Annotated in this window: 55 protein-coding genes, 4 pseudogenes and 3 riboswitches (2 of these 62 cut by a window edge); of the genes and pseudogenes, 41 read left to right on the top strand and 18 right to left on the bottom strand. The window is 37.1% G+C overall.

Annotation, left to right across the window (positions count from 1 at the left end):
* From NST98_RS09110 to NST98_RS09090, 5 genes are all read right to left on the bottom strand, one after another.
* A protein-coding gene (locus tag NST98_RS09110) for an ISL3 family transposase (protein WP_340714983.1) crosses the window boundary here: on the bottom strand, nucleotides 1–306 show its 5' end (the start). The gene continues 573 nt to the left of window position 1, outside the view; the window shows 306 of its 879 coding nt (coding positions 1–306); it begins with the start codon at nucleotides 304–306; its stop codon lies off the left edge, out of view.
* A 1-nt stretch (nucleotide 307) separates the two neighbouring features.
* A complete protein-coding gene (locus tag NST98_RS09105; protein ID WP_340714982.1) occupies nucleotides 308–430 on the bottom strand; it encodes a hypothetical protein in 123 nt (40 codons plus the stop codon).
* Between the two features lie 36 nt (nucleotides 431–466).
* The gene (gene istB / locus NST98_RS09100) at nucleotides 467–1,186 is read right to left on the bottom strand and encodes an IS21-like element helper ATPase IstB (RefSeq protein ID WP_340714830.1); all 720 of its coding nucleotides are present in this window, start codon (nucleotides 1,184–1,186) and stop codon (nucleotides 467–469) included.
* A complete protein-coding gene (gene istA / locus NST98_RS09095) occupies nucleotides 1,174–2,691 on the bottom strand; it encodes an IS21 family transposase (RefSeq protein ID WP_013401401.1) in 1,518 nt (505 codons plus the stop codon). The genes istB and istA (NST98_RS09095) overlap by 13 nt, the downstream gene beginning before the upstream one ends.
* A gap of 101 nt (nucleotides 2,692–2,792) precedes the next feature.
* The gene (locus NST98_RS09090) at nucleotides 2,793–2,960 is read right to left on the bottom strand and encodes a hypothetical protein (RefSeq protein WP_340714981.1); all 168 of its coding nucleotides are present in this window, start codon (nucleotides 2,958–2,960) and stop codon (nucleotides 2,793–2,795) included.
* Nucleotides 2,961–3,217: 257 nt separating this feature from the next.
* Between NST98_RS09090 and NST98_RS09085 the strand changes: the two genes are divergently transcribed.
* The 4 genes from NST98_RS09085 to NST98_RS09070 all read left to right on the top strand — a co-directional run bounded on the left by NST98_RS09085 (nucleotide 3,218) and on the right by NST98_RS09070 (nucleotide 7,952).
* Nucleotides 3,218–3,640 carry a MerR family transcriptional regulator gene (locus tag NST98_RS09085; RefSeq protein ID WP_340714980.1) on the top strand — a complete coding sequence of 141 codons (423 nt, stop codon included), beginning with the start codon at nucleotides 3,218–3,220 and terminating at the stop codon, nucleotides 3,638–3,640.
* The gene (locus NST98_RS09080; protein ID WP_340714979.1) at nucleotides 3,603–5,108 is read left to right on the top strand and encodes a class I adenylate-forming enzyme family protein; all 1,506 of its coding nucleotides are present in this window, start codon (nucleotides 3,603–3,605) and stop codon (nucleotides 5,106–5,108) included. Before NST98_RS09085 ends, NST98_RS09080 begins: the two co-directional genes overlap by 38 nt.
* Nucleotides 5,105–6,775: an acyl-CoA dehydrogenase family protein gene (locus NST98_RS09075; protein ID WP_340714978.1), complete on the top strand. Its 1,671-nt coding sequence runs from the start codon at nucleotides 5,105–5,107 to the stop codon at nucleotides 6,773–6,775. The genes NST98_RS09080 and NST98_RS09075 overlap by 4 nt, the downstream gene beginning before the upstream one ends.
* A 520-nt stretch (nucleotides 6,776–7,295) precedes the next feature.
* Nucleotides 7,296–7,952 carry a FusB/FusC family EF-G-binding protein gene (locus NST98_RS09070; RefSeq protein ID WP_096552145.1) on the top strand — a complete coding sequence of 219 codons (657 nt, stop codon included), beginning with the start codon at nucleotides 7,296–7,298 and terminating at the stop codon, nucleotides 7,950–7,952.
* A 295-nt stretch (nucleotides 7,953–8,247) separates the two neighbouring features.
* On the opposite strand, the pseudogene NST98_RS09065 reads toward NST98_RS09070, so the two are convergent.
* From NST98_RS09065 to istA (NST98_RS09050), 4 genes and pseudogenes are all read right to left on the bottom strand, one after another.
* Nucleotides 8,248–8,688: pseudogene (locus tag NST98_RS09065) on the bottom strand (ATP-binding protein); the annotation flags it as partial.
* Between the two features lie 77 nt (nucleotides 8,689–8,765).
* Nucleotides 8,766–10,121, bottom strand: a complete 1,356-nt coding sequence (locus NST98_RS09060; protein WP_340714835.1) for a transposase — start codon at nucleotides 10,119–10,121, stop codon at nucleotides 8,766–8,768.
* A gap of 112 nt (nucleotides 10,122–10,233) precedes the next feature.
* Complete coding sequence (locus NST98_RS09055; RefSeq protein WP_340714976.1) at nucleotides 10,234–10,560, bottom strand: ATP-binding protein; 327 nt, start codon at nucleotides 10,558–10,560, stop codon at nucleotides 10,234–10,236.
* Nucleotides 10,560–12,107, bottom strand: coding sequence for an IS21 family transposase (gene istA, locus NST98_RS09050; RefSeq protein WP_340714975.1), 1,548 nt, complete (start codon nucleotides 12,105–12,107; stop codon nucleotides 10,560–10,562). Before istA (NST98_RS09050) ends, NST98_RS09055 begins: the two co-directional genes overlap by 1 nt.
* A 219-nt stretch (nucleotides 12,108–12,326) precedes the next feature.
* Between istA (NST98_RS09050) and NST98_RS09045 the strand changes: the two genes are divergently transcribed.
* The gene (locus NST98_RS09045) at nucleotides 12,327–13,124 is read left to right on the top strand and encodes an MBL fold metallo-hydrolase (protein ID WP_340714974.1); all 798 of its coding nucleotides are present in this window, start codon (nucleotides 12,327–12,329) and stop codon (nucleotides 13,122–13,124) included.
* 27 nt (nucleotides 13,125–13,151) lie between these two features.
* On the opposite strand, the gene NST98_RS09040 is transcribed toward NST98_RS09045, so the two are convergent.
* The 5 genes from NST98_RS09040 to NST98_RS09020 all read right to left on the bottom strand — a co-directional run bounded on the left by NST98_RS09040 (nucleotide 13,152) and on the right by NST98_RS09020 (nucleotide 18,565).
* Nucleotides 13,152–13,919, bottom strand: a complete 768-nt coding sequence (locus NST98_RS09040; RefSeq protein WP_016839096.1) for an IclR family transcriptional regulator — start codon at nucleotides 13,917–13,919, stop codon at nucleotides 13,152–13,154.
* Nucleotides 13,920–14,063: 144 nt separating this feature from the next.
* The gene (locus NST98_RS09035; protein WP_340714973.1) at nucleotides 14,064–15,218 is read right to left on the bottom strand and encodes a CaiB/BaiF CoA transferase family protein; all 1,155 of its coding nucleotides are present in this window, start codon (nucleotides 15,216–15,218) and stop codon (nucleotides 14,064–14,066) included.
* 131 nt (nucleotides 15,219–15,349) lie between these two features.
* On the bottom strand, nucleotides 15,350–16,156 hold the full coding sequence (locus tag NST98_RS09030; RefSeq protein ID WP_016839094.1) for an enoyl-CoA hydratase/isomerase family protein: 807 nt from the start codon (nucleotides 16,154–16,156) through the stop codon (nucleotides 15,350–15,352).
* Between the two features lie 205 nt (nucleotides 16,157–16,361).
* Complete coding sequence (locus tag NST98_RS09025) at nucleotides 16,362–17,414, bottom strand: acyl-CoA dehydrogenase family protein (RefSeq protein WP_340714972.1); 1,053 nt, start codon at nucleotides 17,412–17,414, stop codon at nucleotides 16,362–16,364.
* On the bottom strand, nucleotides 17,411–18,565 hold the full coding sequence (locus NST98_RS09020; RefSeq protein WP_016839092.1) for an acyl-CoA dehydrogenase family protein: 1,155 nt from the start codon (nucleotides 18,563–18,565) through the stop codon (nucleotides 17,411–17,413). The genes NST98_RS09025 and NST98_RS09020 overlap by 4 nt, the downstream gene beginning before the upstream one ends.
* 186 nt (nucleotides 18,566–18,751) lie before the next feature.
* Between NST98_RS09020 and rpoN the strand changes: the two genes are divergently transcribed.
* The 12 genes from rpoN to NST98_RS08960 all read left to right on the top strand — a co-directional run bounded on the left by rpoN (nucleotide 18,752) and on the right by NST98_RS08960 (nucleotide 33,680).
* A complete protein-coding gene (gene rpoN / locus NST98_RS09015; protein WP_340714971.1) occupies nucleotides 18,752–20,074 on the top strand; it encodes an RNA polymerase factor sigma-54 in 1,323 nt (440 codons plus the stop codon).
* A 463-nt stretch (nucleotides 20,075–20,537) separates the two neighbouring features.
* Nucleotides 20,538–22,574, top strand: coding sequence for a hydantoinase/oxoprolinase family protein (locus NST98_RS09010; RefSeq protein ID WP_340714970.1), 2,037 nt, complete (start codon nucleotides 20,538–20,540; stop codon nucleotides 22,572–22,574).
* A gap of 22 nt (nucleotides 22,575–22,596) precedes the next feature.
* Nucleotides 22,597–24,576 carry a hydantoinase B/oxoprolinase family protein gene (locus NST98_RS09005; RefSeq protein WP_340714969.1) on the top strand — a complete coding sequence of 660 codons (1,980 nt, stop codon included), beginning with the start codon at nucleotides 22,597–22,599 and terminating at the stop codon, nucleotides 24,574–24,576.
* Between the two features lie 125 nt (nucleotides 24,577–24,701).
* On the top strand, nucleotides 24,702–26,141 hold the full coding sequence (locus NST98_RS09000; RefSeq protein ID WP_340714968.1) for an amino acid permease: 1,440 nt from the start codon (nucleotides 24,702–24,704) through the stop codon (nucleotides 26,139–26,141).
* Between the two features lie 145 nt (nucleotides 26,142–26,286).
* On the top strand, nucleotides 26,287–27,039 hold the full coding sequence (locus NST98_RS08995) for a hypothetical protein (protein WP_340714967.1): 753 nt from the start codon (nucleotides 26,287–26,289) through the stop codon (nucleotides 27,037–27,039).
* Complete coding sequence (locus NST98_RS08990) at nucleotides 27,039–27,911, top strand: sigma-54 interaction domain-containing protein (protein WP_340715709.1); 873 nt, start codon at nucleotides 27,039–27,041, stop codon at nucleotides 27,909–27,911. The genes NST98_RS08995 and NST98_RS08990 overlap by 1 nt, the downstream gene beginning before the upstream one ends.
* 390 nt (nucleotides 27,912–28,301) lie before the next feature.
* A complete protein-coding gene (locus tag NST98_RS08985; RefSeq protein WP_340714966.1) occupies nucleotides 28,302–29,621 on the top strand; it encodes an aminotransferase family protein in 1,320 nt (439 codons plus the stop codon).
* A gap of 14 nt (nucleotides 29,622–29,635) precedes the next feature.
* A complete protein-coding gene (locus NST98_RS08980; protein WP_340714965.1) occupies nucleotides 29,636–29,827 on the top strand; it encodes a hypothetical protein in 192 nt (63 codons plus the stop codon).
* A 55-nt stretch (nucleotides 29,828–29,882) separates the two neighbouring features.
* Nucleotides 29,883–31,298, top strand: coding sequence for an aldehyde dehydrogenase family protein (locus NST98_RS08975; RefSeq protein WP_340714964.1), 1,416 nt, complete (start codon nucleotides 29,883–29,885; stop codon nucleotides 31,296–31,298).
* A gap of 594 nt (nucleotides 31,299–31,892) precedes the next feature.
* Nucleotides 31,893–32,042: a hypothetical protein gene (locus tag NST98_RS08970; RefSeq protein ID WP_340714173.1), complete on the top strand. Its 150-nt coding sequence runs from the start codon at nucleotides 31,893–31,895 to the stop codon at nucleotides 32,040–32,042.
* Between the two features lie 393 nt (nucleotides 32,043–32,435).
* On the top strand, nucleotides 32,436–33,068 hold the full coding sequence (locus NST98_RS08965; protein WP_340714963.1) for a cupin domain-containing protein: 633 nt from the start codon (nucleotides 32,436–32,438) through the stop codon (nucleotides 33,066–33,068).
* A 468-nt stretch (nucleotides 33,069–33,536) separates the two neighbouring features.
* Nucleotides 33,537–33,680: a hypothetical protein gene (locus NST98_RS08960; RefSeq protein ID WP_172597779.1), complete on the top strand. Its 144-nt coding sequence runs from the start codon at nucleotides 33,537–33,539 to the stop codon at nucleotides 33,678–33,680.
* Nucleotides 33,681–33,756: 76 nt separating this feature from the next.
* On the opposite strand, the gene NST98_RS08955 is transcribed toward NST98_RS08960, so the two are convergent.
* On the bottom strand, nucleotides 33,757–34,755 hold the full coding sequence (locus tag NST98_RS08955; protein WP_340714962.1) for a zinc-dependent alcohol dehydrogenase family protein: 999 nt from the start codon (nucleotides 34,753–34,755) through the stop codon (nucleotides 33,757–33,759).
* 370 nt (nucleotides 34,756–35,125) lie between these two features.
* Between NST98_RS08955 and NST98_RS08950 the strand changes: the two genes are divergently transcribed.
* The 13 genes and pseudogenes from NST98_RS08950 (at nucleotide 35,126) to queE (ending at nucleotide 43,576) form a co-directional block, all read left to right on the top strand.
* Nucleotides 35,126–35,530 (top strand): hypothetical protein, encoded by a 405-nt coding sequence (locus NST98_RS08950; protein ID WP_340714961.1) that lies wholly within the window; start codon nucleotides 35,126–35,128, stop codon nucleotides 35,528–35,530.
* Nucleotides 35,531–35,678: 148 nt separating this feature from the next.
* Nucleotides 35,679–35,741, top strand: a riboswitch (Fluoride riboswitch).
* Nucleotides 35,742–35,796: 55 nt separating this feature from the next.
* Nucleotides 35,797–36,174 carry a fluoride efflux transporter FluC gene (locus NST98_RS08945; protein ID WP_016839081.1) on the top strand — a complete coding sequence of 126 codons (378 nt, stop codon included), beginning with the start codon at nucleotides 35,797–35,799 and terminating at the stop codon, nucleotides 36,172–36,174.
* The gene (locus NST98_RS08940) at nucleotides 36,174–36,527 is read left to right on the top strand and encodes a fluoride efflux transporter FluC (protein ID WP_340715708.1); all 354 of its coding nucleotides are present in this window, start codon (nucleotides 36,174–36,176) and stop codon (nucleotides 36,525–36,527) included. Before NST98_RS08945 ends, NST98_RS08940 begins: the two co-directional genes overlap by 1 nt.
* A gap of 86 nt (nucleotides 36,528–36,613) precedes the next feature.
* On the top strand, nucleotides 36,614–36,964 hold the full coding sequence (locus NST98_RS08935) for a DUF2200 domain-containing protein (RefSeq protein ID WP_340435168.1): 351 nt from the start codon (nucleotides 36,614–36,616) through the stop codon (nucleotides 36,962–36,964).
* A gap of 91 nt (nucleotides 36,965–37,055) precedes the next feature.
* Nucleotides 37,056–37,835: an alpha/beta fold hydrolase gene (locus tag NST98_RS08930; protein WP_340714960.1), complete on the top strand. Its 780-nt coding sequence runs from the start codon at nucleotides 37,056–37,058 to the stop codon at nucleotides 37,833–37,835.
* A gap of 216 nt (nucleotides 37,836–38,051) precedes the next feature.
* Complete coding sequence (locus NST98_RS08925; RefSeq protein ID WP_340714959.1) at nucleotides 38,052–38,606, top strand: dihydrofolate reductase family protein; 555 nt, start codon at nucleotides 38,052–38,054, stop codon at nucleotides 38,604–38,606.
* 22 nt (nucleotides 38,607–38,628) lie between these two features.
* Nucleotides 38,629–39,021: a hypothetical protein gene (locus NST98_RS08920; RefSeq protein WP_340435174.1), complete on the top strand. Its 393-nt coding sequence runs from the start codon at nucleotides 38,629–38,631 to the stop codon at nucleotides 39,019–39,021.
* A 268-nt stretch (nucleotides 39,022–39,289) separates the two neighbouring features.
* Nucleotides 39,290–40,232, top strand: a pseudogene (uvsE, locus tag NST98_RS08915) (UV DNA damage repair endonuclease UvsE).
* A 112-nt stretch (nucleotides 40,233–40,344) separates the two neighbouring features.
* Nucleotides 40,345–40,390, top strand: a riboswitch (PreQ1 riboswitch).
* An 84-nt stretch (nucleotides 40,391–40,474) separates the two neighbouring features.
* Nucleotides 40,475–40,975 (top strand): preQ(1) synthase, encoded by a 501-nt coding sequence (gene queF, locus NST98_RS08910; RefSeq protein ID WP_340714958.1) that lies wholly within the window; start codon nucleotides 40,475–40,477, stop codon nucleotides 40,973–40,975.
* A gap of 4 nt (nucleotides 40,976–40,979) precedes the next feature.
* A riboswitch (PreQ1 riboswitch) is annotated at nucleotides 40,980–41,023 on the top strand.
* A 456-nt stretch (nucleotides 41,024–41,479) separates the two neighbouring features.
* Nucleotides 41,480–41,623 (top strand): hypothetical protein, encoded by a 144-nt coding sequence (locus tag NST98_RS08905; protein WP_340714232.1) that lies wholly within the window; start codon nucleotides 41,480–41,482, stop codon nucleotides 41,621–41,623.
* A gap of 94 nt (nucleotides 41,624–41,717) precedes the next feature.
* A complete protein-coding gene (queC, locus tag NST98_RS08900) occupies nucleotides 41,718–42,398 on the top strand; it encodes a 7-cyano-7-deazaguanine synthase QueC (protein WP_340714957.1) in 681 nt (226 codons plus the stop codon).
* Nucleotides 42,385–42,855: a 6-carboxytetrahydropterin synthase QueD gene (gene queD, locus NST98_RS08895; RefSeq protein ID WP_340705056.1), complete on the top strand. Its 471-nt coding sequence runs from the start codon at nucleotides 42,385–42,387 to the stop codon at nucleotides 42,853–42,855. Before queC ends, queD begins: the two co-directional genes overlap by 14 nt.
* A complete protein-coding gene (gene queE / locus NST98_RS08890; RefSeq protein ID WP_340714956.1) occupies nucleotides 42,848–43,576 on the top strand; it encodes a 7-carboxy-7-deazaguanine synthase QueE in 729 nt (242 codons plus the stop codon). Before queD ends, queE begins: the two co-directional genes overlap by 8 nt.
* A 301-nt stretch (nucleotides 43,577–43,877) precedes the next feature.
* Here queE and adhP read toward each other — a convergent pair whose 3' ends face one another.
* Together adhP and NST98_RS08880 are read right to left on the bottom strand one after the other, a co-directional pair.
* Nucleotides 43,878–44,894 (bottom strand): alcohol dehydrogenase AdhP, encoded by a 1,017-nt coding sequence (adhP, locus tag NST98_RS08885; RefSeq protein WP_340435184.1) that lies wholly within the window; start codon nucleotides 44,892–44,894, stop codon nucleotides 43,878–43,880.
* A 242-nt stretch (nucleotides 44,895–45,136) separates the two neighbouring features.
* Nucleotides 45,137–45,292, bottom strand: a complete 156-nt coding sequence (locus tag NST98_RS08880; protein WP_016838205.1) for a hypothetical protein — start codon at nucleotides 45,290–45,292, stop codon at nucleotides 45,137–45,139.
* Between the two features lie 172 nt (nucleotides 45,293–45,464).
* On the opposite strand from NST98_RS08880, the gene NST98_RS08875 reads away from it, so the two are divergent.
* From NST98_RS08875 to NST98_RS08855, 5 genes are all read left to right on the top strand, one after another.
* Nucleotides 45,465–45,836, top strand: a complete 372-nt coding sequence (locus NST98_RS08875) for a VOC family protein (RefSeq protein ID WP_340714955.1) — start codon at nucleotides 45,465–45,467, stop codon at nucleotides 45,834–45,836.
* A 247-nt stretch (nucleotides 45,837–46,083) separates the two neighbouring features.
* Nucleotides 46,084–46,770 (top strand): phosphoribosylaminoimidazolesuccinocarboxamide synthase, encoded by a 687-nt coding sequence (locus NST98_RS08870; RefSeq protein WP_340714954.1) that lies wholly within the window; start codon nucleotides 46,084–46,086, stop codon nucleotides 46,768–46,770.
* A gap of 169 nt (nucleotides 46,771–46,939) precedes the next feature.
* On the top strand, nucleotides 46,940–47,905 hold the full coding sequence (locus NST98_RS08865; protein WP_340714953.1) for an asparaginase: 966 nt from the start codon (nucleotides 46,940–46,942) through the stop codon (nucleotides 47,903–47,905).
* A 412-nt stretch (nucleotides 47,906–48,317) separates the two neighbouring features.
* Nucleotides 48,318–48,599, top strand: a complete 282-nt coding sequence (locus NST98_RS08860) for a hypothetical protein (protein ID WP_340714952.1) — start codon at nucleotides 48,318–48,320, stop codon at nucleotides 48,597–48,599.
* A 121-nt stretch (nucleotides 48,600–48,720) separates the two neighbouring features.
* Nucleotides 48,721–49,227 carry a hypothetical protein gene (locus NST98_RS08855; RefSeq protein ID WP_340714951.1) on the top strand — a complete coding sequence of 169 codons (507 nt, stop codon included), beginning with the start codon at nucleotides 48,721–48,723 and terminating at the stop codon, nucleotides 49,225–49,227.
* A 1,273-nt stretch (nucleotides 49,228–50,500) separates the two neighbouring features.
* On the opposite strand, the pseudogene NST98_RS08850 reads toward NST98_RS08855, so the two are convergent.
* Nucleotides 50,501–50,902: pseudogene (locus NST98_RS08850) on the bottom strand (transposase); the annotation flags it as partial.
* Nucleotides 50,903–51,006: 104 nt separating this feature from the next.
* Here NST98_RS08850 and NST98_RS08845 point away from each other — a divergent pair.
* From NST98_RS08845 to brxC, 6 genes and pseudogenes are all read left to right on the top strand, one after another.
* Nucleotides 51,007–51,174 (top strand): annotated as a pseudogene (locus NST98_RS08845) (ATP-binding protein); the annotation flags it as partial.
* A gap of 166 nt (nucleotides 51,175–51,340) precedes the next feature.
* The gene (locus NST98_RS08840) at nucleotides 51,341–51,799 is read left to right on the top strand and encodes a hypothetical protein (RefSeq protein WP_141603158.1); all 459 of its coding nucleotides are present in this window, start codon (nucleotides 51,341–51,343) and stop codon (nucleotides 51,797–51,799) included.
* A 483-nt stretch (nucleotides 51,800–52,282) separates the two neighbouring features.
* A complete protein-coding gene (locus tag NST98_RS08835; RefSeq protein WP_340714950.1) occupies nucleotides 52,283–52,432 on the top strand; it encodes a hypothetical protein in 150 nt (49 codons plus the stop codon).
* A 678-nt stretch (nucleotides 52,433–53,110) separates the two neighbouring features.
* Complete coding sequence (locus NST98_RS08830; RefSeq protein ID WP_208650580.1) at nucleotides 53,111–53,707, top strand: DUF1819 family protein; 597 nt, start codon at nucleotides 53,111–53,113, stop codon at nucleotides 53,705–53,707.
* A 2-nt stretch (nucleotides 53,708–53,709) separates the two neighbouring features.
* Nucleotides 53,710–54,276: a DUF1788 domain-containing protein gene (locus NST98_RS08825; protein ID WP_340714949.1), complete on the top strand. Its 567-nt coding sequence runs from the start codon at nucleotides 53,710–53,712 to the stop codon at nucleotides 54,274–54,276.
* A gap of 13 nt (nucleotides 54,277–54,289) precedes the next feature.
* Nucleotides 54,290–57,671: the 5' portion of a BREX system P-loop protein BrxC gene (gene brxC / locus NST98_RS08820; protein ID WP_340714948.1), read on the top strand. 188 nt of this gene lie beyond the right edge of the window; 3,382 of the gene's 3,570 nt are visible here — the first part of the coding sequence; the start codon lies at nucleotides 54,290–54,292; its stop codon lies off the right edge, out of view.

Below are 57,671 nucleotides of genomic sequence, written 5' to 3'. Positions count from 1 at the left end.
CACTGATTTAAACTCGTCAAAACACAAATGCTGTGGAAGGTAGTGAACATTTGGTTGATAGTAGCTATAAAAGCTGTCAATGACACGACTGACGGTGGCATGAGAAACATGATGTTTCATCGCAATATCTTTTTCGGATATTTTATCTTTGGCGTTTAAAGCAATCGATACTTTTGTATTGTTGGAAATACAACAGTTTTTGGCCACGACGCTCGTTTTTAAAGTAAACGTGGAATGACAATGTTTACAGAAATAACGCTGTTTACACAATTTTAAGTAGGTATGAAAACCTGAAACACTAGGCATTTTAATGAGAGACGTTTAAACCGTGTTTAATGATTTGATCATCAAAGACATGTCCACAAGCATAACAAGCTTTTGGTTGATACGTTAACTGTTTTTGGCAAGTAGAAATTGTATGAAATGGCAATTAAAAATGCATACATACACTTGCCAAATTCCATGGTTAACGTTGAGAGATTGAGTCTTTGTATCGGTGACTTTCACCATTGAAGATGATTAAATGAGAATGATGAATCAGCCGATCAATGACGGCCTCTGTTAAAATGGGATCGCCAAAGACATTATTCCATTGGCTAAATGGTAAATTGGTTGTCACAATGATGCTTTTGGTTTCATAACACATGGAAATAACTTGAAATAATAACTCTGCCCCCTGTTTATGCAATGGAATATAGCCCAATTCATCAAGAATCAAGAGATCCAACTTTTCGATTTGATTGAGAAATTTACCAAGTTCACCTTTTTCATTGGCCTCCAATAAAGCATTGACAATGGAGGCGGCCGTATAGAACTTCACTCTTTTTCCTTGTTTTTTCATCAAATTGAGGGCGATGAGAGTGGAAAGGAATGTTTTACCGGTTCCCACTCCGCCATAGAAGATAAGGTTTTCCTGATTTTTCGTAAACTCACCTTCTAAAATATAATCTTTTGTGATGCCTGGGGCTAGTTGAATCTCCCGCCAATCATAAGGTTTATTTGGAATTTTCGGCAATGTCGCCTGTTTTAGTAGTAAATTTATCCTTCTCTCATCTCGATGCTGCACTTCTCGTTCAAACAGCTTCAGTAAAAATTCCTCATTTGTTTCCGCATGGATGGTATGGTAATTGGCTGGAATCCAGCTTAATTTTAGTCTTTTGGCATATTCCTTAATCATTTGTTCCATGATGCCACATCTCCTTGGGATTCGAATAGGCGGTCATAATGCCTTACTCCTCGGATGGCTTCCGGCATATCTGGAACGTGTTTTTTCGGTTGAATTGGCTCTCGTATACCTCTTCCATTGATTAATTGATAAAATACCTGTTTAATCGATTCTACTTTCGGATGACCATACTGGGAGGCAATCCTCAAAGCCTGTGTCGAAACTTCGAAATCATGTTCTTTTAGTAAAACAGCTAGTAGTTGTAATGCTTCCTTCTTTTCTTGAACGGTACAATTGGAAAAATAATTTTTCCATTCTTCCGGCATCTTTTCATAGAAATCCGTATATTTTAATGCATTTGGCCTTTTGGCCATTAACGTAAGATATGGTTGCCATTTCATTGATTTTTGTTTTGTGCCATATAAACGCTCGTGCTTGATAATCAGCTCATGCTCTTCTGTTAAAATGGCAATCTCATGATAAGAGATCTTTGCCAAAACCTTTTGTTTGGCAAAACGGGGAGACGTGGAATATAAATTGTTTTCTAAATGGATGAAACCGTACTTATCAGCCGTGACCTGCTCATATCGGACACATTCAAATTCTTTGGCTGGCAATTGAAGAAATAACGCTTGTTCTTCTTCAAATAATTCAGCGATGAGTCGCTCCTTCTCATAATGCGGACGATTCCAGTCCTTCTCACATTTTTCCCATAAAGATTCATTAAAACTTTCTAGTTGATAGATTGTTTGTTCAGGTAAAAAGAAATTGTTTCGAATATATTTCACCTTTGATTCGACATTCCCTTTTTCATTTCCGCTGGCTGGGTTGCAGAACTCGCATTCAAAGCCATAATGTAAAACGAATCGTTGAAATGTCTCTGTCAATTCTCTTTCTCCGTTTGGCAAGATCGTTTTTACTGCAGGGGAGAGATTATCAAAACGAATGACCCTTGGAACCCTTCCCATATAGTGAAAGATTCGTTTTAATCCTTCCAAGAAACATTCTTGATTTTGAGCTGGCATGACTTGCACATAGGCCGCATTACTGTAAGGGAATGAAACGACCAGGTAAGGAAAATCGACGTATTTCCCCTGATAGAGAAAAGGAGCTTCTCCAAAATCAACTTGAGCCGTTGCAGGTTTCGATTCTAAAGGTAACGCAGCTGGTTCACTTTGTTCGAGCAGTTCTTGTTTTCTTTTTGATACATAGAGCCGAACAGAACGATCTGAACCTGTAAATCCATATTCTTCTTTTAAGATTTCATACATTCGTTTCGCAGTTCTTCGATATTTTTTCTTCTTTGTCAAGTCCTCTTTAATCCATTGATCCAATATCGGTTTCACTGGATCCATCACTTTCGCTTTTCTCGTTTGTTTAACTTTTGAGGGATTGAAGTCTTCCATTTCCGCATACTTCTTCACTGTTCTTGGATCACGATTCATTCTTTTGGCAATATCGGAATAGGAACATCCTTTTTGGTTTGCTTCATATCTGATATAATGAATTTCAGCCACTGCTAACATCTCCTTGAATACCTCCCGTTGAACTGTTTTGTCCAACTAGGAGGGTAGTGTATTTGGGGAATGTTGGCAAGTGGTTTTTTGTTTTATAGGACCTGCATAAATTAATTGCCAAACGTTACATTTTTAGTTTGCCATAAACACGTTAACGTCCCATGAAAGACTTTCGCTTTTACTTTTTTGATCGTTTCGGTAGAACAAAAATTTTCATCAAATGTGATATTTTTGTCTTTTATATTGAGTAGGTTTCGTATAGAATGATGGTGAGACATGTGACACAACTCCTTTGGGAAATGTGGTTTTGGTCGATTACATTTTACCAGAGTTTGTCACATGTCTCATTTTTTTGTGTAAAAAAATGGTGCTGGTTGTATCCACCAACACCAAATATTATAGAGACTTTTCAACTCGATTGTTGCCAATCTAGTAGCTATAATAGATTATAAAATATTCAAAAAATTCATATATCTTATTGAAGTTTACGTTAACGTCAATGTTATAATAAGACAAATTCGAAGAGGTGAGTGGAATGAAAACAATAAGAGAAGTTGCAAAGCTATTCAATGTTACGCCTAGGACACTCAGATATTATGAAGAAATTGGATTGCTTTCGCCGACCCGTTCTCATTCAAAATTGCGCACCTTTTCGAAAAAAGAAATTGCAAAATTAAAATTGATCATGAGGGGCAAAAGATATGGCTTTTCACTTGACGAAATAAAGGAGATGATCATGCTCTTTGATCGCGACCGTACCGGTATTCAGCAGCTAGAAAGAACTGTAGAGTATGGTGAACAGAAAATCAAAGAAATTGAAGAAAAGATTCAAGAGTTGATCCAATTGAAAAGAGAGTTAGTGGAGTTGCATGCGACATTTAGCGAAAAATTAGCGAAATTAAAGGGGGAAAATGCTAAAAATGAACAGTTCCATGTTATTAGCAAGAAATGCCCGTAAATATCCAATGAACGAAGCGGTGATTTGTCAAGGGCGACGGGTGACTTATAAAGAATTGGACGAACTCGTTACTCGTTTTAGCCATGCTTTGCTCAATCTTGGTATTAAACAAGAAGATAAAGTCATTATCTATATGCCAAATGTATTGGAATTTGTCGTTAGTTATTTTGCTATCCAACGAATTGGAGCAATTGTTGTTCCAGTCAATGCAAGATTCACTTTATCGGAAGTAGAATACGTAGCGGAACATGCTCAAGCAAAAGCCATTATTGCCCATGAAGCGATCTTTGCAGCAGTTGAAAACATAGAAAATATCAATCTAAAAATTAAATCAGGGACCAAAAAAGAAGGCTGGCATGATTTTGACGAATTAATTGAAAACGCTACCAATACCCCAATACAATGTCTTTTAAATGAAGATGATTATTCAACTATCCTCTATACATCGGGAACTACGGGAAAACCTAAAGGAGTTTTATTTAGCTATCGAAACATTTTAGCGGTTGCCCACATGATTGCAATTGAAATGGAAGTCAAACCAGAAAGTCGTATGTTGTTAATGATGCCACTAACCCATTCAGCACCACTACATTTATTCCTAATGTCAGCAGTACTTGTTGGAGCAACAAATGTACTCACTCCAACTTTCACGCCAGATTTATTCATCGACACAATCGAAAAAGAAAAAACAACTCACTTTTTTGGAGCACCTGTTGCCTATTTAGTTACAGCTTCTCATCCGAGATTACAAACGGCAGACTTATCATCAATGAAATGGTGGGTCTATGGTGGTGCACCATTATCTGAAAAAGAGGTGCGTTATTTACAAAAAGCATTTAGAACAGACAACTTAACTTGCGTATATGGTCTAACAGAGGCGGGGCCAAGCGGGACGTTGTTATTCGGCCATGAACATAAAGAAAAAGCAGGTAGTATTGGAAAGCGAGCAGCATTTGGAACAGAAATTCGAATAGTGAATGACATGGGAGAAGACGTCCTTGCTAATGAAATTGGAGAAATCGTATTGTTTGGAGAAGGAAATATGGTCGGTTACTATCGCGATGAAGAAGCAACAAAACAAGCCTTTATCGGTGAATGGTTAAGATCTGGCGATTTAGCACGTGTAGATGAAGATGGCTATATTTGGATTGTTGACCGGAAAAAAGATGTGATTATTTCAGGTGGCGTTAATATTTATCCAAAAGAAATTGAAGATCGAATTTTACAATTTGAGGGAATTCATGAAGTGGCTGTCATCGGTGTGCCACACCCAGAGTGGGGAGAAACGGTGAAAGCTGTGTTTGCGGCGAAAAAATCAATTGATATCGAAGAATTAAAGGCGTATTTATCTAGTCATTTGGCGAAATACAAAGTCCCACGTATTTATGAACAAGTAGAAGCTCTCCCTCGAAATGCCTCAGGAAAAATCTTGAAACAACAATTGAAAGTGCAGGCGATTACGGAATGAAAGTATTACAAAACTTGGTTACTGAGAAGGAGACAAACTTTTTTACAAGTGATGAAACTCTACAAAAAATACTAAAGCAAATGCTTGATAAAGACTTCTATGATTATGCAATGCGAGAACTAACAGATTTTGGGTCACTTGTATGCGGTGAAATTGATAAGCGTGCTAAACATACGGATCGAGAAGGAGAACCTCGTCTCATCCGTTACGATAAATATGGAGAAGAAGTATCTGAAATTTGGGTCAATGAAGGATATAGAAAAACAGTTGAACAAACTTACAATACAGGAATTGTAGGTTACGTGCATAAAGAGATTCCACAACTCGGAAGAAAAGGGAACTATGTTTATAGTTTTGCCCAAGGGTATCTTTTATCCCATGCGGAGCCAGGATTTTATTGTCCTGTGACGTTGACATTAGCGACTGCTTATTTGTTAGATCATTATGCAGATGAAGAGTTGAAGGCAAAATTTTTACCACACGTTTGTTCAACTGGAGAAGTAGAGTTATTTGAAGGGGCAACTTTTTTAACGGAGCGACAAGGTGGATCAGATGTTGGAGCAAATATGGTTGAAGCAAGATTTGACGGTACCCATTATCGATTATATGGAGAGAAATATTTTGCATCCAATGCGGGGATGTGTGGAGTGGCAATGGTATTGGCTCGCATGCCAGGTGCTCCAAAAGGTACAAAAGGTCTAACTTTATTTGCTGTCCCTTGGAGGAATGAAGGCGGTTCACTCAATAATTTGCGCATCCGTAGGTTGAAAGATAAATTGGGAGTGCGCGCTGTGCCTTCAGGTGAAGTAGAATTTGACGGATCCATAGCCTATGTGGTCGGGGATCCGAAAAAAGGGATCTATTATATGCTTGAGGCATTAAATTTATCAAGAATTTGTAATGCGGTCGCTTCTGTCGGAATCATGAGAAGAGCGTTTCTAGAATCAAAATATTATCTATCCAATCGCGAGGCTTTCGGTCAAAGATTAATAAATTATCCAATGATTCAAGATTCTTTATCAAAAATGGCTGCAAAACTTCACGTGGAAGTAGCAACGACCTTTGACTTGATTCAATTATATGATTTGGTAACGAACGGTAAAGGAACTGAGCGAGATACCATTTTAAATCGATTGAACATTGCAATAATGAAGAAAGAAACTGCTGAACAAGCTGTTCGTTTCGCCCATGAAGCGATTGAACTTCATGGCGGAAATGGTTATATTGAAGATTTTGTCACGCCAAGATTATTACGTGATGCTCAAGTGTTAACTGTTTGGGAAGGAACGGCAAATATATTAGCCCTAGAAGTAATACGATTATTTAAGAAAAATAACGCACATGAGTTATTTATAGAAGAAATAAACAATCGTTTGAAAAAAGTGAAAGAATCTAACTTAAAACAAATTGTTATGGAAAAACTTGAAGAAATAGCGGAAGAATTAGAAACGTTTGTTGCTTTAGATGATGCACTGCAAACATTTGAAGCGAAAGGCATCACACAGAAATTGGCATGGATGTATGAAAGCATAGTAGCTGTTGAATGGGGAAGCCAGTACGGTGAAAAATATGAAAAACTAGCTGAAATCTATTTAGAAGATACGTGGAAGCTTCGAAAATTAGGAGATTCAATGAAAACAGTTTTATATTTTGATGAAGTGGTATAAGTGTATGACATCTATTGGTTTTGACAATCTTGGATGGTTAAAAATACGGTGATTGTAAATTAGAAAAATCCTTATTGGGTCACTCCGATAAGGATTTTTTGATCATCATTCATCGGGATTCTAAGAAAGTAGGTGTTAAAAATTAAATGTCAAAACGCATTTAAAAGTAGATTTTTATCTCTTACAACTTTATATTTACTCCTTCAATCCTACTTTTTACACAATATATAAAAGAAAGAAATCTTACATCTCAAGTGGTGGATATTTCTCTATTTCTTCTTATTCGATAGAAGCATCGAAATATTGTATAATACAATTATTGTTTGGAGGTGATATTTAATGGCAGATAAAATAAATTATCAGCCAGAAATTGGAACTTCCCATGCGAAGTCTGTTGTTGAAATGGCGATACTTTGCATGGGTGGATTGTAATTAAATCGCCTATGGTCTATCCCATTTCTGAAACAGCTTTGCATATAACGTTAATTTCTTTATTAAATTAATTAAGGAGCTGTCAGGAATGGAAAATTATAATGTAACAAAATTTGAACCTTTTATTAGAAATGACCAATATAATTTTATTAAATACGAACTAAAGAATATTATTTCAGCATATTCGTCTATTAAAGATAAGGAAACGCTTAATGCTTTAAAATTGAATTCCCTAGATAAGATTCTAAACTTGTTTCCTGAGTTAAGTAATGAACAAATAGAATACTTTAATTATATTATTGAAATAGAAGAGGAAGCTCAAGCTAAGCATTTTCTTGAGGTATTAAAACAATTTGTTATTCCGTTTACGAATTTAACAGATAAAACTATAAGAAAACTCTTTCCTAAAATTAAAAAATTAAGAGTTCCTTCCCTTGAGGAATTAGATCTTAAGCAAATTTCATATTTTGGTTGGAACGATATTGGGTTAGGAAGAAAGTTTCTTATTGTAGAATATAAAGGCAAATTAATGGGTATTGAAGGAACATTTAAGGTAACAAACAAAGGGATATGTTCTTTATGTAACAGGTATGAAGAAATTGGTTTGTTTATGGCGAATGTAAAAAGTGGAAAAGAATCGTATACGAATAGAGGAAATTATATTTGTAAAGATAGTCAGAAATGTAATGAAAATATCACTTCAATAGACAAACTAAATTATTTCATTGAAATATTAAAAAATTAACTGTGGGTTCAATCCCACAGTTTTTGTGCGCCCGGCATGTACATGAACTATAGGGTGTAAGTCCCGAACCCCGAAGACAGAAGTAGAGGTTAGCCAAGAGCAAGGGTGTCCGTGGTGACGCGGAATCTGAAGGAAGCTGGAGGCAAAACACCGGTCCGAGGAACACGAACCTCATATAAGGCTAGGTATGATTGAGTGAGTTTGCGTAACAAAACAAAGCTCTTTCTGTCGAAGGTCATATCGAGTGTATTTCGCAAGTGAAAATTGAGCCAATTATTAATTAAAAACTGAGCCACTAAACTTGATTTTTTTCTAACCATTCTTTTGTGTCTAATATTCGATAAGACGGGCCAACCATATCGATCATATAGGCTCGATGGGTCAGTCTGTCCGTTAACGCTGCTGTTAAAACTGGATCATGGAATACTTCTTCCCAACGTTCAAATGATAAATTGCTTGTAACGATAGTGGATGCTCGTCCTGCTCTTAAAGAGAGGTGAGTAAAGAGTAATTCAGCTCCTTCTTTATCAAATGAAATGTACCCAAGTTCATCAATAATTACTAAATCATATTTCTCAAATTTCAATTCAAATGAACGTAATGTTCTTTCGGAACGGCTCTCTTTTAATTGATTCACAAGAGAGGCAACTGTTGTAAAATACACTTTATAGCCAGCTAAACAAGCTTCAATACCTAGACCAATCGCAATATGGGTTTTCCCTGTTCCTGGTGAACCAATTGAATCAATTTCATAAATCATAGTTTTTCTGAAGTATAGAGTACCCCTATACTAAAAACTTCGTTTTTTTTTAATTATGCAACTTGGTTTTGTTGCTGTAATAAAGCATTGATTCGATCAACTGCTAGTTTGCAGGTATTATAAATTAACGTCACCAGATTGAAATGCATTTTTGCTTTCTTTCCTGTACGATGACGGACATTGTTTAATTGAAAGTATTCCTTTAAATAAGCGTTAACGCGTTCGACTGCTGTACGTTCTTGATAAAGCTGTTTCCATCGTTCTGTCCCACGTGCTGGATAGGTAAATTTACGGATATCTATATCACATTTGATTTTGAAAACTTTTTGGCAAAGGGTGTCTTCTCGTAATGGGCAAGTTGCACATTCCTTTGGACGTGTGAATTTTAATGTATTGTACTTAGCGTCAAAGCTGTCATATTGGTAACTATGTTCACGCACACAGGTTGGACGAAAATGTTCATCGAATCCTATATATTCTCCTTCTCGGCGAACGTTGTAAGGAATCACGACTCGCATGGACTGTGATACGGCTTGACGGTAAATAGGTTCAACATCATAACCAGCATCAAATATAGCGATTGTAAATTGACCGTTTCCTAAGTGATGAAGTTTTTTCAATAATGGAATCGCAGCTTTACAATCACTTAAATTACCTGAGGACATCAAACGAGTGATGATATATTGACTTTTCGTCGAAACAGCTAAATGTGCTTTATAACCAAACCAGAATGTATTTTTTCCTTTACTATTCTTTTTCACACCCCATTTTGGCTCAATCGGTACATCCTTCCAAAGGGTTTCTAATGGGATATCCAGCTGTTCTTTCAGTTCTTTTTCATAGGTTGATTGATTTCCTTTTTTCTCTACTTGTTCGGCTAACCAAACAGCTCGTTCAGCTTTAGTTTTACGACCACGTTTTTTAGGAGTTTTAGGTGCTTTCTTTTCTGATGGTGTGAAAGCATCACGAGCTTCAAAGTGACTCGCATCGATGGCGACATGTTCATCATTTAGAAAGCCTTCCAACATCGCTGTTTTGATGAGTGTATCGTTCATTTTATCTAGCACATCTGATTCACTAATGACTTGAATCATGCGTGAATAAGAGCTTTCAGATGGTACGACATCAGACACAAGGAATCCACAGTCGAAACGAAATAAAGGATCATGGACCAAACGTTTGACTAAATCCTTGATAGTTGGAATACGTTCGACAATACGTATAATCAGCGATTGAACCATTGCACCATAATTCAATTCACGTGGTGCACCTTTCAATGTCTTTTTAGAAAACAATTGAAAAATAGGTTGAATGTCAATCACACTAAAAATGGCATCATAACGATGGGAACTTTCCATTTCTAATAATTGATGGATGTCAAAAAGAGAAATTTGTTTTACAATAGTCATAGGGTACTCACCTCTTTCGTATGGTTTGTTTGGTTACCTACCATTATAACGAAATTTGGGGAGGTACCCATTTTTTATTGTCTTGAATCCCTTGAAAATCAAGGGGTGAGAATTATGAAATTAACTCAATTAATAAAACATTTTGTTTTTCTTTAATGAAATCCAATGTCTTTAATTGAGGGAGTCGAGAGGCCGCATTTTGCGGTAATCTCTCAATCTCTAATTCTGTTAGTAGTTTCTTTTCTGGAAAATTTGCTAACCGAATCCGATTGGATTTGGCACGTACTTCTCGATCTTGCATTTCTTGCATTAATGCGTGATATAAAAAGTCCTCAGCGGTCTTATGATTTTTCCACATAGCTTCTTCTTGGATAAATGCTCGAATACTTGGTAAACGAAGTTCTTTACACATATGAATCATTTCTTGTCGCTTGTCCATCAATGAAGCACCCCCGTCTTATTTGATCCGAATAATGTACTGATAACCGAAAGGTTCTCTAGTGATTGACTGGTGACTTCATCTTTAGATTCTTTTGTTGTAATTGGAACGCCATCTTCCTGACTGGCTATAAAGATAATTTTATCTGTGGTTATTTGAACCAACTGGTTCTTCTCTAATTGTTCTATGGCTTTTAAAACTCTTTCTAGATTTCCGTGTTCCTTCATGTAGATTAATAATTCTAGAAAATCACGTTCATTTCCAATATAATAATTGTGATAGATGTTTTTTATTTTTGTTGGTGCTTGACTCAAACACTCGCTTTGAGCCAATGCACCTATTTTCTTTTCAAATGTACGTAAATAATGGTAAATATTCATAATCCATTGGTGGCTCTGCCAACAGCGCTTGTGCGTTGCGATACATTCTTCATCACTAAAAATGAGTATTTTTTCTGCACTTGCTTTTACTTTCACCCATTCTCCAACATGCCCTTCTGGAACAGAGTAATGATTTTGTCTATAAGTAATCGTGCTATATTTATCCACTCTAAATTCATGTAATTCGGATGCATCAAATGGAATCAGTTCTGTATTGATTTCTCGTATACCACGCTCTTCTAACATTAAATCTTGATGCGTTTGTTTTTTCTTATAATGCGGATAATTGTTTAACTCCATTAAAATCTCAGATAGATAAGTTTGAGCACCTTTTAAGCTTGTAAATGTGTCACGATGGGCAAATGCTTTTCTTCGAACATATTCTACACTGCGCTCTACATGTCCCTTTTGATTTCCTTTTCGTGGTTGACACAATCGAATTTTAAATTGATAATGCATCGATAAACTTTTCATACCGTCAGTAATTTCTCGTTCATTTCTAATAAATCTTTTTACAACTGTTCGCATATTATCGTAGGTAAAAACTTCTGGTACAAAACCTAAAGCATGAATGCACTTCACATGTGCATCTTGTACACAAATCATTGTTTCGGATTCATACAAATAGGCTAAACGATAATTACTGTAAGGAAGTGTGAAGACAGCCATTGAAAGTGTACGCAATGTTTCATTGATAAATAGCTTCACTTCTCCCCAATCAAATTCAATCTCATGTCCTGCGATTGCCTTTTGTCGAATAAATACTTCTTTTTTTCTTTTTTCTTCACGATTAACAAAGTTCCTAACTGTCGAATAACTAATTTGAAATCCTTCTTTCAGTAACTTCTCATGGATATCAACCATCTTTAATTGTTGTTTGTGCATTTGATGTTGGCGTTTGCGTTCGTTTTCTTTTAACATTTTTCGAATTTTCTTTTGAACCGTAGGTGTTAATGCACGTTTATTCCCCTGACGTTTTTTATAAGTCGGTGGTGTTATATAGTTATCTGTTATAGGTAATTCCCGGATATCTAGTTTTCTTTTCTCAAGATCTTCATCAATATATTTTTTTACTGTATTTCGGGAAATTCCAAGCTCCCTCGCAATTTGTCTTTGACTTTTATTTTCTTGATAAAATCCAATCAAGACTTTCTGTTTTTTCTCCAATGAAATCACCTCAATATACACTCCTAACTTTATAAAGTTAGGAATATTTTTATATAAGGTGGCTCATTTTTCAATTGCGATGGTGGCTCACTTTTAGTGTAACAAATACAGTACTCGTAATGACTTAGAATATTGTTTAGAGCAATCATTGAAAGAGATTCAAATTGGTAATATTGAGGGTTTACGATAGTGACAAATTAATACAAAGAGGAGATCAATATGATTCAATATCAAGACAAACACCTCACCGTATTCGAAAGCCAACTTTATAAAACTACGTCCACTGTTATTCAAACTGAAGATTGTGTGATTGTCGTCGATCCATGTCTGCTTCCTTCTGAAGTGGATGAAATTCGTGAGCATGTAGTAAGCATGAAAGGAAACCGACCTGTTTATTTGATTATCACTCATTCCGATTGGGACCACATCGTGGGGGCTGGAGCATTTCCAGAAGCAATTGTTATTGCTAGCGAAGCCTTTCAGTTGAAAAATCCAAATGAGATTCTGGAACAAGTAAAGGCGTTTGATGATGAGTATTATATCGATCGAAAAACTTCGGTAGTTTATCCCAATGTGGATATTGTTGTGAAGAAAGACGGCGAGCAACTGAAAATCGGCAATACCACGCTCACTTTTTATGAAGCGAAGGGACATACGGATGATGGCATCTTTGCAATTGTTGAGCCTCTCGGGATTTGGATTGCAGGCGATTATTTATCCGATATAGAATTCCCATTTATTTATTCAAGTTCAACCGACTATATGAAAACATTAGAAAAAACGGAAGCGATTTTATCGGTTCACCGAATTAAATTCTTAATTACAGGGCATGGCCATGTTGCTCGCAGCACAGAAGAAATTCTAATAAGAAAACAGGATAGCCTTAAATATATTAATAACCTTAAACAAGTGATTCAGTCCAATGCAGAACATGAACATTTAGTTGATTCATATCGTTACAAAAGAAGTTTAAAGAAGTGCCATGAGGAAAATGTACGGTTCTTGTTGAATGAATAGGTGCTAGGTACAAAAAGTGCCTGGCACCTAATACAATTGATTTTCAATTTCTTTTGCGGCTTGTTGCATTTTTTGTATGAGTTCTGTTTCATTGTAATCTGTATATCGAATTACTGGAATGACTATGCTGATTGATGCAATGGATTCCTGTGCTGCATTTAAAATGGGAACAGATATGGACCATGCTCCGCGAACTCTTTCACCGTTGCTGATGCAATAGCCTTGCTCGCGAATTTGTTCCAATTGTTTCAGGAGCTGTTCCTTTGTTTTTACGGTATGTTCAGTAATCTTATCTAATTGAACATTATTTACATAATCCTTATAATTAGGCATAAATGCAAGCAGCGTTTTTGATGATGCTCCTGCGTAAAGTGGGGAAGTGTCACCTACTAGCATTTTTGTTGAAAGTGGATATGATGAATCAAAATTTAAAATGCATCTTCGTTCATAACCATCGATGATATTAAGTGAAAGACTTTCTTTTGTTTCTTCGTTTAAACGTTTTAAAATGGGTTCTGCTACAAGAATTAAGCTCGACTCTTGTTTCACTAAGTTTCCTAAATATAATAATGAGTGGCCGAGTTGATAACGCTTTGTTTGCTCATTTTTATGCAAAAATCCTTCAACAACGAAGGTAGAAACAATGCGTTGCAAACTTGAGATGGTTATTCCAGTTTTTTTGCTGAGTTCTGTTAAGGAAAGACTCGGTTCATCATTTGAGAATGCTTTTAATACTCGAATGGCTTTGTGCAGCGATGTGATTGTATAGTTTTTTTCATATGTTACTTTATCCAATTCTTACACCTACTTCATGCAGTTTTTTAGTTTAACACTTGTCCGGGAAACCTACTTCATTAAAGAGAAAATGCAAAATGAGTTCTTTTGCTATTCCACTATTATATAAGAATATTTAAGTTGTTTCATATTAACGAAAGTGTTTTATGACTGTTTAAAATTTATTGGTTGTTCCAAATACTTATCGGAATGTTCGCCAAGCAATGGAGGTGCAAGTTTATATTGGATATTTAAGCCCGAAAATTGCAATGGATTTTTAATGAATTTGACTTTGCCATATTGAGGATGTTCGAGTTCTCCAATTAAGTTGCGAGCTTTTACTTGAGGCTGCTCAAGAGCTTCAGCAATGGTATGCACTTTTCCGCAAGGGATTTTATATTGATGTAATAAGAGAATCCATTCATCCCGTGTTTTAGTAAGCGTAATTTCAGATATCATTTGGCTAAGAATCGATTCATGTTTTTTGCGCAGGGAATTCGTTAAGAAACGTTCATCTTCCACCCATTCTTCGTGGCCAAGCATTTTACATAGTTTACGGAACTGGTCATTTGTACCTGCACAAATCATCAATGGACCATCTGCACAATTGAAAACTTGATATGGAGCGACATTATTATGAAGGTTGCCTAAACGTTTAGAAATGAATCCGTTATTAATATAGGCACTTGCAACATTTGCAAGGCTGCTAATTTGCACATCAAGCAGGGAAAGATCGATAAATTGTCCTTCTCCAGTCATGTCACGCATGCGCAATGCTGATAATACGCCAATGACAACATATAGAGAAGTTAAAATATCGGCAATAGGCACCCCGACTTTTGTCGGCTCGCCATCCGGTTGCCCTGTAACGTCCATTAAACCGCTCATTGCTTGAATGACTGGATCGAATCCAGGCATATGTGCGAGAGGACCAGTTTGGCCGAATCCTGTTACTGCACAATGGATGAGGCGGGGATTGATTTTTTTTAGTTCTTCGTAATGAAGCCCCATCCGCTGCATATCGCCAGTTTTGAAGTTTTCTAATAAAACATCTGCATCTTTAATTAAGTTTTTTAATTGTTCTTTCCCTTCATCCGTTTTTAAATCAAGCGTGATGGAGAGTTTATTGCGGTTGGCACAAAGGTAGTAGGTGCTTTGTCCATTTATGAATGGACCCCAATCACGCATGCTGTCCATGCCTTTTGGATGCTCGATGCGGATGACTTCTGCACCTAAATCGCCTAAAATCATAGAGCCTGCTGGTGCAGCATAAACTCGGGATAAATCTATGACTTTTATATTTTGTAGAGGCTGTTGCATATTCAATTCTCCTCTCTAAATTTACTTTCCAGAGAATTTACGTACTGCATGTTTCCCTATACTTGATGAAGTTATATATCATTCGGCTTCTTTTTTCATTACTACATCTATATTGCACCCGAATAGTTGTCTTATTTATAAAAAGGTTTACGCTTATTGACTACTGCATCTACGCCTTCTTTAAAGTCATCAAGTTCTGTCACAATGGCCATTTGAGATGAAATGTAGTCAAGCGCTGAGCGTAAATCCATTTTTTGGCTTTGATAAACTGCCCGTTTAATAAAACGAATGGCTGTTTGCGGTCCATTTGCAAGCTTTTCTGCATACGAGCGGGTAAATTGTTCAAGTTCATTATCATCTACAACAAAGGTTACGAATCCCAATTCTTTTGCTTCCTCAGCTGTAAAAATCCTTGCGGTCCAAAACATATCCAATGCTTTGTCGATGCCAACAAGTTTCGGTAAATAATATGCACCACCATCTCCTGGCACAATGGCAACGTTTATATAGCTTTCCGATAACTTTGTTGAGACTGCAGCAATTCGAATGTCACACATTAATGCCATATCCAGTCCAGCTCCCATTGCAAAGCCGTGTATTTGTGCAATCACAGGTTTATCGATTTCTTCCAAAAGCAAAGGAATTCGTTGAATTTTCTTCCATAGTGAATTTTTACGTGCCAATCCGGTGGAAGAGATGTCCTCCTTGCTTTTGAAAAAACCTTCTCCGGCTTGCATGGCTTTCACATCGCCCCCAGCACAAAACGCTTTTCCGTTTCCTTTTACAATGACCACTCGTATCGAATCATCATCTCTTACTGTTTCCAGTGCTTTTATCCAATTGGCAATCATTTCTTCGCTAAAAGCGTTATAGCTTTCAGGACGATTTAATGTAATCGTAGCAATATGATTTTCTACTTCAAAAATTAAATCAGCCATAAAAAATCTCTCCTTTAAAATTCTTGTTCTATCTTTCTGCTAAGTTTCGTTATTAAAAAAATATCTGAGTCAAAAAATTTCAAAAGGTGAAAGGGGAAGGTGATACGGGATGTTTACTGATATCTTTCCAATGAAACAATGGAGGAAAGTGCAGTAAAACGTCCCGAAAGCACGGCTTTTCTTAAATTTACTCAATTGAGAAATATTATTTTTTTACAACTGTTTGAGCTGTTTTTGTGAGATAAGCCCACAATTCAGTATCACGATTCAATAAATAGTCGGCAATATGTTCACTCCAAAAATCCGCATTTGTTCCTTCATCCCGCCAAGCCCATAAACGTCGAGTGTATTGGTGTAATGCATGTTCATGTGTCGTACCAATTGCAGCATGCAATTGATGGGAAACGGAAGCAACTGTTGAAATTGCGTCTTCAAAACGGATGCGCGCATATGCAACTTCATGCAATAATTTTTGTGATTGAATAGCGGCACAAACGTTATTGAATGCAGCAATTGTAATGGCGGTTTCCCCAGCTAATTGTGCGATTTGGTATTGCACCAACTGGAAGCGGTGAATTGGGCGTCCAAATTGTTCCCGTTCTTTTGAATATTGGACAGATAACTCATTGATTTTTTCAATGGCCCCCGTCATTAAAGCGATTTTAAATGCAGTTTCGATTGTTTTGAAATAGAAAATTTGTTCATCTGATAAAACGGCTGAAGAGTGTGCTTGCGCATTATTCAATATGACTGTATCCCGTGGCTCGCTTGCCAAGTTAGTGCTTGGCTGTATCGTAGCATTAGCCAAATCGATTAGTGCAACATGCACCCCTTGATTGCTTTGTACAAGGGCTACTAGATATTTGGCATGTCTTGCCCAAGGAACGTTGTGCAATACACCATTAATTTGATTATTCTGAGAAATAAATCCATCTTGAAGGGAGTAAGTCGCAATTTTATCAACTACTGTCAGATTGCTGGTTTCAAGTATGAAGTTGGCAAATGTTGTTTCTGCAAAAGGAATGGGTGCAGCATATTTACCTGTTAAACGTACAAGATTTAGAAGGTCCTCTAAGTCTCCTCCAGCACCGCCATGTTTTTCTGAAAGGGCAACGGAGACCATACCGTTTTCTACAAATAATGTCCAAGTATCTTTTGACCAATCACCTTTTTCAAGCACATCCACTACGTCTTTTGTAACACGATCTTCCAACATGCGTTCCGCAACATCTAAAATCATCTCTTTCATTTCGCTCATTTCGCCACAACCCCTTTCGCCAACATACCGTAGAGAATTTCTGTTGTACCACCGCGGATTGTAAAACCGGGTGAATGTAAAATGGACTGAGCCATATAGCGGTCAAATTTTCTCTCTGCATCCAGTTTTGGATAGGTTTCAACGAGCAGTCGTGCAACCTCAGGAACGCTTTGTTCAAACTTAGTACCGATTGCCTTTACTAAAGATGCAGGTATGGCAACGTTTTTTCCATCGCCGGATTCCAATAATTTTGCAACTCCAATGGATAAATTCCTCAGGCTCCATAAACGGGAAAGAAGTTTTGTTGCTTGTTTTAATCCTTCTTTATTGTCCTGAAGCTTTAATTCTTGAATCAATTCGTCTATTAGGAGATACGTACTTAAAATACGTTCCGGACCACTTCGCTCAAATGCAAGTTCTGCCAAGCCTTGCTCCCATCCATTTCCAATCTGGCCTACAACCATATTGTCTGGAACAAACACATTATCGAAAAATACTTCGTTGAAATGATGTTCACCTGTTAAAAATTTAATCGGAACTATTGATACTCCTTCTGCATGTAAATCGATAATCAGTTGGCTCAATCCCGCATGTTTGTTTTTTCCATCAAATGGACTTGTGCGTACAAGAGTCACCATGTAATGACATACGTGGGCGTTGCTTGTCCAAATTTTCTGACCGTTCACAATCCAACCACCCTCTACCTTTTCTGCCCGTGTACGAACCGAAGCCAAATCCGAACCACTGTTTGGTTCACTTAAACCAATGGCAAAGTAGCATTCCCCTCGGGCGATTTTTGGCAGGAAAAATTGCCTTTGTTCTTCTGTACCGTAACGAAGTAGCAATGGCCCCGTTTGACGATCCGCAAACCAATGGGCTGCAACAGGTGCTCCACTTGCTAAAAACTCTTCCGTTAAAATATAGCGATCAATAGTGCTCCTCTCCTGACCTCCATATTTTTTTGGCCACGTCATGCCAATCCAGCCTTGTTCACCGATGAGTTTTGAGAATGAAGGATCGACACCGCTCAACCAGGAATCGCATTTTGGGGTAAAGGTTCCTTTTTTAACATGCTCTTGCAGGAATTTGCGGACTTCTAAACGAAACGTTTCTTGTTCCTGCGTAAATTGTACTGTTGGCAATCGAAACATGACATCATCCTCCTTATTTTACCGTATTACGGTAATCATTATCGTATTACAAATATAATCATAGTTTTTTAAGGTGTCAATAAAGATATAAAAAATTCTAACAATTTTGTTATTTTTTCTCTTTCATGTAGATAAATAATTTTATAGGGAAAAATTAAATGGAGATTAAAAAATGGGGGGAACACAATGCAAATGCAAGTAAAATTGGAAAATAGATTAATGAAAACTCTGCGATTAGATCAAATTCAAAGTTTGGAAATCTTGCAAATGTCCAGTTTGGAGTTGGAACAATATTTAATTGAAAAAGCAAATGAGAACCCATTGCTTACTTTAGATAGTGAAAATAATAGTTTTCAGAAGCTCTTGGAAACCTCTTATATCAAAGAAAAAATCTCTCCATCCTTTTCGAGCGAAGAAAATCATTGGGATTTTATTGAGCACAGCGCAAGAGTTCAAGAGAATTTTGAACAATTTTTCATTGAGCAAATTCCACTAGCGGTTCCTCTAAGTGATTTGGATGTAAAAATATTAAAATTTTTAATTTGTTCTTTAGATGACCGTTTATTTTTAGATGTTGAAATAGCTGATGTAGCTGAAAAATTTCATACGACTTCAGCTCATGTTGAAGAGATCATCCAATTGCTTCAGACGCTTGAGCCTGTCGGAGTTGGAGCACGTAATTACATTGAGTATTTATTGATTCAAACGAACCGATTTCCCAATGTGCCCCCATTCATAAAAGAGATTATAAAAAATGATTTGCACTTAGTTGCGGAAAATAAACTTAAACAGGTAGCGAAAAAATACAGCGAATCTTTATCAGAAATTCAGCAAGCTGTTGCATTTATAAAAAATCTAAAACCAATTCCTGCTGGTTTTAAAGAAACAGCCATTCATTATATTGTTCCGGATATTGAAGTATACCGTGCAGGTGGAGAATGGGCTATTCAAGTGATTCAAAAGAATTTGCCTGCGGTTCAAATCAATGAAGAATATGTGGAATTGTTAAAACAACAAACAGATAACAAGCAATTTTTAAAACGTTATTTGAAAGATGCAAAAGCAATTTTATTAGGAATCGAAAAGCGTAATAAAACAATCTATGAATTTGTTCGGTTGCTATTAGAGATTCAACCTGACTTCTTTGAACAAGGAATAGCAGGATTAAAACCTATGAGATTAAAAGATATAGCAGATCATCTAAAAGTCCATATTTCTACGATTAGTCGAATGGTTAAAGGAAAATATCTGCAGACTCCCCATGGCATATATAGTTTTCAGTCATTATTTTCAAAAGGAATTATAAGTTCATCAGGAAAATCAGATTCAATTATATTTATTAAAAAACGGATAAAGGAATTAATAGAACAAGAGAATAAAAGAAAACCTTTAAGCGATGAACAATTAGCAATCCAACTCAATAATGAGGGAATAAGTATTTCCAGACGAACAGTGGCAAAGTATCGAATAGAGATGAATATTGCTAGCTCATTTAACAGGGCATTATAAATAATTTCAAATTACAATAACCGATGCAATAATGCATAACAATTGAATTTCTGCATACAAAGATGGTTTTTTGGTTAAATCAAAACCATTGAAAGAATTATCAGGTTAAAGACCTATTAATTTTGTTAAATAATTCTTGAATTAACATTCATTTATCGGAATATAAAAAAATACTAGCCATAAATAAATTATGAAACAGTTAACAAGTTCTATTCATACTAATTTTAATTACTTGCTGAATATGGCTTTTTTTGAAGTCAATTTTAAAAAAATAGTTTATTTATGCATTTTTAATATTTTATGAAAAAAATGATTGAGGATATGACGGGAAAGTTGGCATATTTTTTGCTTTAAATTTTGTAACTGCATTGTGATTAGTTCACGCATTTAAGAACAGCGGTCATACCAGAAGCTATTGTGTTCTAGTAATTTACAGATAATTTTATAGAAAGAAGGGGATGTCATGATTACTGCCAAAAAACGTTTAGCTATTGATGTCGGGGGTACTTTTACTGATGTTTTTGTATTCAACGAGGAAACCGGTGAAATTTTTGTTACGAAAACATCGTCAACACCATCCAATCCTGAGAAAGGAATATTAGAGGGAATTGCAAAGGCGAAAATTAATGGAGAGGATATTAAAGTCTTTTCCCATGGAACGACAGTAGGTACGAATGCACTCATTGAAAGAAAACTGCCCAAAACAGCACTGATTACAACAAAAGGCTTCAGGGATGTAATTGAAATAGGACGAGGTACAAAAGAAGATATTTGGGATACTTATAAGGATAAAGCAAGACCATATATTAAAAGGCGCGATCGATTTGAAGTGACAGAGCGGACAGACTATAAAGGAAATGTTTTGATCCCTGTAGATGAAAATGAGGTTCGTGAATTAGCAAGAAAACTGAAAAAACGTGGAACAGAATCGGTAGCAGTATGTTTCATTAATTCATATGTGAATGGAGAAAATGAAGCAAGGGTGAAGGAAATTCTTCAAGAGGAATTACCAGGGGTATATGTGTGTATCTCCAGTGAAGTACTACCTGAAATCTTTGAACATGAACGAATGAGTACGACGATTATTAACGCTGTATTAGGACCGATTATGACTTCGTACATTAATAAGTTGGAAGAAGAAATGCATGAGCGCGGTTATAAAGACGATATTTTGGTTTTACATTCCGGCGGCGGTGTGATGACATCCAGTACAGTCCCTCGTTATGCTGCCAGACTTGCAAGCTCAGGAATTGCAGCAGGTGCCATTGCAAGCAAACATATTGCAAAATTATGCGGTTATCGTAATGCGATTGGTTTAGATATGGGTGGAACAAGTACGGATATTTCATTAATGTATGACGGTAACATTCGGATTACAAAAGATTGGGCAATTGAATATGGTTATCCGATTGGTTTCCCAAGTATCGAAATTTTAACTATTGGTGCAGGCGGTGGAAGTTTAGCTTGGATTGATGAGGGCGGTTCATTGCGAAATGGTCCGCAAAGTGCAGGCGCTTCACCAGGTCCAGCATGTTATAGCCACGGTGGTACTGAACCGACGAATTCGGATGCAAATCTGGTGTTGGGACGTTTAAATGAAGAATTATTAGGCGGTACGATGAAATTGAATTTAGAGAAAGCGAGAGAAGCTGTACAAAAAATTGCAGATGAATTCGGCTATTCAATCGAAGAAGCGGCAAATGCAATCATCGAAGTGGCCAATGCTAATATGAGCGATGCAGTAAGACTCATTTCTGTTCGCAGAGGGTATGACCCAAGAGACTTTGCTTTAGTAGCCTTTGGCGGAGCAGGTCCATTGCATGGTGCTCATTTAGCGAAAGAATTAAATATCCCTACAGTCATCATTCCGCCTTATCCAGGTGTAGCAGCAGCGATGGGATGTTTATTAGTAGATGTACGGCACGATATTTCAAAAACATATTTAAAGCAAGCTTCGGAAATAACACTAGATGATTTACAGCTGGAATTCGAAAACATGAAAGCTGAGGCAAAAGCGTTGCTTGTTGAGGAAGGAATTCCTGAAGAACAATCCACTTTAATGAATTTCATTGACTTAAGATATCAAGGTCAATGGCGTTCGTTATCGGTACCAGTAAGCGAAAGTAATTCATCAATCGAAGAGATTTTAGAATTATTCCATAAAGAACATGAGCGTGAGTTTGCATATTCTGACAGGGAACAAAAAGTTGAAATTTATGGGCTTCGCGTTACAGCAATCGGTACTGTGCCAAAACCTGAATTTCCAAAGTATAACTCGGCAGGAAAAATTGAAGATGCCCTTAAAGGGACAAGACAAGTTTACTTCGATGGCAAATTTGTAACGACAAAAATTTATGATAGGGACAAAATTCCAGTGCAAGTTGAAATTGTAGGGCCAGCAATTATTGAACAATTGGATACAACAACTGTAATCCCACCGGAATTTACAGCAAAGGTTGATCAGTACAAAAACATTATTATTTCTGTAAATCAAGAATAATTTTGGAAAGGTGGAATGATTTATGAGTTCTTCACAAAAAACGATTCCTAAACAGGAGTCAACTTTAGATCCGGTTACTTTTGAAGTGTTAAAAAATGGTTTTGTGAATTTGGTTGACCAAATGGCAGAACAGATGTTAAGAACATGTTACTCATTTGTCATTTACAACCGTGATTTCAGCTGTGCCTTGTGTGACGCAGATGGAAATACAGTGATGCAAGGAACACATGATATTTCGGTTCATGTAGGGACATTGCATTTAACGGCAAAAGCAGTTTTGGAAGATTTTAAAGAAGATATTCATCCAGGTGATGTGTTTTTAGTGAACGATCCTTATAGGGGTGGCACTCACTTCTGTGATACAAGGGTAATTTTACCGGTGTTTTATGAAGACAAATTAATTGCTTTCATGCAAACAAATGGGCATTGGGCAGACGTTGGTGGTTCTAACCCAGGATCTTTTGATGTGAAGTCCAGATACCATTTTGGAGAGGGGATCCGTATTCCACCAGTCCGTATTTACAGAAAAGGCGAATACTTATCAGATGTCGTCAATCTTTTGATTTCGAATATGCGAGTGTCTAAAGAGCGCTTAGGCGATTTGCGTTCACAAGTGGAAGCGGCAAAAGTTGGGCAAAAGCAACTGTTAGAGTTGATTGATAAATATGGAATTGATACGGTGTTAACTGCATTTAAGGAAGTGCAGGATTACGTTGAACGCTTAACGAGAAAAAAGATCGAGTCATTACCTGAAGGCACGTGGGAAGCGGTTGACTATATTGATATGGACCCTGAAGTTGGAGACGGGTTAATTCCTATTCGAGTGAAAATGACGATTCAAAATAATGAAATCCATTATGATTTAAGTGGAACTCATCCATATATTAGCTGCTTTTTAAATGCAGGTTTTGGTTCAGCATTATCAGGATTATATGCAGGTACAAAAACATTTTTCCCGGAAGTACCGCTAAACTCCGGATTTTACCGGGTTGTAAAAGCATACTTGCCTGAAAATTCAGTAGTGAATGCTCCTGAACCTGTTGCTGTTTCTGGTTTCTGTTCAGGTGCTTTTGAAAAAATTATGAATGCTTGTTTCGAGATTTGGTCTGAAATAATGCCAAAACGTGCAATTGCGTGTTCATTCAATCTGGAATATTTATTAATTGGAGGATATGATCGCCGCAATGCAGCCAACAATTACTTTATGTGGTATGACTGGATGGCGGGAGGTCATGGCGGACGCATAGACCGCGACGGAGCGAATGCAACCTCACCTGTTTTTGGAGTAGGGCTCAGCGTACAGCCTTGTGAAGGGCAAGAGCGTTTGTCACCTGTTATTACGACAAAACATGAAATTATCACCGATTCAGGAGGACCTGGAAAGTATCGGGGTGGATGTGGAGTTGAAAAAGGCGGCATTTTAACAGACGTATTCGGCGGGGTGATGTCTTATTGTTGTGACCGTTCCCGTTCGATTACTTGGGGAATTATGGGAGGTCTGCCATCGATTCCACAAGGAGCCATTTTATATCCTGATACGGAGAGAGAACAATTTTTAGGTACCATTTTCTCAAATGTTCCTTTGAAAAAGGGGGATTCGTTTACTAGGCCATCCGCTGGTGGAGGCGGCTTAGGTGATCCATTGGAACGAGATGTAAACGCTGTCTTGGAAGATGTCATTGATGGGTACGTATCAATCGAAAGAGCCAAAAAGGATTATGGTGTAGTCATTACAGAAATCAAACGAGATTTGGATCTATTTGAAATTGACTTTGAGGCTACTAAAAAAGAAAGAGAATACATTCGAAAAAATAGAAAAGTATGGCTCAGTGTAAATCCATTTGAAGTAGAAAAGATGTATAAAAATGGAGAAATCAATCAATTAGATGTAATTCGCCGTTACGGTGTAATTATAGATTATACAACGAATCAAGTATTGATTAAATCGACAGAGCAATATAGGGAAACGATGATCAAGCGTTCAATGGCGTATTGGGATTAATGATGCATTTGGTATAATGGTAGTTTTTTTAAAATTTTCCATTCATCGATTTCTGAAAATATAAAAAATTGATTTGATCGTTAACTATGGATTTTACTTTAAATTTCATAAAAAGGGGGAATCAAATGGGAAAACTGCAAAATTCATTGAAGACTAGGCATATTACAATGATTTCTATTGGTGGGGTAATAGGTACAGGCCTATTCGTTGGAACAGGTAAAAATATTTTAAGCACCGGTCCAGCTGTCATTTTTTCTTATCTAATTGCATGTTTGATTATTGTATTCATTATGCAAATGGTTGGTGAAATGGCTTCTGGTGAACTGGCTTTAGGAATGAATCGAAACGGCGATCCGGAAATAGGTTCGTTTGCTTCCTATGCTTCGAAATATATTGGTGATTGGGCAGGTTTTACAGTTGGTTGGCTTTATTGGGCAAGCTGGGTATTCATTGTTGGACTGGAAGCAGCGTTAATTGGTGGAATGATTAATGCTTGGTTTCCTGTCATCCCTATTTGGGCGGGTTCTATTGGCATTACATTGCTTATGACCATTATTAATGTGTATTCTGTAAAAACGTTTGGTGAATTTGAGTACTGGATTTCTTTCTTAAAAGTAACGGCAATTGTTGTGTTCTTAATTGTAGGTACGTTAATGGTGCTCGGTGTATGGCCGACATTTAATCCACAGGGATTCGGTATTTTATTTAATCATGGAGGTTTTGCTCCACAAGGTTTAGTTCCGATTTTGACGGCAATTGTATTTGTTATTTTCTCCATTTGTGGAGCAGAAGTAGCGGCAATCGCAGCTGCTGAATCGGAAAATCCGGCGAAAAATATTGTCCGGTCAATCCGGAATGTTGTTTTTCGGCTGGCATTGTTTTTTGTAGGGTCAGTTACTTTGATGGTTTTAATATTGCCATGGAATGATGCTGACAATTTAGCAGCACCATATGCAAACATTTTGAGGATGGCAGGCTTACCAATCGCAGCTGAATTAATGCAAATCGTTATTTTCGTGTCACTGGTTTCAGTATTAAACTCCGCACTATACACAAGCTCACGTATGTTATTGTCCATGTCTCAACAAGGAGATGCCCCAAAATTTTTCTCCAAAATCAATAATAAACGGGGCGCACCAGTTCCTTCCATTATTGGCAGTACAATCGTTGCGTATATTTGTGCTATGTTATATTTTATTTCGCCGGATGTGATTTTCTACTTTTTAGGAAACTGTGTAGGCGGTTTAATGATTATTGTATATATTTTCATTGCGATATCACAACTCCGCTTCCGCAAAGAATTCTTGAAGTGGAATGAAAAAAAATTGCCGATTTGTATGTGGTTATTCCCTTATTTAACCTATGGGACGATATTCTTGCTTGTGGCAGTATACATTTCTCAACTATTCATTGAAAGTTTACAATCGCAGTTTTATTTAAGTACTGCGGTGTTTGTTTCTTCAATTGCATTATTTTTTGTCATGAGAAAGATTAACCCCGCTCCATCGGAATCCAAAAAAGAAGTAGAAACATTAGTGAAAGAAACTGTGTCTGAAACGAATTAATGTGATAAAAGCCCTGCTCCTTTAAATGTAATCCTAAGGTTGCATTTTGGAGCAGATTATTTTTTGTATTTGCTAAGAGAAATAAGCATATAAAAATTAAGAGAAAATAGTTTGGGAAGGGAGATTATCTATGGCGGTTCAAAAAATGCAAAAAACAGAGCACTTTTTTTATGTACAAGACAATCAGATTAAGTTTTCCAGTAATCTTCCTATGGAGAAAATAGAAAAAATTTTTGTACATTATGAGAAAGGCAAGCAGTTTTACACGGCGGAAGATTTTCATGTGCATGTGCTTCCTTCTCAAAATGGAATGCTTTTTTGCCTCATGCCAATTCAACAGTACACCGATTTGGATATTTTCAATCCCTTATCTATAAAATTATTAAATTCAATTTCGGATGGTATTACAATCAGCGACAAACATGGCAAGATTATATTTCAAAATGACATTGATATTGAAATTGTTGGCATAAATTGTGTCAACCGATACGCTAAGGATTTGATTGCTGAGGGAGCAATGAGTGACTCGCTGACATTGAAAGTGTTGAAGTCAAAAGAAGATGTCACTATTTTCCAATCTTTTTTGAATAATAAATGCTTTTTGGTGACAGGGAAACCGATTTTTGATGAAGCGGGAGAACTGCAGTATGTATTGATTATTACCCGGGATATGTCGCGATTGAAAAGTTTGGAAGAAGAAGTAAAAAAACTCGAGATTCAAAATGAAAAGTTTAAGCAAAAAATTAGAGAATTGAATGAACTCGAACGAAAAAAAGTGAATATCATTGCAACATCCCCGGTGATGCAAAATGTATTAAAACGCATGTTGCGGGTTGCTGAGGTGGACTCCACCGTTTTGGTGAATCAGGTGTCGGAAAAGAGGAAGCAGCAAAGCTAATTCATTTAAACAGCCGAAGAAGTACAAAACAAATGGTCACAATCAACTGCAGTGCAATTCCGGAATCTTTGTTGGAATCGGAGCTTTTTGGTTATGAAGCAGGTGCTTTTACAGGTGCCATTAAAGGTGGGAAAGCGGGATTATTTGAAACTGCATCGGGCGGTACAATTTTTTTGGACGAAATTGGAGAGATGCCGCTTCAATTGCAGGCAAAACTTTTGCGGGTATTGCAGGAATCGGAAGTGCAGCGGATTGGAAGTGCGAAGCCAATTCCCATTGATGTGCGAATCATAGCAGCAACCAACCGCAATTTGGCTGAAATGGTGCAACAAGGAATGTTTCGTGAGGATTTATATTATCGTTTAAATATCATTCCGATTGACATTCCTCCATTAAGAGAGCGGCGGGAAGATATTGTTCCACTTGCCTATCATTTTTTAACTCAAATTGAACAAAAATATGATATTCATCGAACGTTTGATAAGGAAGCATTAAAGGTATTGGAAGAGTACGATTGGCCGGGGAATATCCGCCAATTGAAAAATATTATCGAAAGGGTATCTTTATTGGCGAATCAGCCGGAAATTAATGTAAGCATGATTCGTGAGGAACTAAAAGAAGCATCGAAAAAGAGCAGCAAAACGAAAAAGCAACCTAAGGAATCTATCGATTTAGCAAAAAATATAGATATATCCCAATATAACGGAACGCTAAAGGAGCAAGTGGCAGCTTTTGAAAAGGAAGTCATAAAAAAAGCATTATCTGAGCATGATAGCATCAGAAAGGCAGCAACAGCATTAGGCTGCGATCAATCTACATTGGTCAGGAAAATTCAGCGTTATAAACTGACAAAATACGTAACATATAATTAATTATGCAAAATTTATACTTTAATGCATTAAGTGATGCAAAATTTCATCAATCTGTTAATTTTTGCATTAAATTATGTAAAGAAACCTAACAAGTTTTAAACATACACAACAAAATGAAAAAATTTATTTTAAGTTTTTAGTAATGAGTGATAGGCATTCCAGAAAGCAAGGGAGATTCTGGAATGCCTATTTTTCGTTATTCCTGTAATAGGATTGAAGATTCATAGGATGTTTGCCTCAAAAAAATTTCTTCCGACTCAAATAAAATAAACGATTTTTTTATTTTTGGCTACTTGGCACAAGTTTTGCTCATTTATTTATAAATACGCCAGTAGTGAATAAAAACTTTTTTTGTTCATTGCAATATTTCAAAAGAAAGAGGTTGATATAATGGCAATTCAATTAGTTGAGCAATTAAAATATTTGGACCAAAAGCATTTCTTGCATCCAACAACTTCAATTGAAGAGCAGCAAACTTACGGTCCGGCGGCAATCTTTTATGAAGGAAATGGAATCTATTTAAAAGATTTAGAGGGTAATACGTACATTGATGGCATGTCATCTCTTTGGAATGTAAATGTCGGACATGGGCGCAAAGAAATTGCAGAAGTGGCAAAAGAGCAAATGGAGAAGCTGGCTTTCAGCTCCTGTTTTGCAACGTTCAGCAATGAACCGGCAATCAAGCTTGCAGCGAAAATTGCTGAGTTGGCGCCTGGAGATTTAAATACTGTATTTTTCACTTCCGGTGGTTCAGAGTCGAATGATACAGCTATAAAACTTGCACGCCATTATTGGATTTTAAAAGGCCAGCCAAATCGCCAAAAAATTATTTCCCGAACATTGTCGTATCATGGGGTCGCATTCGGATCAACAAATGCAACGGGTATTGAAGGGTTCCGCAAATTTACAAATTCACCGGACCCTGATTTCCATTATGTCAATAAAGATTCTGCGGAAGAGTTGCGCAATTTAATTCTTGAGCTTGGTCCGGAAAATGTGGCGGCATTTATTTCAGAGCCGGTACAAGGAGCAGGCGGAGTGAATGTGCCAAAGCCGGATTATTTCAAAAAAGTGCGTGAAATTTGTGATGAGTTTGGAGTTTTATTTATTGCTGATGAAGTGATTACCGGATTTGGACGTACAGGGAAGAACTTCGCGATTGAACATTTTGATGTAGTTCCGGATTTAATAACTTTTGCCAAAGGGGTATCGAGTGGTTACGCACAGTTGGGTGGAGTGTTAATTTCTGAAAAAATTCATAAAGATTTGTGCACTTTATCCAGGGGAGTACTCATGCACGGCTACACGTACAGTGGCCATGCAACTGCTTGTGCAGTAGGATTAAAGAATATTGAGATATTAGAGCGTGAAGGGCTTGTGCAAAATGCGAAAGTCATGGGCGAGGAAATGCTAAAAGGTTTTAAAGTGTTGCAGCAAAAGTATGACTTTATTGGCGAAGTCCGAACATTCGGGTTATTGGGGGCAATTCAAATTGTAAAAAATCGAGAGACAGGTGAGCTATTCAATCCGCTATTAAGCCCGATTGCTATAAAGGAAATGACAAAGCGAGGGTTGATTTTGCGTACAGTGACGTACGATCAAGATACAATCGTTTTTGCTCCACCATTAATCATCACAAAAAATGAACTGAATGAGATGTTGCGCATTGTTGATGAGACATTTGATTATTTCAAAAAGAAATTATTATAAAGGGGTAGTATGACATGTTTATCGGAGTTTCAAAGGCCAACATACCGGGTGCAGTTGCACGAACATCGACAATGGCATTATCAAACTTTACGATCACACATGCATTACAAATTGTCAATAAAGGTTACGAGCGTGCTATTTCAGAAAATCTGGCACAGGTGAAAGGGTTAAATGTGATTGCCGAAAAATTACGTATGAGGCAGTAGCGGAGGCGCATAACATGCCGTATACACCATTATTTGAAGTAGGAGGGGAATTGAAATGGTAATGGGGGTAAGAGAAATTCGTGAACAGTTTAACCCTGCGAATACATCGGAATGTATTGGGAAAATCGAGTTACACACAATTGAAGAAACGGAAGTGAAAATTAGAGCAAGTGAGCAGGCATTCCAACAGTGGAGCAAATTGTCATCTGTATCACGTGGGGAAATTTTAAATTCTATGGCCAATTTATTAATCGAACATCTGGAGCCATTAGCTGAGCTTGCTTCGAAAGAGATGGGAAAAACGGTTCCGGAAATGATGGGTGAAGTTAAACGGGGTGCTTCGATTTTACGTTATTTCTCACAGGAAGGTATGCGTGCTGCTGGTGAGGTATTACCATCTGCTTCTGAAGATAAAATGCTTTATACGAAGCGCGTTCCTTTAGGAGTTGTAGGAGTTATTACTCCTTGGAATTTCCCGATTGCGATTCCGCTTTGGAAAATAGCTCCGGCACTTGTGTATGGCAATACGGTTGTGTGGAAGCCATCAATCGAAGTATCGCTGACAAGCCAGTATATCGCCGATTTGTTTGAAAAAGCGGGTTTGCCGAAAAATGTATTGAATATTGTACAGGGACGCGGATCGAAACTTGGGGCAGTAATTATAAAGTCTCCTAAAGTCAAAGCTATTTCGTTTACTGGTTCAAACGCAGTTGGCCAACAGATTTTAAATACAGCTGGTCCAATGAATAAAAAAATTCAATTGGAGCTTGGCGGAAAAAATGCGGCAATCATTCTTGCGGATGCGGATTTAGATTTGGCAGCCCGTCTGACGATTGAAGGTGCAATGAAGCAAACAGGGCAACGTTGTACCGCTACAAGCAGGGTGTATATTGAAGCATCTGTGTATGATACGGTAGTGGAAAAATTAATCGAAAATGCAAAGAAAATTAAAGTAGGAGAAACAATGGGACCTCTTGCCTCAAAACAGCAATTCGAAAGCGTTATTGAACATATTGCACGTGCAAAAGCACAGGGAGCGAAATGCATTTTCGGTGGAAAACCTGTCGCAGAGTTATCCCATGGATATTTTGTAGAACCGACATTGTTTACTGAAGTTACGCATGATATGGATTTGGCAAGAGAAGAAATATTCGGTCCAGTTTTAGCCATATTTAGAGTGACAGATTATGAAGAAGCAATTCGCTTATCAAATGATTCGGAGTTTGGATTAAGTGCTTCCATCTATACGACGAACATTCATAAGGCTTTTGATTTTATTGAACGCAGCGAAGTTGGCCTTGTGCAAATTAATGATGAAACAGGTGGCGCTGAGCCGCAAGCACCGTTTGGCGGTATGAAAAATTCAAGTACAGGTTTTCGTGAGCAGGGTCAAGCTGCCAAAGAAATTTTCACTGTATTGAAAACTGTAACAATCAATGGAATTCGTGTGAAAGGTAAGTGCGAACAATAGCTTAACCAATTTAAAAGAAAGGGGCTGATCAGAAAGTCGAACACTTTCAGAACAGCCTTACTTCTTATAGTAATATTCTCTTAAAAACTTTGCTCCTGCGGTGGTCACATCAAACGCGCCTCCTCGTCGCAATTTATCTGCGGCTAAGCATGTGCGACAGCCGCAATTTATCGTGCGCCCGGCATGTACATGAACTATAGGGTGTAAGTCCCGAACCCCGAAGACAGAAGTAGAGGTTAGCCAAGAGCAAGGGTGTCCGTGGTGACGCGGAATCTGAAGGAAGCTGGAGGCAAAACACCGGTCCGAGGAACACGAACCTCATATAAGGCTAGGTATGATTGAGTGAGTTTGCGAAACAAAACAAAGCTCTTTCTGTCGAAGGTCATATCGAGTAAATGAGGCGGATAGATGGTGTGAAAGTGCATGTACTTACCCGGGGAGGTCTGGCGGATAGGTGAAGTACGCTTCATAACCTACTTAGTGATAAGTAGCTGAACCGTCAGAAGTCAGCAGAGGTCATAGTATTAGTTGGTCTAGAACAACTGAGAAGGACCGAACAATTAAGAGAGAATAGCCCTTGGCATTCAGTGAGTCATGATGAACACAGAAAACGTAGTACCTCACTTGAGGAAGGAAGCGGTGAATCCCGTGGAAGACCTCTTGGAGGGTGGAGTGACCACTGGCATAAAGAGAACAGCTATTCACGGAAGTTATATAAAGACTTGCGTCAATCATCTTAATTGAACCGCCGTATACGGAACCGTACGTACGGTGGTGTGAGAGGACGGGAGTTAATCGCTCCCTCCTACTCGATTGCGGCAAAAGCATGTGCGACAACCGCAATGTATCTGCGGCAAAAGCATGTGCGACAGCCGCAAAGTGGGCGTCTCAAAATCTTTTCAGACGCCAACTTTTTTGGCAATAGCAAGTTAACTGAAATTAAGGGTATCCACCAATTAAAGAAATGGAGAAAAAGTAATTATGAAAACAAATTTTTTAATTAGCCCTTATATAAGCCATACTTGTATCGGTTTTTTATAAACCTCGGTAATAGTTGGTTTATTGCCTAGGACATTTAACTACGTTCTCATACTATTTAAATTAGGTATTTTCATTACAAAATGAAAGGATGGGGCAATGAATTTTTTCCATTATCACAACCCTTATGGATATCCCTATTATTTTTATGAATCTCCGTATTATATGAATAGAAATTTAGAATATGTACAACACTATCCTTATTACGATTCAAGCAATTACCATATGCCGTACAGAAATCCAAATTATAGCGGAAATAATGTAGATTATCAGAGAATGCTACCCTTATTTCCAAATCCTCATGGTTACTCTCAATTCCCTAGTCAAGATTTGGGTCCTGAACCAGCTACGGTAGATATTGAAAAGGAAACGAAGAATAACAATGCGTATCGTACAGCCTTATGGACAGGTCCGCAATTGCAAGTAACATTGATGAGCATACTTCCTGGAGAAGATATTGGCTTAGAAATTCATCCAGATACTGATCAATTTTTACGAATTGAACAGGGCGAAGGAATTGTGGAGATGGGAAGAACTAAAAATCATTTGAATTATCGAAGAAGAGTCAAAGAAGATTCAGCCATTATGGTACCTGCTGGAACATGGCATAATGTAATAAATACAGGAAATATCCCATTAAAGCTTTATTCGATTTACGCACCGCCACATCACCCACATGGAACGGTTCAAAGAACGAAAGCTGAAGCAATGGCACAGGAAAACCATCAATAAATAGCCAAACTCACAACCCTTTCATAAAAGGATTGTGAGTTTTTTAGTGCGCCTGGCATGGGTGTAATCTATAGGGTGTAAGTCCCGAACTGTGAAGGCAGAAGTAACAGTTAGCTTAACGCAAGGGTGTCCGTGGTGACGCGGAATCTGAAGGAAGCGAGCGGCAAACTTCCGGTCTGAGGAACACGAACTTCATATAAGGCTAGGTATCATTGGATGAGTTTGCTAAACAAAACAAAGTCCTTTCTGCCAAAGGTGGTACAGAGTAAATGAAGCAGATAGATGGAAGGAAAGATTACATTCTTACCCGGGGAGGTCTGGCGGATATGTGAAGTACGCTTCATAACCTACTTAGTGATAAGTAGCTGAACCGTCAGAAGTCAGCAGAGGTCATAGTATTAGTTGGTTTAGAACTACTAAGAAGGACCGAACAATTAAGAGAGAATAGCCCTTGGCATTCAGTGAGTCATGATGAACACAGAAAACGTAGTACCTCACTTGAGGAAGGAAGCGGTGAATCCCGTGGGAGACCTCTTGGAGGGTGGAGTGACCACTGGCATAAAGAGAACAGCTATTCACGGAAGTTATAAAGACTTGCGTCAATCATCTTAATTGAACCGCCGTATACGGAACCGTACGTACGGTGGTGTGAGAGGACGGGAGTTAATCGCTCCCTCCTACTCGATTCTTACCATTTATTTACTAAAACAATTTTTCCAATTGCTTTACCGGACTCTAAGTGTTCATGGGCTTTGGAGACTTCATCAAATGTGAAAATGTTTGGATCAAGAAGTGGACGAAGTTTTCCATCTTCAATGATATTTGTAATCTTCTCTAAAATTTCACCATATTCTTTTCGTGATTCTTTGTTTAATATTTTTAACAACATAAATGTAACGTGAAGTGATAATCCTTTCGAATGTAGAGGGGAGAGGTCATGGGTAGAACGAGCAGCAATTGCTAGAACTGTTCCGTGTAAAGCAGCTGCTTCAAAAGAGCGGTCTAAGTTCTCCCCTCCAACTGTGTCAAATACGATGTCAAAACCTTTACCATTCGTATATTTTTGTACATAATCTTGGACGCTTTCTTCACGGTAATTGATGGCTACATCTGCACCGAGGCGAGCTCCAATTTTTAGTTTTTCGTTTGTTGAAGCTGTTGTGTACACTTTCGCTCCAGCCCATTTTGCCAGTTGGATGGCAACATGTCCCACACCGCCTGTTGCTGCATGGATTAATATGTTTTGTCCAGGAGCCAGCTTTCCTCGATTGAACAATGCTTCCCAAGCGGTAATGGCAACAAGCGGTATAGCAGCAGCTTCTTCCATTGATAAATTTTTTGGTTTATGGGCAAGTAAATCAGCATCAGCGAGCATGTACTCTGCCAACGCTCCCCCTGTAGTTCCTTTAAATCCACCGGCACAGCCGTAAACTTCATCTCCTACTTGAAATTTTGAGACCCCTTCACCAACTGCACAAACGACTCCAGCCACATCTCCATGTAATACAGCTGGAAATTCAGGAGCAACAGCGGGAACGAAACCAGAGCGAACTTTTGCATCAATGGGATTGACACTCGTTGCTTTTACTTGGATGAGCACATGGCCAGGAATGACTTCAGGTGTGGGAAGATCTTGAATTTGAAAGACAGATGGATTACCAAAAGTTTGAATGACTTGGGCTTTCATTTCTTGCACTCCTTTTTTATTTAAGAACTCGATGAATAATTAATGCTATAAAATTGATTTTATTCCCAATTTTGAGAAATTACAAATTTAGGATGAGTTTTAAATAGAAAAATTCTCTTAATCTAGTGGAGGTTGGATAGGGAAACAAGTTACGATGTGAAATGCACAAGTATAAGGGGATGTGCACAAGTCAGGAAGCTATATGCACAAGCTAAGTAATCATCCACACAAGTTGGGATCGTATTTGAATAAGAGGATGTATTATCTACACAAGAACTGTAGTTATCCGCACAAGAAGGAAGTTTATATGCTCGAGTAATGAAACTATTCATACGAGTTAAGGTGTTAAACGCACAAGGGAGTGGATTATGTGCACGAGCAGAGAGTATATGTACGACTATGTGCACGAGTTAAGAAGGTAACTGCACAAGCTGAGTGGTTATATGCACGAGCAAAGAAGGTAAACGCACAAGCCGAGTGGTTATATGCACGAGCAAAGAAGGTAAACGCACAAGCCGAGTGGTTATATGCACGAGCAAAGAAGGTAAACGCACAAGCTGAGTGGTTATATGCACGAGCAAAGAAGGTAAACGCACAAGCTGAGTGGTTATATGCACGAGCAAAGAAGGTAAACGCACAAGCTGAGTGGTTATATGCACGAGCAAAGAAGGTAAACGCACAAGCTGAGTGGTTATATGCACGAGCAAAGAAGGTAAACGCACAAGCTGAGTGGTTATTTGCACGAGCAAAGAAGGTAAACGCACAAGCCGAGTGATTATCCGTACAAGCGAAGAAGCTAAACGCACCAGTATGTAGATTATCCGCACGAGCTAAGGATATCTATACGCCAAAACAGAATTTATCCTATCGTACAAAATAATTGAAAAATGTATGATATCATGTTATAAGTTAATTACCAAATAAGTACAATAGGTGATGGAGTTCACCTTTAACCGCCGAAGTTGGCTGATGACTCCTGCTGGTGATATGGAATTTCCCTATCACGAGCAGGAGTTTTTTTATGGAAAGGAGGAAAATCAAATGGTTTATATGTATGTTGGCATTGCAGGTGCACTAGGTGCCATTTCTAGATATTTCATCGGAATCACCTTCATGACTAATAGCGTGTTTCCTTGGGCTACACTTATCGTCAACTTAGTTGGAAGTTATTTATTAGCTTGGTTGACTACATCATTATTCAACAGAATTTCTGTATCGCCAATCATAGCAACTGCAATTAGTACAGGGTATGTCGGTTCATTTACAACTTTTTCTACATTGAGCGTCGAAACGATTGAGTTGTTTGAGAATCAGCATTATTTGTTAGGAGTGCTTTATGTTTTAGTAAGTATTATCGGTGGATTGGTTATGAGCCGATTAGGTTTTAAAGGCAGTAAGGAGGTTGATTCGACTTGTTGATGCATTTCGTATACGTGGGAATTGGGGGTTTTCTAGGCGCTATCTCTCGATTTGCCATTGCTAAAGTTTTAAATAAACAAGAGTCACTGCCCTTTGGAACAATGACTGTAAATTTATTAGGAGCGTTTCTATTAGGCATCATCACGGGTGCAAAAGCAAATGGAACCTTGCTCTTACTTTTAGGGACAGGATTTCTTGGGGCATTTACAACCTTTTCAACATTGAAGTTAGAACTCATTCAATTTTATTTAAAGAATAAAAAGCATTTTCTTTTGTACGTAATAATCACTTACGGTGGAGGAATTGGTTTAGCAGTTTTAGGGTATTTGATTGGAAGCATTTGTTGGAACTAACTGTATGGAAGTTGCGGCTGTTTATTCATTTTGAACTTCGATATAATGAAAAAAATATTTCGCCTGAAGAAAAGGAGTAGCATGTGATGAAAAACAATCGGATTTATAACATGAAATTTTCAAGTGTATATCCTCTTTATATTCAGAAAGCAGAGAAAAAAGGTCGTACAAAAGAAGAAGTAGATGAAATAATTCGTTGGTTAACTGGATATAGCCAAGAAGAATTAGAGGCGCAATTAGAAAAAGAGTCAGATTTTGAAACGTTCTTTAATGAAGCTCCTCAGTTAAATGCTAACCGTAAACTCATCAAAGGCGTTATCTGTGGAGTGCGGGTAGAAGAGATTGAAGATCCTTTGATGCAGGAAATTCGCTATTTGGATAAACTTATCGATGAATTGGCAAAAGGAAAAGCGATGGAAAAAATTTTGCGAGCATAAATTAAAAGTTGTTTCTTTATCGACTAAGAGATTCACCTATATTTTCAGCCCTGAATATCCTATTCCGAGACTGAATTACGGGAGGGTATGCATGGGCTATTTTGTTACCGTTGATTCGGGTGTGAAATTATATGTGGAAGATATTAATCCTCATGGAAAGAAAACCATTGTGTTTTTACACGGTTGGCCTTTAAATCATAATCAGTTTGAATATCAGTATAACGTCTTGCCGATGTTAGGATATCGTTGTATCGGCATTGATTGGAGAGGTTTCGGAAAATCGGATAGACCTTTTGAAGGATATTGTTACAACAGGTTAGCTGATGATGTTCGTGCAGTTGTGGATGCTCTAAAATTAAACAATTTTGCATTAGTAGGCCATTCTACTGGCGGAGCTATTGCAATCCGTTATATGTCTCGTCATCATGGCTTCGGTGTATCGAAATTAATTCTTGTTGCGAGTGCAGCTCCGGTCGGTTTTACACAAGAGACTGCACAAAGTTTTCTTCAACTAGCATATAATGATCGACCGAAAATGATGCAAAAAGTAATCGACGGATTTTTCTTCCAATATATTACAAAAGAATTTTCTGATTGGTTTATGAAAATGGGATTGGATGCAGCAAGTTGGTCGACAATTGCAATCATTCATACTTTAAGAGATGAAAATTTATATGCGGATCTTTCGAAAATTTATGTGCCTACGTTAATCATTCATGGAATACATGATAAAGTAATCCCGTTTGAACAAGCTCAAAAACTCAATGAACTCATACCAAATTCGAAGGTCGTTCCTTTCCAATATAGCGGCCATGGAACGTTTTGGGAAGAACGGGATCGATTTAATGAGGTATTATGGCAATTTATTTAAGGGGGATTGGAGTGATTCCAATTCGCTTTTTGTCATTTGTCTTCTTTAGCCCAACACTGAACATGCAACTTCAGCGACGATCAGTCGTCAAATCTTAGAAAAATCAATTATGCTAACATAAGATTTTGTCACTTTTAAGGAGATATTTGACAATGAAGTTCAAACGTATGATATAGTAGTTTTCCAATCGAAAATCTAAGGAAAAGAGGGAAAACGATGCAAAACCAAAGAAAGATTATACTAGATTTAGCAGTGACGTTGGATGGCTTTATAGAAGGGAAGAATGGGGAAATCGATTGGTGCATTATGGAGCCCGAAATGAACTTTATAAAATTTCTCCATCAAATCGATACAATTTTTTACGGAAGAAAAAGTTATGAATTGTGGGGACAATATTCACCTGGAGAAAATGCAAGCGCAGAAGAAATAGAAATGTGGGAAATAATCGAAAGCAAAGAGAAATATGTGTTTTCTAGGACACAACAAAATTCTGATGGGAAGGCTATTTACATTAACGGCAATGTAGTAGAAGAAGTAATGAAAATAAAAAATAAACCTGGGAAAGATATTTGGTTATATGGAGGAGCGAGTCTCATTACAACATTTGTTAATCATGATTTAGTTGACGAATATCGTTTATCAGTCCATCCAATTATTCTAGGAGCGGGGAAACCATTGTTTATTGATATTCAACATAGAGTAGCACTAAAACTTGTAGAAGCAAAGACATTTCCATCGGGAGTTGTTCAATTGATTTATCATAAAAAATAAAAATTTAATGGAGCGGTAAATAATGAATGAATTACTTGTATTTGGTGAATTACATAAATACTTAAATAGCTTAGGTTTTATCGAATGTACTATTGCTAATAAGAGTTTATCATTAGGATATAAACCAATTACCATTAGAGGTGCTTCTAAAAAATTTGCAACTTTGAATGGTGATAAAAGATATCGTTGTTTAATTTTGCATGTTGATCCTGGAAATCCTGAATCTGCGAAAGGAAAAATCGTCCAAAAGGAGATACAAGAGATTTTAAATTTTGATATCGGGCAAATGAGAACATTTAAACTAAAAAAGCATGAAGTATTTATTCCATTTGAAGTAATAGATACAAAAGAGAAGATGGGAATATTAAAGGATTTTATAGCTATTCAATACAAGATTTTTTTAGAGAATTATTAGTAATTCTAGTTATTATTCAAAATCAATTGTTCGAATTGAATCTTATTGTAACGATTTAAATAAAATTATGGAATGGGATAATTTTTTCAAACTTTCCTCATCTCATTTCGTCAATGATTGGAAGTATCTCGAATGAAATTTATAGAAACGAAAAGAAATAGTGGGGTAATCACTATTGTCAGATTTCATAATCCTCCTTTCATGATGTATGTATCGTTCTCCATTGACAAACACTATCCTCATCATTCTTTTTTAGTATGGTGTACAGATGATACTTCGATTTGGTTATGTTTCAATGGCGCTCCCATTGTGGGAAGCGTCTCCTTCACATACAATTACTTTTACCAACTGGAAAAACTTGAAGAAACAAGTAGAGCCGAGAAATTATTAACCATCACGGAGCGAAATTTAAAAAATACAATTCGCATTCTCCATTACAATATTGCCCACGGAATACATGTATACCGAATGTCTTCATCCCTCATTCCATTAGCTGCACATCCGGAAGTGGATTGGGAGTTTATCTCCCCGTTTGAACATCTTTTTAAAGAAATCGGAGAAATGGTTCGAAATTATGGAATGCGGGTCAGCTTTCATCCAGGACAGTTTACTTTATTCACAAGTAAATAAGCTCATGTAACAAACAATGCCATTGTGGATATGACCTATCATTTTAAAATGTTGCAAGCAATGGGGCTAGAAAAAGAGGCAATGTTAAATATCCATGTAGGAGGAGCTTACGGGGATAAAGATGCATCTATTTCTCGATTTTATCAAAACTTCCGAAAATTAGATGCAACAATTCGCATGCAAACGACTTTGGAAAAAGATGATAAAACCTACACAGCAGAAGAGACATTAGCCATTTGTGAAAACCTTTTGTATTTGACTACCATCACTATATAGCGAATAAAGGGGACTGTGAATTAGAAGAGTTGTTGCCAAGGATTTTTGCGACTTGGGAACATACAGGGAAAGTTCCAAAATTTCATTTATCATCACCAAAATCTGAAAAAATGTGACGGGCACACGCCGATTATGTTGATATGGATTTTGCTTTTCCATTAATTAAAGCCTTAAAGGATCTCGGGAAATCTGCAGATATTATGATTGAAGCAAAAGCGAAAGATCTTGCGTGCCTCCGTTTTGAGGAGGAGCTAGGGAAATTGCGCGGCTTTAAGCGAATCAGTGGAGGGATAATTAAGATTTGAAATGGTAATCCATTGATTATCTCATTGTTTTTTTAATAAACTTTCTAAAAAAATTTGACCTTTTTCACTATATTCTATAATATTACTAAGTAAAGTTGAATACCCGACTAGAACGGGAGAGGTTCATAGCATAACCCTCTATAAAAAACTATGAAACAATAATATTTCATCAGTTTTAATAGAATGAATTGGGTTTACCTCTCTTGAAAATGTTGGGAAACATTTTGCAAGGAGGTTTTTTTATGTCTAGTCGCAAATTAGAAGATGGTTTAAAGGATTTGACGCTGCTCGGTAATCAAAAGACGTCATATCCAACAAAATATGCGCCAGAAGTATTGGAAGCAGTGGATAATTTACATGTCAATCGGGATTATTTTGTAAAATTCAATTGTCCTGAATTTACTAGTCTTTGTCCGCTTACACAGCAGCCGGATTTTGCAACGATTTATATTTCTTATATTCCGGATAAAAAATTGGTGGAAAGCAAATCGCTGAAATTATATTTATTCAGTTTTCGAAATCATGGAGATTTTCATGAAGACTGCGTAAATATCATAATGAATGATTTAATCAAATTGCTTGATCCAAGATATATTGAAGTGTGGGGGAAATTTACTCCGCGCGGGGGAATTTCCATCGATCCATGGTGCAACTACGGAAGACCTGGAACGAAATATGAAGAAATGGCAAATTACCGTTTAATGAATCATGATTTATATCCAGAAAAAGTGGATAATCGATAAATGAATAACAGAGGTTCTTAGCTACCCTCTATAAAAAACTAAGAAGAAAACAGCATTTCCTTCTTAGGATGCTGTTTTTTTCGTGCGCCCGGCATGTACATGAACTATAGGGTGTAAGTCCCGAACCCCGAAGACAGAAGTAGAGGTTAGCCAAGAGCAAGGGTGTCCGTGGTGACGCGGAATCTGAAGGAAGCTGGAGGCAAAACACCGGTCCGAGGAACACGAACCTCATATAAGGCTAGGTATGATTGAGTGAGTTTGCGAAACAAAACAAAGCTCTTTCTGTCGAAGGTCATATCGAGTAAATGAGGCGGATAGATGGTGTGAAAGTGCATGTACTTACCCGGGGAGGTCTGGCGGATAGGTGAAGTTCGCTTCATAACCTACTTAGTGATAAGTAGCTGAACCGTCAGAAGTCAGCAGAGGTCATAGTATTAGTTGGTTTAGAACTACTAAGAAGGACCGAACAATTAAGAGAGAATAGCCCTTGGCATTCAGTGAGTCATGATGAACACAGAAAACATAGTACCTCACTTGAGGAAGGAAGCGGTGAATCCCGTGGGAGTCCTCTTGGAGGGTGGAGTGACCACTGGCATAAAGAGAACAGCTATTCACGGAAGTTATGAAAACTTGCGTCAATTATCTTAATTGAACCGCCGTATACGGAACCGTACGTACGGTGGTGTGAGAGGACGGGAGCTAATCACTCCCTCCTACTCGATTTTATGAAGGAGTGTCTTTAATGATATTAAAAGAAGAAAAAGCAATCGTCGTATTTAGCGGTGGACAAGACAGCACGACATGTTTGTTTTGGGCAAAAGAACAGTTTAAAGAAGTGGAAGCTGTGACCTTTGATTATGGTCAAAGACATCGATTGGAAATTGAATGTGCAAAGGAAATTGCAAAGAAAGTAGGGGTAAAGCATCACATTCTTGATATGTCCCTTTTAAATCAGCTAGCTCCAAACGCACTAACACGGGATGATATCGAAGTTGAGGAAGGGAAAGATGGCGAGCTTCCTTCTACCTTTGTGCCGGGGCGCAATTTGCTATTCCTTTCCTTTGCAGGGGTGTTAGCTAGCCAAGTAGGAGCAAAGCATATCGTAACAGGCGTATGTGAAACGGATTTTAGTGGCTATCCTGATTGCCGTGATGTTTTTATCAAATCGTTGAATGTAACAATGAATTTAGCGATGGATGATACGTTTGTCATTCATACGCCGCTCATGTGGTTAACGAAAGCACAAACATGGGAACTGGCAGACCAATTAGGTGTGCTTGATTTTGTACGAAACAATACATTGACTTGCTATAACGGAATCATTGCAGATGGCTGTGGAGAATGTCCAGCATGTAAGTTGAGAAAAAGAGGTCTTGATGAGTATTTACGTTCTAGAAAGGGTGCTTCACATGTTAGATTTTAGAATTGTTGATAAGCTTCAAAAACTAGATGAAGATATTCAAAGAGACCAATTGAGATATCACTCGAAACGTGTGCTCGTCAGCAAGGAATTTACATTTGACGCAGCTCATCATTTACATGCTTATGATGGGAAATGTAAAAATCTCCATGGCCATACGTACAAAGTGGTGCTGGGCGTCAGCGGCTATCCGGACGACCGGGGATTGGTGATTGATTTTGCCGATCTTAAAAAAATCTGGAAAGAAAAAATTGAAATCTATTTGGACCACCGATATTTAAATGAAACGTTGCCGCCAATGAATACAACAGCTGAGAATATGGTCGTTTGGATTTATGAAAAATTGGCGGAAGCGTTGCAGGAGAAAGGTTTTGACGGGGCGCGGGTGGAATTTATTCGACTCTATGAGACTCCTACAAGTTATGCAGAAGCTAGACGGGAGTGGATGGAAGATGAGTAAAATCCCCGTCATCGAGATTTTTGGACCGACCATTCAAGGGGAAGGGATGGTCATCGGGCAAAAGACGATGTTTGTTCGCACGGCAGGTTGTGACTATTCCTGTTCCTGGTGCGATTCTGCCTTTACTTGGGATGGCAGCGGCAAAAGTTTGATTAAGCAAATGACAGCGGAAGAGATTTGGACTGAGTTAAAGAGGCTAGGAGGAAATGGATTTTCTTTTGTTACCATTTCTGGTGGAAATCCTGTATTGATTCGTCATCTAGAGGCATTAGTTCGGATTTTAAAGGAAAATGATATAAGAATTGGCGTTGAAACGCAAGGAAGCAGATGGCAAGATTGGCTGTATGAAATCGATGAATTAACGATTTCCCCTAAACCGCCAAGTTCTGGGATGAAAACGGATTTTACGGTGCTTACTGAAATCATAAATAAGCTAAATGCCCGAAACGGCAACCAGCACATTTCATTGAAAGTCGTTGTATTTGATGAGGAAGATTATGAATATGCAAAAAAAGTACATTTAAGATATCCGACTATTCCATTTTTCTTACAGGTTGGCAATGATGACACAACTACAAAAGATCAAACGAAACTCGTTAGCCACTTACTGAAAAAATATGAAAGGCTCATTAACAAAGTAATGGCAGATGAGGAATTACAAAACGTGAAAGTACTGCCGCAACTCCATACCCTTGTGTGGGGGAATAAAAGAGGGGTGTAGGGGCCAGAAAGGACTTCTATAAAATTTGCGAAGAGCCGATAATCGCCAAGTTGGGAAGAATAATCGCCAACCAGGCAAGGATAATCGCCGAATAGAGGAACATAATCGCCAAAGGAAAAAAACGTTTCTGCAGAACCCGATAATCGCAAAGTTGGGAGAAATAATCGCCAACCAGGCAAGAATAATCGCCAAATCAACGAACATATTCGCCAACTATAGAGGCAAACCGTCTTCTGCCCGCCAAATTCTTCGCAATTTAAAAAGGAGCATGTCCAAAAGAGACTGCTCCTTCCTTTTTTTTTTAGTTCGTAAAGTCGATCACCATTCGACCAGTGAACTTTCCTTGCTCCATTTCTTCCATGATATCATTGATTTCTTCAAGTTTTCGGAGGGTTACTCTAGGTACTACTTTTCCTTCAGCTGCAAATTGGAACGCTTCTTTCAAATCTTGGCGGGTACCGACGAGGGAACCGACCACTTGAATGCCGTCCAGCACAAGGCGAGGAATATCAAGATCCATTTTATCAACAGGCAAACCAACTGCAACAACCCGGGCGCCTGCTTTTACGACATCTACAGCCTGGTTGAATGGTGCTTTCGCCACAGCTGTCACAACGCAAGCGTCCAATCCTTTTCCATCTGTGATTTCAAGGACTTTTTCTTTCGGATTTTCTTTTAACGAATTCACTGTGACATCTGCTCCCATTTCTTTTGCAAAGGCCAATTTATCGTCATTAATATCGAATGCGACTACTCTTGCGCCAAATACATTTTTCGCATATTGGACAGCCAGGCTTCCTAAACCGCCAATGCCAAATACGCCAATCCATTGCCCAGGCCGGATATCCGACACTTTTACCGCTTTATATGTTGTCACTCCGGCGCATGTAATGGAAGTGGCAGCTGCCGGATCCAAGTTGTCAGGCACTTTTACCACATAATTGGCAACCACGATCGCCTGTTCCGCCATGGCTCCGTCAACCGTATAACCGGCATTTTTTACATTTCGGCACAACGTTTCTCTTCCTGTTGTGCAATACTCGCAATGGCCACAGCTTTCATATAACCAAGGAATGGCTACCCGGTCGCCGATTTTTAAGGAAGTGACCCCTTCAGCCACTTCAACGACTTTTCCAACGCCTTCATGGCCAAGAACAACACCTGTGACATCCCCAAAATCCCCGTTTTTCACGTGCAAATCTGTGTGGCAAACTCCGCAATATTCCATCTGTACCAAAGCTTCACCATGTTTAAGCGGACGTAATTGTTTGTCCACCACACTCACCGTTTTTTCTTTTGAAACAACTGCAGCTTTCAATAATGATCCCCCTTTGTTTGAATTTCGTACATGGAAGCGTATCCATATACTTAAAAATAAAGATACTAGCAGAGAGTATGTTCAGCAATAGGGGAAATACTACTATTTAATGTAAATAGATTTCCATTTTTCGACATAAAAAAATAGGGAGATAAGCGCAGATTATACCTCTTTGTGAATAGAAAAATATGATTACCAAAAGATACTAATGTTGAGTTACAAATCATCGTCTTTTGAAAAATTTATCTCTTTTCTGCAAACAATAAAAGCAATGTGGCCAATGGTCCCAATAAAAGTGAAATCAAGAACCAGTTCAATCCAGAGCGGTTTTTTCCTTGGGCAAGCCCTGCATTGATCAACGCCAAAGTGCCCCAACCAACAACATATTCATTTTCCATGATAGCCTCCTCATTGATTTCTTTATATATATTATAAACCTGGAATCTAATCATGGTTATATTATATAGGAGAAAAAAAACCATATTTATAGGAAAATATTCAGTTCGAAAATACTTAGCCAATCCATTTTTATGGCATAATGAAATGAAAAAACGTAAAAGGAGAATCTCGATGATCAAAATTGGAAAAATCACAATCTATGTTGAAGATCAGGAACAGGCAAAAGATTTTTGGATTAACAAAGTAGGGTTTGTATTGAAATTCGAACAGCCGATGGGGCCTGGGATGGCGTGGATTGAGGTGGGACCTGAAAATGATTTTGCGACATTGGTGCTATACTCAAAAGCATTGATGAAGAAACAAAAACCGGAAAATGTCGCTCATCCAACCCTCCTTTTCAGCACACCGAACATTGAAGAAACGTATGAGCGGTTGAAAAATAATGGCGTAAAGGTGGATGAACTCCAAAAATTCCCTTATGGTTCGATGTTCACTTTCTATGACCAAGATGGAAATCAGTATTTGTTGAGAGAAGATAAATAATAATGTCAGCTAATCGTGCTATCCGGAGAGAAGGACTTTCCGGGTAGTCTTTTTATTTGATCCACGGCGGTAAAACGGTGTATGTCACAAGACAGCCGCTTTTAGATTCATCGGCCTCATCGCTATCATAATGAAGAAATTGTAATTAATAAAAGAGGCACTCTTGTCCGATAAACTTTGTTTGATTTATTATAAAGACAGCATCAGTTCTATCGATGAAAAGGCTAAAAGAAGAAGGAGACTTGACATGAAGCACATTTATACTGGTAAAACGAAAAATGTTTACGAACTAGAAGACGGCAACTACTTATTAGAATTTAAAGATGATGTAACGGGCGTTGACGGAGTTTTTGACCCAGGTGCCAATACGGTGGGATTGACAATTGAAGGTGCCGGACTTGCAGGCTTAAAATTGACGAAATATTTCTTCGAATTGCTAAATGAAAAAGGCATCCCAACGCATTTTATTGAAGCGGATATCGATAAAAAGACGATGAAAGTGAAACCGGCGGAAACATTCGGCAAAGGGTTGGAAGTGATTTGCCGCTTCCGTGCAGCGGGAAGTTTCTTACGTCGATATGGTTTATATGTACAAGAAGGGCAGCCACTTGATGCCTTTGTGGAAGTAACAATTAAAGACGATGAAAGAGAAGACCCACCTATTAGCGAAGATGCTTTAGATATGCTTGGTATTTTATCAAAAGATGAATATAAAGTATTAAAAGAACTGACACAAACAATTGCTGGCATTGTAAAAGAAGAACTTGCGAAAAAAGACATCGAATTATATGATATTAAATTTGAATTCGGCCGTGATCGTGAAACAAAAGAAATCTTATTAATTGATGAAATTTCTGGCGGTAACATGCGCGCTTATAAAAACGGAGAATATATTGAGCCGTTGCAATTAGAAAAATTAATTTTAGAAGGTTAAACATAAGAACCCTTGGTAAGAGTGCCAAGGGGTTTTTATAAGAATAAGATAGCCAATTAAAATGCGATTTTTTAGCGGTAGGGATTTCTAGTCCATTAGTTGAAGTTATTCAAACAATAAATTAATATTTTCTAGAATATGATTGTATTTAATGTTAGGGGTGCGAGGAATGAGAAAAAAAGTTGTTTTAATCAGTACTGGTGGAACAATCGCTAGCGGTATAAATCCTGAAACAGGTCTTTTGTCTTCCGGGATGTTAACAGGTGAAGAACTATCAAAACAATGTGTTTTACCACAACACATCGAATTGCAGGTTGAAACCATTTTCCAATTACCGAGCAATGAAATGACATTTGACCATTTAGTGCGTCTAAAAGAGAAAATTGAAAATGTGTTTGAAAATGAAGAAGTAGCAGGAATTGTCGTTACTCATGGAACAGATACGTTAGAAGAAACGACATACTTTCTTGATTTAACGATTCATGATGAACGCCCAATCGTAGTGACTGGAGCGCAAAGAAGTCCAGTAAGTATTGGCACGGATTCATTTGCTAACTTGCGCCAAGCAATCATTCTTGCAGCAAGCGAAGAAGCAAGAAGCTTAGGTACGGTCGTGTTATTTAATGAAAAGATTCTTCCTGCCCGCTATGTGAAGAAAAATCACGCTTCCAATGTGGACGGCTTCAACGCGCCGGGGTTCGGCCATTTGGGGTATGTGGATGAGGAAGAAGTCATCCTTTACGGGAAAGCGGTGAAAAAGGAAACGTATGAGCTGAAGTCTGTATTGCCTTATGTAGAAATCATTAAATGTTCATTAGGTTCGGATGGCCGCTTAATTAAGTATGCGGTGGAGACGGGAGCAAAAGGCATTGTCCTTGAAGCGTTCGGCCGTGGACAAGTCCATCCAGCTGTTGCGGAACAAGTGCAATATGCGATTGAAAAAGGCGTTATCGTGGTGGTGACAACGAGCACGGCGGAAGGAAACGTCAAAGTGGTGTACGATACACCAGGAACTGCCTACGATTTACAAAAGAAAGGTGCCATCCTCGGCCGCGACTACGACAGCAAAAAAGCCCGCATGAAGTTGGCGGTGATGCTTGCAGCAGGGGTGGGGGAGATTAAGGAAAGATTTTAATGCAAGTGGAAAATTGTGTAAAAAGCATCTTTGTTCATGAACTGGGGATGCTTTTTATTTGTTGGATAAATTATGAAAATCATAATTCACTAATTTGCATTTATATAATAAATTTGTAAGATTTAAGAAAAAATATAATTGACTGCTGTAATTTTTCTCATGATTGTATATGAAACAACAAAAGTAGAATTTATGAATCATGTTTTTTTGGATATGCTTATAAAGAACTTTGGAATGAAACTGGCGATCCAGTATGGGAATTTTTGTATCAATTTTCTAAAACTAAACAATATAAAGCTAAGTAATAAATACTGTCTTTGTTATTAAAATTATAGTAGTTTTTTGGGTGGAGTGGGTAGTATATAATTTGACTCACTCTTTCCCATAATCTTATAAAAGAGGATGTTTCAGTATGGATATTTATGTATGTATAGATTTTTTTGCTGAATATTCTTTAAAAAGTGAACTCGAAAGACTTTTTGGAAAATTTGATATTTCATTAAACTTTCCGGATAAGCCGAAAATGGGGACTGAAGTATATCTTCAGGTTCCAATCCGACTCAACGGAAAGGTAGGAATAGATACAATTTCTTATATCACTTCTCATTTAAAAAAAGAATACCAGATTTCATGTGGTGAATCATTTTCTTGCAGGTTTAATTATTTAGATTTTGAACGATCGCCTTTTTTTTAGGTTGGTTTCTACAGGTAATTCATCAAAAGCGTTTTTAGAACACAAAAAGGATGGAATTAAATGGAAGACGATTTGCCCATCTTGCGGCATTCAGGAAAAAGTTCAGACTTCCCCTTTAGTCATGGATACTTCAAAAGTGGGGGATCGATATATGGTCAATGTCGGTGTCGATTACTGGGTTGTATCGGAGAAAATGGCGTATTTAATGAAAGAGTGGGAAATAACAGGGTACGAATTGAGAGAGGTGATACATAGCGGTAAAAAGCCTGCACAGCCCGTATTTCAAGTGATTCCTACAAATGTTCTTCCATCATGGAGTTCCGAAATGAAACATTATTATTTTATTACGGAACCGGAAGAACGATGTCAAACGTGTAACATTAGAGGACGGATTGATTATCCATATCACTATAATAAAAGGGATCTTGAACAATATCCTATTAAAGATATAAATATCATGAAAGATTTGAAATCTAATGGAAGCTGGGCGTATAGACCTGTATTTCTGAGTAAAAGATTTAGAGATTTGTTAATTGAAAATGGCATCACTCGGGAAGTTATAAATCGAGACGATGATAATTACAAATCAAGAAATTGGTTGTTTGAACCGGTTGTTATAATTGAATGAACAATAAATAAATACGGTTAATTGAATTACGTGTACTTCTTTGAGCTACTTGGCTTTTTACGTTAAGTAGCTTATATTTTTACATATTATTTTCCCATTTCCACTATTGAGATATCAGTTCACCTTTACAGTATGGTGTATATGGCAAACTAAATTTCTACTTGCCAAAAACACGCTGCATTTATTGATTTTGGATGATGTCTGAGGATGAGTACAAAAAAAGAATAGCATTCGTATAATCGGAAAAATAAAAAAGAATCTGTTATATTTTTTAAAAAGGTTCAGCTAAACTATCGGAAGAAGATCAGTGGCATTTACATCCTTATTTAGAAATCTATGAAATAATCCTCTCATGGTTTCAAGAGGAGAAGAATGAACAAGATGATTAAAAATTAAAAAGGGATTTACCGAAAGGTGGAAGGGACAAAATTCCGACCTAAAAAATGTGTCCAAACATAAAAGAATTGGCAAACCTAAATTTAGAATAGCTTTATCCCTTCATTATTAATGGATCAAAAGTATAAAAACGAATGGCTATGAATTTAGTAAATAAAAACACTTTAAAGCAAAAATTTTAAATGGTTTAAAGTATAGTGACATAGTGCATATTGGGTGAAGTGAAAACACTATGATTGAACAACAATTTAATTTTGAATAATCTAATCCTTTAAAGATTAATGATTTTCCAATACATCTTCTTGTTTCTACAATTTACAGACAACGTTTCATAGTTTTTATATTTAACCGCAAAATATTGTCACTTAGAAAATTAAGCTTTAACTAGATGTTACAAATAACAATTGTTGATGGCCTTGTGTATTTTAATTTTAGGAGGCTGGGACATAAACAAAAAATTAAAGGGACAGTTGAAAGAGTTTTGATAAAAAATTGATATAACTAAAAATTGATTGTAGTGACGGGGCGACTCCTGCGGGAACAGCCCGTGTCTCGAGACACCGCAGGAGCGAAGGGATGAGCTCCGAGGAGGCTCGAGCCGGGCCCGCGGAAAGCGTCCCCGGAACGGAAATCAATTTTAATAACATATCAAAAAAACATCATTTTCTCCTTAGAGAAAATGATGTTTTTTTAGATTTGTCCCAGCCTCATTTCTTAACATTAAGATAATATCACTAGTGTCGCATAAATAAGTTTTGAAATTTCAGATTTTATTTTTCTGGAATATTAGCGAAAAACAAAAGCACCTAAATAAAGGTAGTAAACATCCATTTTTTACCTATAACTTAAGGCGAGTGCAACAACGACAAATCAACCTTTAAGGAACGCTCTTTCTTTCGATTTTCCGTAACCAAATGTGTGCAGATTTCCATAAAGCTGCTTTCAAATATCGACTTATTTGTAACGTACTTCGGTCACTATTCGTGTTCAACTGAGCTAACACATTTAAACAGTATACAATCATCGCTACGTATACTTGGTTGTGTACGGCTTGTTCACTGTGACCGTAGAACTTCTTGATATTCAAGTGTTGTTTCATCCATTTGAAAAAGAGTTCAATGGCCCAACGTGACTGATAGATTTCGGCGATTTCATCTGCATCCATATCAAAACGATTCGTCCATAAATGAAGTTCATTTCCTTTTGTATCCAACAATTTGATGAGACGGAACGCGTTTTCAGAACGATTTTGCGTGGTTCCAATATCCACCATTTCATCACGATTGTTTATACCTAAAATGTAAATGTAGTGTAGCAAATCCATTAGTACCACTTGCTCCTGCAATTGATTACGATGTGACACTAAAAATAACTCGTGTAGGTAGTGTCCGTATCACTGGAAAGCACGATGGATTCCCTCAATGGAACCGAATCTTTACAGATTCTCGATTAACAGCAGCGTTAGTGGACAGGCTAATTCATCACGCCCATATCATCTCTTTTCATGGCGAGAGCTATAGACTGTCCCACTCATTGTCGAAAAGGAATTAAATGGGTGGCAAACCTCTGCATTTTTAATTGCATTTCTCTGCACTTTTCTATTGCAAAATACACCTTTAAATACCTACAATAATAAAACTGATAATTGATTTATATAGATTGATAAATACTACATTTTTTAATGTTCTATTTTTCAATTACGGGAGGAAGATAAAAATTGATATTTATCAGTATAATTAAAGGTATTATAGTTGGAGTGATTACAGCTTTTGTAGTTCCTTTCATTTGTATTAATGGATTGAGTGGTTTATATGGCGGACTTTACAATGTATTTGGTAGTCGATGGACTTATATAGCTTATTTAATTGCTATCATCCCTACCTTTGGATACGTTGGTTTCTATTTTTCAAATAAATCTACATTATCTAACAGACATAGATGGAAAGTTTCAGCTATTTCAGTATTCATTATTAGTATAATTGCAAATTCTGTTGGATTATTGATCGGATATATTTTAGTATTAGGTAGCTTAGAAACAGTGAATGTCGAAGAGGTTGTGCCTTTTATGCTTTTGCTGGGTACACTACTTCTACCTATTACAATACCTTTAGGAAAGTTTATCTTAGATATACTTTATCGTTGGATTCATAAAATTCCGTTTTCTACATCTAAATAAAATAATTTAAAACTCTCAAGATTTGTTAATAAAAAGATTACTGTCAATGAAAAAGGAACGTCTACAAAAATGACGTTCCTTTTTCATGTGCGCCCGGTATGTACATGAACTATAGGAAGTAGAGGTTAGCTCAACGCAAGGGTGTCCGTGGTGACGCGGAATCTGAAGGAAGCTGGAGGCAAAACACCGGTCCGAGGAATACGAACCTCATATAAGGCTAGGTATGATTGAGTGAGTTTGCAAAACAAAACAAAGCTCTTTCTGTCGAAGGTCATATCGAGTAAATGAGGCGGATAGATGGTGTGAAAGTGCATGTACTTACCCGGGGAGGTCTGGCGGATAGGTGAAGTACGCTTCATAACCTACTTAGTGATAAGTAGCTGAACCGTCAGAAGTCAGCAGAGGTCATAGTATTAGTTGGTTTAGAACTACTAAGAAGGACCGAACAATGAAGAGAGAATAGCCCTTGGCATTCAGTGAGTCATGATGAACACAGAAAACGTAGTACCTCACTTGAGGAAGGAAGCGGTGAATCCCGTGGGAGACCTCTTGGAGGGTGGAGTGACCACTGGCATAAGAAGACAAGCTATTCACGGAAGTTATATAAAGACTTGCGTCAATTATCTTAATTGAACCGCCGTATACGGAACCGTACGTACGGTGGTGTGAGAGGACGGGAGCTAATCAATCCCTCCTACTCGATTTTTGCAAGTTTAGAAAAATAAAGGAGCTGATTCAAGATAAAAAAGATTAATGGAAACTAAATATTCTTTTGATGTTCCAACTAATGATTGGGAATTTCAAAAAACTCCTTCCCGTGCAGAATGCCCTATTGCGGTCTAATAACCGAAATTACAGAAACTGATGTTGCTTTCTGCCGTTGTTGTAATCGGGAGGTGGAAATTTTTTAAGTATAATTGACGGGACATTTTTAAATGGGGTAATTTTGTTTTCTTAATTTTAAGGTTAACCAAATGTGAAAAAGAATAATATATGGGTTTAGATAGGTTTTACTTACACCTTATACAGTATTTTGTTTAATAAATTACCACAATTAGTATTATTTTATGAATTCGCTTTTGAAAAGTGTATGGAGACTTTAAAGGTTGAATGTTAAAATAGCATTTGAAAATTATAAACGAAATTTGAAAAAATATAAATTAGATTTATAAAAATACTATTTTCGATTAAAAAAGGATTAATAATTATAATCATAAAAAAATAACAATAAGTAGTTATTATAAACTATTTTTATTTGTATTTATATGGAAGAAAATTAGGATAATTATCTTACATGAAAGGTAGGGTTATATGCCGGAAGAATTGGAATACTCCTCCAGTTTGAATGGTGCATCATTTTTGTTATTCGAATTAAAACAAGTGGCAAAATTGAAGCAACAAGGATTAGATTCAAAAGAAATTAGAAAAAAAGTAATGGAAGAAAACTTATTTCAGTTTGACAATAAGGGAAGAATTAATAGAGCTTTGCCTTCAGTTATGAGGAGGGCAGAATCCCTCGATTCATTTTTAATCAATTATCTAGTAGAAGGCTCAAATGATATGGCAAAGGTAATTAATTTATACGCCATTATGAAAACGGATCGCCTATTTTTTGAATTTATGGATGAGGTGATACGTGAAAAAATTTACAATAATAATTTTTTAATTGAAAAAAAGGATATTAATGTGTTTTTTGCAGCTAAAGCTGAGCAAAGTGAAAAAGTTGCGAGTTGGAGCTCAATAAATACAGAAAAATTAAAAAGGGCGTTTATGCAAGTACTTTATGAAAGCGGCATATTGAAAAATCGAAAGGGAAATGAAATAAATAGGCTGATTATAGATGATGAATTGAAACAACATTTCATTCAGATTGGAGATAAAAAATATTTGGAAGCGATGGGTGAATAAAAATGTCTAATATAAATGAAAGGCTCGATAAGATTATTCCAAAGATTAAAGAAGATAAGTTTATTCAAGGCAAGGGACTTGGAAATGAAATCAGTTTCTACGTGTTTGACTATGAGCCCAAATATGAATTAAAAGTAAGGAATTACATTCAGCATATAAAAAAAGTATTTGATTATGAAGGTACTGATAGAAAAATTATAGAATTTGATTTATACAAAATGCTCATTGAAATTGCAAAAGAAAAAAGAATTTTTAACCGCATTTTTGAAATGGAACAAAAACAAGGAAAAACAGCACTTTTTAAAGCCTTAACCACTTTTGCAAAACCCGAAATTTTTCTTCAAAAAATTAAAGAACAAATGGGTGACCATAACGTTGTCTTTTTAACAGGAATTGGAAAAATTTATCCCTTTGTTCGATCCCATAACATATTAAATAATCTTCAAGAAGTGCTAGATAAAACTCCAGTCATTATGTTTTTCCCTGGCCAATATGATGGACAATCTCTTCAATTATTTGGAAAATTAAAAGATGACAATTACTATCGCGCTTTTCGTTTAGTCGATTAGGGAGGAAAAGGGAATGCAATTAAAAGAAATGTTTTTAAAGGACATTGAACGTGACATTCGTGGTGTGATTAAAGTCGCACAAACTAGTGAAGATGATATTTATCAGGAATTGGATGAGTATGTTGTAACGCAAGAATTACTTAAACACTTTTCGAAATTTTACGATAATTATTCAAGGAGTATAGATGGTATAACAGATAAAATGGGAGTTTGGATTTCTGGATTCTTCGGATCAGGTAAATCCCATTTTTTGAAAATCCTAGCCTATCTCTTAGACAATAAGCCAGTCAAAGGGAAAAAACCCGTTGACTTTTTTGAAGCAAAAATAAAAGATCCCCTTGTTTATGCTAGTATGAAACGCACAGCGGATGTCGATACAGAAGTAATTCTTTTTAATATCGACTCCAAAAGTCAGCTCGATAACAAATCGAAAGAAGATGCCATTTTGCGGGTCTTCATGAAAGTGTTTTATGAACATCGTGGTTATTATGGCGATATTCCAGGCGTTGCCGAAATGGAAAAATATTTGGATAAACAAGGCGTATATGAGACGTTTAAAGAGGAATTTCTTAAATTAGCAGGCGAACCATGGGAAGAACGTAGGAATACGTTTTACTTCGACGCGGACTATGTCATTGGGGCATTGGTGAAAGCGACAGGAATGTCGGAAGAGTCTGCAAGAAACTGGTTTGAAAATGGAGTAAACAACTATGAAATTAGTATTGAGAAGTTTGCAAAAGATGTTAAAGAGTACATTGACAGTAAAGGACCAAACTTCCATTTAGTCTTCCTTGTTGATGAAATCGGGCAATATATCGGGGATAACCGCAATCTCATGCTCAACTTACAAACGGTGACAGAGGATTTAGGAACTTATTGTGCAGGTAAAGTATGGATTATCGTGACTTCTCAGGAAAGCATCGACTCGATTATTAAAGTAAAAGGAGACGACTTCTCAAGAATCCAAGGCCGCTTTGATACGAGACTTTCCCTTTCTTCCATTTCGGTAGATGAGGTGATTAAAAAACGCATTTTAGAAAAGAAACCTCATGTATTCGATAAATTAAGAGCAGATTTTCCAAATAAAAGCGCTATTTTGAAAAACCTAATCAGCTTTAAGGAAAGCACCGCTGATTTAAGAGGATATGAAAACGATATTGAATTTGCGGAAGTATATCCTTTTGTTCCATATCAATTTAAGTTGTTACAAAATGTGTTTGAACAAGTGCGTAAACACGGCTCCTCTGGTAAGCATTTGTCTGAAGGGGAACGTTCCATGTTATCAGCCTTTAAAGAAGCAGGACTCAAATACAAAGATGCGGAAGAAGGAATTCTTATTCCATTTTATGCCTTTTATGATACCATTCAAGAATTTTTGAATCCATCGATTTCCAGAGTTATCGCAAGAGCGGCTGAAAATCCAGCATTAAAAGATGATCATTTCAACGTAGACTTATTGAAAGTATTGTTTATGATTAAATACATCAAGGAGTTACCAGCAAACATTGATAATATTGCAACATTAATGGTGACCCGTATTGATGAAGATAAATTAGAGTTGAAAGAAAAAATTAAAGTTGCGTTAAGAAAACTTATTTCACAAACACTTATTCAGAAAAACGGGGACAACTACATTTTCTTAACAGATGATGAGCAAGATGTAAATCGTGAAATTAAACATATAAATGTTGAAGAAGAACTTATTAAGCGTGAACTAGCGAACTATATATTCCATGATTTATACGAAGAGAAACGTTTTGCTTATTCGAAGGAATATTCATTCCCATTCAATCAAAAAATGGATGAAAAAGATTATGGAAATCAAACATCCTCGATTGGCGTTCAAGTTTTATCTGTACTTTCAGACCATTATCATAAATCAGAACAGGAATTAATGATGATGTCATCAGGTAATGACGAATTAATCGTGAAACTGGGTGGCAGTGATTCTTATGTCGAAGAAATGGAAGAAGCGTTGCGGATAGAAGAATATTTGAAGAAAAGAAATCCTTCTCAACAACCAGAGCATATTCAAAACATTTTAAACAATAAACGGGTTGAAGCCCGTGGAAGAAGAAAACGGGTGCGCGAATTATTGGAAGAAGCAATTAAAGATGCAACCTTCTATGTAAATGGTGAAAAATTAGACGTAAAAGGGTCGACTGTTAAAGAAAAAATGAATGCTGCTTTGAAACGTTTAGTAGAAAGTGTTTATACAAAATTGGGCTACATTAAAGAACACTTACAAAATGCTAACCAATTATTGTTAATGATAAGAGAAAATAATCAACAAGTTACATTAGATGAACAATTAGGCACAGACCCAAATGAACTTGCAAAAAAAGAAATATTTGAATTTATCGATTTACAAGAACAAATTAATAAACAAGTTCGAGTGAAAATCATCTATGACCGGTTCCAAGGCAAACCCTATGGGTGGAAACAACTAGATATAGCCGGAATACTGACAAAATTATTAAAAGAGCAGCGCATCCGTATTCGCTATAACTCCACCTATTTAGAACTGGAACGGGATACAAATGAATTAATGACCGTCTTTGGAAAAATCAATGAAGCAGATAAAGCCATTATCACAAAGAGGGTAAAAGTAGATGAAGACCTTCTTCGCACAGCGAAAAGGGTTTGCAAAGAAGTTTTCAATAAGACGGATTTAGCTGATGACGAAGACGGATTAATTAAAGATATTCGTCAACTCATCGAAAAACAAATAGATGAGATCAACGCTTATAAAGCTCGTTATGAAGGTAGAAAATATCCTGGTTTAAGTTTACTAAATAAAGGATTAGAATACTTCGGCCAATTTACAAACCAATTGGATAATGTTTCTTTCTTTACAAAATTAAAAGAACTTGAAGACGATTTAGCGGATTGGGAAGAAGATATGATTTACGTAAAAAGCTTCTTCGGTACAAATCAAAAAGAGATTTTTGACCAGGGACTAAAAGCGCTCAGCAAATTTGAAGACAATAAAGCGTATCTCATTGGACAAGAAGTAGAAGAAGCGATGAACAAATTACGTGAGATTCTTCAAAATCCGATTCCGTATAAACAAATTAAAGACATCCCTGAATTAATTCATATTTTGGAACAACAAATAAATTTTGTTTTACAAGAGAAAAAGGAAAATGCCCGTAAGAAGCTTCAGGCAGATTATGAGGAACTGTCGCTACTTGCAAATCAATATGGGGTTTCAAACAGTACAAAACAACGGGTGGAAGACTATTATAATGAATTAAATACAAACCTTGAGAATTACATAGACATTTTCAAAGTAGATGCAACAATAACCCAAAGTGCTGCTTTTAAAGAAAAAATGCTTATTCATATTGAAAGAGAAAGATTGGAATGGGAGCGGAAACAAACGGATAATGGAG

The organism is Ureibacillus sp. FSL W8-0352, from assembly GCF_038004345.1.
In the GTDB taxonomy this organism is placed as follows: Bacteria; Bacillota; Bacilli; order Bacillales_A; family Planococcaceae; genus Ureibacillus; species Ureibacillus thermosphaericus.
The sequence above is the reverse complement of the archived record's forward strand: the minus strand, read 5'-3'. Positions and strand labels throughout refer to the sequence as shown.

Excerpts from the sequence above, each read along its gene's own strand:
- NST98_RS08880 (WP_016838205.1), bottom strand. The coding sequence starts at position 45,292 with ATGGAAAATGAATATGTTGTTGGTTGGGGCACTTTGGCGTTGATCAAT.
- NST98_RS08855 (WP_340714951.1), top strand. The coding sequence starts at position 48,721 with ATGGATACTTCAAAAGTGGGGGATCGATATATGGTCAATGTCGGTGTC.
- NST98_RS09020 (WP_016839092.1), bottom strand. The coding sequence starts at position 18,565 with ATGTTTCGATTGCCAACAGTACAATTTACGCAGGAACAAGAAACGTTT.
- NST98_RS08965 (WP_340714963.1), top strand. The coding sequence starts at position 32,436 with ATGAATTTTTTCCATTATCACAACCCTTATGGATATCCCTATTATTTT.
- NST98_RS08940 (WP_340715708.1), top strand. The coding sequence starts at position 36,174 with ATGCATTTCGTATACGTGGGAATTGGGGGTTTTCTAGGCGCTATCTCT.
- NST98_RS09030 (WP_016839094.1), bottom strand. The coding sequence starts at position 16,156 with ATGGCTGATTTAATTTTTGAAGTAGAAAATCATATTGCTACGATTACA.
- NST98_RS09010 (WP_340714970.1), top strand. The coding sequence starts at position 20,538 with ATGATTACTGCCAAAAAACGTTTAGCTATTGATGTCGGGGGTACTTTT.
- NST98_RS08995 (WP_340714967.1), top strand. The coding sequence starts at position 26,287 with ATGCAAAAAACAGAGCACTTTTTTTATGTACAAGACAATCAGATTAAG.
- NST98_RS09045 (WP_340714974.1), top strand. The coding sequence starts at position 12,327 with ATGATTCAATATCAAGACAAACACCTCACCGTATTCGAAAGCCAACTT.
- NST98_RS08945 (WP_016839081.1), top strand. The coding sequence starts at position 35,797 with ATGGTTTATATGTATGTTGGCATTGCAGGTGCACTAGGTGCCATTTCT.
- NST98_RS08925 (WP_340714959.1), top strand. The coding sequence starts at position 38,052 with ATGCAAAACCAAAGAAAGATTATACTAGATTTAGCAGTGACGTTGGAT.
- NST98_RS09090 (WP_340714981.1), bottom strand. The coding sequence starts at position 2,960 with ATGTCTCACCATCATTCTATACGAAACCTACTCAATATAAAAGACAAA.
- NST98_RS08975 (WP_340714964.1), top strand. The coding sequence starts at position 29,883 with ATGGTAATGGGGGTAAGAGAAATTCGTGAACAGTTTAACCCTGCGAAT.
- NST98_RS08860 (WP_340714952.1), top strand. The coding sequence starts at position 48,318 with ATGGATATTTATGTATGTATAGATTTTTTTGCTGAATATTCTTTAAAA.
- queE (WP_340714956.1), top strand. The coding sequence starts at position 42,848 with ATGAGTAAAATCCCCGTCATCGAGATTTTTGGACCGACCATTCAAGGG.
- NST98_RS08920 (WP_340435174.1), top strand. The coding sequence starts at position 38,629 with ATGAATGAATTACTTGTATTTGGTGAATTACATAAATACTTAAATAGC.
- NST98_RS09035 (WP_340714973.1), bottom strand. The coding sequence starts at position 15,218 with ATGCAACAGCCTCTACAAAATATAAAAGTCATAGATTTATCCCGAGTT.
- queF (WP_340714958.1), top strand. The coding sequence starts at position 40,475 with ATGTCTAGTCGCAAATTAGAAGATGGTTTAAAGGATTTGACGCTGCTC.
- NST98_RS09000 (WP_340714968.1), top strand. The coding sequence starts at position 24,702 with ATGGGAAAACTGCAAAATTCATTGAAGACTAGGCATATTACAATGATT.
- istB (WP_340714830.1), bottom strand. The coding sequence starts at position 1,186 with ATGGAACAAATGATTAAGGAATATGCCAAAAGACTAAAATTAAGCTGG.
- NST98_RS08980 (WP_340714965.1), top strand. The coding sequence starts at position 29,636 with ATGTTTATCGGAGTTTCAAAGGCCAACATACCGGGTGCAGTTGCACGA.
- NST98_RS08960 (WP_172597779.1), top strand. The coding sequence starts at position 33,537 with ATGATGAACACAGAAAACGTAGTACCTCACTTGAGGAAGGAAGCGGTG.
- NST98_RS09075 (WP_340714978.1), top strand. The coding sequence starts at position 5,105 with ATGAAAGTATTACAAAACTTGGTTACTGAGAAGGAGACAAACTTTTTT.
- rpoN (WP_340714971.1), top strand. The coding sequence starts at position 18,752 with ATGCAAATGCAAGTAAAATTGGAAAATAGATTAATGAAAACTCTGCGA.
- NST98_RS09055 (WP_340714976.1), bottom strand. The coding sequence starts at position 10,560 with ATGGACAAGCGACAAGAAATGATTCATATGTGTAAAGAACTTCGTTTA.
- NST98_RS08935 (WP_340435168.1), top strand. The coding sequence starts at position 36,614 with ATGAAAAACAATCGGATTTATAACATGAAATTTTCAAGTGTATATCCT.
- NST98_RS08865 (WP_340714953.1), top strand. The coding sequence starts at position 46,940 with ATGAGAAAAAAAGTTGTTTTAATCAGTACTGGTGGAACAATCGCTAGC.
- NST98_RS08905 (WP_340714232.1), top strand. The coding sequence starts at position 41,480 with ATGATGAACACAGAAAACATAGTACCTCACTTGAGGAAGGAAGCGGTG.
- NST98_RS09005 (WP_340714969.1), top strand. The coding sequence starts at position 22,597 with ATGAGTTCTTCACAAAAAACGATTCCTAAACAGGAGTCAACTTTAGAT.
- NST98_RS09025 (WP_340714972.1), bottom strand. The coding sequence starts at position 17,414 with ATGAGCGAAATGAAAGAGATGATTTTAGATGTTGCGGAACGCATGTTG.
- NST98_RS09070 (WP_096552145.1), top strand. The coding sequence starts at position 7,296 with ATGGAAAATTATAATGTAACAAAATTTGAACCTTTTATTAGAAATGAC.
- NST98_RS08825 (WP_340714949.1), top strand. The coding sequence starts at position 53,710 with ATGTCTAATATAAATGAAAGGCTCGATAAGATTATTCCAAAGATTAAA.
- NST98_RS08870 (WP_340714954.1), top strand. The coding sequence starts at position 46,084 with ATGAAGCACATTTATACTGGTAAAACGAAAAATGTTTACGAACTAGAA.
- queD (WP_340705056.1), top strand. The coding sequence starts at position 42,385 with ATGTTAGATTTTAGAATTGTTGATAAGCTTCAAAAACTAGATGAAGAT.
- NST98_RS08830 (WP_208650580.1), top strand. The coding sequence starts at position 53,111 with ATGCCGGAAGAATTGGAATACTCCTCCAGTTTGAATGGTGCATCATTT.
- NST98_RS08930 (WP_340714960.1), top strand. The coding sequence starts at position 37,056 with ATGGGCTATTTTGTTACCGTTGATTCGGGTGTGAAATTATATGTGGAA.
- NST98_RS09080 (WP_340714979.1), top strand. The coding sequence starts at position 3,603 with ATGAACAGTTCCATGTTATTAGCAAGAAATGCCCGTAAATATCCAATG.
- istA (WP_013401401.1), bottom strand. The coding sequence starts at position 2,691 with ATGTTAGCAGTGGCTGAAATTCATTATATCAGATATGAAGCAAACCAA.
- NST98_RS08985 (WP_340714966.1), top strand. The coding sequence starts at position 28,302 with ATGGCAATTCAATTAGTTGAGCAATTAAAATATTTGGACCAAAAGCAT.
- NST98_RS08955 (WP_340714962.1), bottom strand. The coding sequence starts at position 34,755 with ATGAAAGCCCAAGTCATTCAAACTTTTGGTAATCCATCTGTCTTTCAA.
- NST98_RS09085 (WP_340714980.1), top strand. The coding sequence starts at position 3,218 with ATGAAAACAATAAGAGAAGTTGCAAAGCTATTCAATGTTACGCCTAGG.
- NST98_RS09060 (WP_340714835.1), bottom strand. The coding sequence starts at position 10,121 with ATGACTATTGTAAAACAAATTTCTCTTTTTGACATCCATCAATTATTA.
- NST98_RS08875 (WP_340714955.1), top strand. The coding sequence starts at position 45,465 with ATGATCAAAATTGGAAAAATCACAATCTATGTTGAAGATCAGGAACAG.
- NST98_RS08970 (WP_340714173.1), top strand. The coding sequence starts at position 31,893 with ATGATGAACACAGAAAACGTAGTACCTCACTTGAGGAAGGAAGCGGTG.
- NST98_RS08835 (WP_340714950.1), top strand. The coding sequence starts at position 52,283 with ATGATGAACACAGAAAACGTAGTACCTCACTTGAGGAAGGAAGCGGTG.
- queC (WP_340714957.1), top strand. The coding sequence starts at position 41,718 with ATGATATTAAAAGAAGAAAAAGCAATCGTCGTATTTAGCGGTGGACAA.